This is a genomic window from Rhodococcus sp. APC 3903, assembly GCF_030407755.1.
GTDB classification, from domain to species: Bacteria; Actinomycetota; Actinomycetes; order Mycobacteriales; family Mycobacteriaceae; genus Rhodococcus_F; species Rhodococcus_F erythropolis.
This window is the reverse complement of record NZ_JASDCV010000011.1, coordinates 57,672-115,342: the sequence shown is the minus strand read 5'-3', so window position 1 is coordinate 115,342 and position 57,671 is coordinate 57,672. Positions and strand designations below refer to the sequence as shown.

The window sequence follows — 57,671 nt, the reverse complement described above, 5'->3', positions numbered from 1 at the left end:
GTCGGGCTCCTACTCGGCATGTTCGTCGCATTCCTGTCGTCGACGATCGTCTCGAATGCACTCCCCACCATCATCACCGAACTACACGGCACCCAGGATCAGTACACCTGGGTCGTGACGGCAACGCTGTTGGCTTCCACCGCAACAACTCCCATTTGGGGCAAGTTCTCGGATCTGGTGAGTAAGAAGCTGTTGGTCCAGCTGTCCATCACGCTGTTCACGATCGGCTCGATCCTTGCGGGCATGTCGCAATCGGTCGGCATGCTGATCGGTTTCCGCGCTGTTCAGGGACTGGGCCTCGGCGGATTGCAAGCCCTCGTGATCATCGTGATCGCGGCGATGTTCAGCCCGCGTGAGCGTGGTCGATACCAGGGACCGATCGCAGCCGTCATGTCCGTCGCGACAGTCGCCGGCCCGCTGATCGGCGGCCTGATCGTGGACACTAGTTGGCTCGGCTGGCGCTGGACGTTCTTCGTCGGCGTGCCGCTGGCAGTCATCGCATTGATCGTCGTGCAGCGTACGTTGAACCTCCCGATCGTCAAGAAGGACGTCAGCATCGACTACGTCGGTGCAACCCTCATTGCCGCCGGTGTCAGCACTCTTTTGATCTGGGTCACTTTGGCAGGTAAGAACTTCGAGTGGGCTTCTGCGATGTCGTTCTTCCTCGTCGGACTCGGCGTCGTGCTGCTCGCCGCAGCGCTGTGGGTGGAAAGCAAGGTCAAGGAACCCATCATTCCGCTCCGCCTCTTCCGAGATCGGACTACCACGCTGGCAACGCTGGCAAGCATCGCCGTCGGCGTCGCAATGTTCGGCGGAGCAGTGTTCTTGGGTCAGTACTTCCAGATTGCCCGCGGCTACTCTCCCACTGCCGCAGGTCTTCTGACACTGCCCATGGTGATCGGTTCCATGCTCTCCGCCGGCCTGTCCGGGGCAATGATCACGAAGTTCGGGCGCTGGAAGGGCTTCCTGATCGCCGGTGCCGTCGCAATGTCGGCAGGCTTCTTCCTCCTCTCGACCATCGATCACGCGACGCCGATGTTCTGGGTCGGACTGTTCCTCTTCGTGCTCGGCGCCGGGATGGGCATGGTGATGCAGAATCTTGTTCTCGCAGTTCAGAACACCGTCGCGCCTAGCGATCTCGGCACCGCAAGTTCGACGGTCTCGTTCTTCCGCTCACTCGGCGGCGCGGCAGGCGTGTCCGTCCTCGGCGCAGTGCTCTCCACTCACGTTGCAGATCTTACGACCAAGGGACTCAGCGCAATCGGGGTCGATCTGAGTGCGTCCGGAGGATCCGGCGCAGGGCTGTCGAACCTCAACGAACTACCCGAAGCGATCCAGGATGTGGTCCGCGCTGCGTACGGCGATGCCACCGCACGGGTCTTCCTCATCGCCGGAATCCTGGCTCTGTTGAGTCTGATCGCGATCGCCTTCATCAGGGAGAAGGCGCTTCGGACGGAAAGTGGTGACGAGCAACTCCTGGCGAAGATCGCCGTTCCCGGTGAGATCGATTCCGACACCATCGATGCCGAACTTGCGCTTCTGACCGAAGGTGACGACGAGTTTCAACGACGCAAGTAGCACCCACAAACAGTTCCGCGTACCGTCCGGGTGATTCCGGCGGTACGCGGAACTGTATGGGCAGCTGGGTGAGTCAGGTCGCAGCGATCACGCCTGCGACCGGGATCCGGCCGAGAACTGCAACCCGGAAGTCCACCATCGCGCGTTCCACGTGATTGGCGCTCGAAACCACAACCACGCCCGTTGCTCCTCGATCGGCGAGAATCCGCGCAGAGTTGAGCGCGTTCTCCACCGTGGACCACGACGTTCCTTCTTCGGTGATCCGGCCCGGGTCGACGCCGTTGGCGACGAGCCACTCGCGCATCGCCCTGGCTTCCGTCACTCCGGCCTTCGGGGCCCCACCGCTCGTGATGATCGGAGACTGCGGGTACTGACGAGCCAGCTGCAGCGCCGCCTGAAGTCGGTCGACCAGCATCGGACGCATCGTGCCGTCGTCGAAGAGGCCGGCGCCCAAGACGACGATGTTGGTACCCACCGGGTTGAGGTCGAGCAGCACGGGCGACTGGCGCGTCAGCGTCTCAGCACTCGTGCACGCAAGGATGAGAGACCGCACCGGCGTCTGGCAGCCGCCGACAGTCGACAAGATACCGTTGACGACCGTGGTCGGTGTGATGTCGGCGCTCGCTGTCGCCGGCGAAAGGCCCACGCCAGCTGCGGCGATCACCGAAGCAGCGATCAATCCCTTCGTCACAGACCTGCGAACATTTGCCATGTAGCCGAACCCCCAGATTGTCGGTTGTCCAGCACACGGTAGCGAACATTTCGCCACGGTTGCATCATTTGACTCAAATTTACTGTTCACTGACCGTCACACAGACTAAACATAAATATTGGGCAACAATTCGGGTTCGAAACCGTCATCTACCAGCATCTCGTATCGACGCGCCCGCCGCATTACCTATCTGAGCAGCAGAGTCACCGAGAAGGTTGACAACGCGGAACGGCAACAATTCGTTGTCACAGATCACGATGTTGCATCCAGGTGTTCCCGCCCGCCCCGTCCCGGCCGAGTTGTCGAAGATCAATTCAGGGTTCGCGAAACCGACAAGCTCTGCCGGGTCGTCGACGGGCGGACCACCCGAACCGTGTGTGGGTGGCCCGACATACGGCGCCTGGCCATGTCTCCCCACCGGATCGCCAGCCCTCCGGCTCGTTCACCGAGAACCACAGACGCATCACGTTTGGGAAGAGTCCGCCTCCATACCGATTGCGCGACGCGCTCCCAGCGCCATGGTGACTTGCACAAGATCCTTCGGAGACGACAGGTCAAGTCCCGTCAGGGAACTCGCCTTTCGCAGGCGGTACACCACTGTGTTCGGATGTACGTGTAGCTGCCGGGCGGTGGCGGCTCGATCGAATCCGGAGTCGATGAAAGATTCGAGCGTCTCGAGTACCGCGCTATCGGACTCCAACGGCAACAACACATCTGCGAGTATCGGCAGCGCAGCACTGAAGCGGGTCAGTTGATACTCCACTGCAAGATCCTCGAGACGGACGACCCCACTGGTGCGTCCGTACTTTCGGGCAACGTTCAGCACCTCGCGCGCCTGCGTGACGGCCGCTGGAATTGCCGTGGGCGCCGCGACGTGTACAGCGGCAACCGTCGATGCACCGATGACCTTCTCGAGATCACCCAAACGTCGACACAATGACAAATACTGCGGACTCGACGCCCAGTTTCCCTCTGCGGGTTCCGATTCCACAATGGGAATCAGTACGGCTCCGCCGCTGCTCCCGAGCACCCCGAGGGCTTTGTCACGTCCCACCTGATCGAGCTCTCGTTGCAGGTGGCGCACCTTCCTCCGCTCGGCGACGGCAGTGTCCACCTCGGTCGAGGACTCGTCGTCATTCCGCTCGACGTGCAGAGCCACCACCCAGTACAGGCGCGCCAACCTGATTCCCACCTCGTCGGAGACGCGATCCACGTCGACACCCGTCGAAAGTGCTACGAACAGGGACCTTCGCGCCGAATCCTCGTCCGTCTGGGTGGCGTGGTCGGAACCGTAGCCGGCAAGAACCGCGGACGTGGAGGCCGCGGTGTATGCATTCAGGAGTCGTCCGGTGCGGGCAAGTGCAACACCGTCTTCCGGGACCGCCCATTCGCTGATCGTCTCCCACCACAACCCTGCTGCCAGGTGATATGCGCGCAGTACCTCACTGAGCGGAACCAATTCCTGCGCCCGTTGACGAGCCGATTCGCTGATGTCGGCGAGCAACTCGGGCGCCAGATCTGCGCCCGTCCGGAGCATCGAAATGAACAGTTCCAAATTTCGCCTCACGATGGTCGTCACGTCGTTACGCAACGCCTCGTCCGGAAGCAACCGGTAGAAGGTGACGTCGCGGTGGACCAGATCGACCGTCGCATTGACCAGCGGATGGGTGCGTTGCGCCAATCGGTCGGCTAGAGATCTGCCGCCAACCACTATCGGTTCGAACGGCAGATCTTTGTTTCCTGACACAAAACCCTCCACAGAATTGAATTGCCACCACAAGGCCGACCTGCCTTTTTCCTATCACTATGTAACCCACGCCACTCTCGAATTCACAATCAGCGGCGTACCTGGAAGTCCCACCTTCGACCAAATAGGAGCCTCGAGTGACGTGGAAAACGCACAGCGCAGCCATTCTGGCAGGCGTCGTGGCTGCCGGTTCGATCGCGGCACTCGGGACCGGTGTGTCACATGCCGAAACGCATGCCAGCCCCATCCAATACGTCGCTCTCGGCGATTCCGCGGCGGCCGGCCCGCTGGTCGCCGAACAAGATTCATCGGCGCCGGGCTGCCTACGATCACTCGACAACTACCCTTCCGTGGTGGCGCAAAGACTCGACGCTCACCTCACGGATGTGACCTGCTCGTCGGCGCGATCCGCCAACGTCACGGACACCGCACAATCGACGTTCTCCGGTCAAGTACCGCCGCAGGAAACAGCATTGGGGCCCGATACCGACCTCGTCACCATCACAATCGGCGCCAACGACATCTCGTTGTTCCCGACAGTTCTGAGCTGCGTAAATCCTCTCCCCGAACCCACCGGAACGTCCTGCCGTGACAAGTTCACCGCAGGCGGCGTCGACCAACAGCGACAGTTGGTCGAAAATGCCTCCGCAGGTTGGAGTTCCATGCTCGAATCGGTTCGCGACCGGGCGCCCTCGGCGCGCATCGTCGTGATCGGATACGGAACATACATCGCCCCCGACGGTTGCCCCGGCACCCAGCCGTTCTGGCCGCGCGACGCCGACTATCTCCAGAGTGTGATCGACTACGGCAACACGGTCATGGCAGCAACGGCGGCCCGTCACGGCGTCGAGTACATCGACATCACCGAAGCCACTGCCGGGCATGACATCTGCACTGACCCTGCCACTGCTTACTACACCGGAATCGTCCCTGCCCAGCCGGCGGTTCCACTGCATCCCACTGCGGCCGGGATGCAGGCGATCGGCAAAACCGTCGCCGACGCTCTGTCCTGAGCCTCTCCCCCAACACAATTCATTCAGCACTCGCGAAAAGGGTGGAACAATCATGTCAATTCAACGAGACGCTCCGCCGCTGCCGTCCATCGACGGCGCCCCTGTCGGAACACGCGACAAACTTCTGGGCGGCACACTCGTCGCACTGTTTCTCGCAAACATGCTCAACTTCTTCGACCGGGCGATCCCCTCGGTCGTTGCCGAGCCGATCAAGAACGAGTTTTCGCTCAGCGACTTGCAATTGGGATTGATCACCTCTGCATTCACCCTCGTCTACGCAGTCGCAGGGCTGCCTCTGGGCCGGTTGGCCGACACGAAGAACCGTCCCAAGATCATCGGGATCGGACTCCTGGTGTGGAGCGGACTGACGGCAGCAACCGGTGCCGCCGGCAGCTATGTGCTGTTCATCCTCGCGCGTCTAGGCGTCGGTGTGGGCGAAGCGACCTTCACACCTGCAGCCAACTCGATGATCGGTGATATCTACCCGGCAGAACGACGCTCACGCGCACTTGGTGTCTTCATGCTCGGTTTGCCGATTGGCCTCATGCTCGCCTACTTCACCGTCGGCAAGATCGCCGAGGCATTCGACAGCTGGCGTGCACCGTTCTTCCTCGCGGCGATTCCCGGTGTCCTGCTGGCAGTCGTGCTCTACCGCATGGCAGATCCGGTTCGTGGAGGTTCCGAAAGTCCGGAGGCCCGCGCAGCCGCTGTTTCACAGGCACCGATCACCCGTCCGATCCGTCGTCTGCTCGCAATTCCCACGCTTCGTTGGCTCATCCTTGCCGGACTGACGTTCAACTTCGCCGCCTACGCAGTGAATTCGTTTGTCGTCCCGCTTCTGATGCGCCAGTACCACCTGAAACTGACTGCTGCGGCATCGGTCACCGGCATCATCGTCGGAATCACGGGCCTGATCGGATTGCTTCTCGGCGCTCGCTACGCTGACAAGGCAAGCGCACGCTCACCGCGCGCACGGTTGATGATCGGTGTCGGAACCTCGGCATTGGCAGCACCTTTGACGGCACTGGCACTGTTGCAGCACGGCGGGAACGTCGTGATGTTCACGCTCTTGTTCTCGGCCGGGTGGTTGTTGGCCTACGGCTTCTACATCAGCGTCTACCCTGCCATTCACGACGTCGTGGTTCCCAGGCTCCGAGGCACTGCGACGGCGTTGTTCTTCGCTGCCATGTATCTTCTCGGCGGATTCTCGGGACCAGTTGCCGTGGGCGCGATTTCGGACTGGTTCGCCAAGCGCGCGCTTGCCGATGCCGGTACCGGGAAGTTGGCTCAGTACGCCGGCGACGGGTTGAACTCGGCCATGTATCTCGTGCCGATCATGTTGGCGCTCACTGCGGTATTCATCTACCTGGCCACTCGCACTGTCGGCAAGGACGCCGCACGTATGCAAGCGGAGCTGAGCCAGGCCTGACCCAGGAGTTCACGGCGGTGGCGGAGCCCCGAGGCCCCGCCACCGCCGAGTTCAGTTGACCGTGATCGCCAGAGTTGCCAGCATGGACCGCAACATGTCCGGCAAGCGAGCGATCATTCTCTGCTCGGTTATCCGAACGGAGACGGGCGCTGCCAGCGTCGCTCGCCACAGTTCCGGTTGATTGTTCATCAGGTTGTTGTAGACCGGGAGCAGCTGACCGTTGATGTAGGTCCAACGACCGTCCCGGTCCGCCCAGTTGAAGTCCGGAAGCGGTGTTTGCACAACGGCATTGCCCACCGCGAACGAGAGCGGGTTCGACTCACGCGGCGGTACGACGCCAGGCATGGACGGTGATGCGGCGAAGGTGGTCAGGTAGGTCAACGAGCGTCCGACGCTGCCGCGGTAGGCCTTCGCCTCGTCCCACTGATCACCCACCGACTGGTACTGCTCACGGCGCAGCAGACGCACATTGCCGTCGAAGACCGACTCCGGTGTCCCCGAAGCAATGTTGTCCCACGCGATACGGGCGTTCTCGTCGAGCAGCCCTGCCCGATCGAGTTCGGCGATGCCGTCGACACCGTCGTGAACCCACGCCATGTGCATGGGAATCAGATCCGAGAAGATGTGCTTGCTCATCGCAATCACTTTCCCCTGGAACCACATCACGTCCTCGGGGCGGATGTCGTGGCCGACCTGGAGCAGCGCCGCAACGTCCTCGGGTGCTCCCATCGACGTTGCGACCGGCGACCCGATGCGGTCGATCTCTCGCCACACCAGTGCCATTGCTTCGCTGATCGCTTGAACTTCCAGCACAACCCGCCCGTAGTCCAAGTCGAGGAGTCCACCGGCAAAAGCGGGCCCGACCATTCCGCCCATGCCTGCCCACTGCAGTTCTTGATGCTCGAGCTGCAGTCGCTCGTAGAACTGGAAAGTGTTGGTGAGGTTTCCGAGATTCGCGTGCACACCGTCGAACGGAGTCCACGAAGCGAGATCGATACCTGCCGACTCCGTCCCGACTGCGAGCCAGTACTGCTTGAGCAGTGTCTGATAGCGGTGCGGAGCCACTCCCGATGCTCGGGCGGTATCGACCAAACTCCGCAGCGTCGCGGAATCCGACGGCAGTGAAGGATGCAGACCCCCCGCGGCTTCGGCGTTTGCGTTCACCGCTTCCAGGTCGAGGTACCTGTCGAGTTCACCAGTACCCGCAGACGCCCGGCCTCCCAGTACGACCGCACCGCCGATGCCTGCCGAAGCGACGAGAACCGTGCGCGCGAAATCCCTGCGTGTCAAAGACTTCCGCATACTCATTTCCCTTCGGCCTCGTCGAACGTCTTCGCCAGCCAGGCGATGTCCTGCATACCCAGCTGATCGGTCACCGTCTTGTACAGGTTGGTCACGTAATCGAGCGGCCCGCACTGCGACGGGAGCAGGTCCACGTCGCCGCCGTCTGCTCGATATGTCTGCGCCAATTGCTCTGCCTCACTGAAGGGAACGAGGAAGTCGTCCTCACAGGAAGAAATCAGAAGCTTCGAAGCCGGTACCTGCTTTCCCAATGTGTTGTCCGCGTACGCCGCGGCCAGTGCCGGGATCGTTCGGGGCGCCGGGTTGGTGAGCAGGACGTCGAAGGGAACGAACGGGAGTCCGAGGTAGAGCGCCTGGCAGGACGCGCGGAATGCTGCGGCGACGTTGTGACCGATCGGAGTGAGATGATCGTCGAGCCGAACGTCGGGGTAGCCCGCGTCGAATCCGAGAATGCTCGAGAAGACGAAGCCGGAACCGATCCCACCGGCCGCCGTCTCCTCGAAGGTTGCCGGGTCGATCATCATCGCCTGGATGGCGCTGGCCTGCACGTTCAGTTCCGGCGCGTAGTCATGCGCCTGTTCCGCGGCAAAGCCCGCTGCGACACCGCCGCCGGCGACACCGTAGATGCCCACAGGGGTGTCTGATTCGAGACCGGCCTCCGGAAGCGCGAGTGCTGCCCGAACGCCGTCGAGCGTTGCCTTGCCCGAGAACTGTCCGATCGAGAACGGATGGGGAGCAGTGTCGCCGTCGTTGCCGACGTCGCTCATCATCACTGCCCAGCCGTGACCGAACATCTGGGCCACCGGGCCGAGCGCCGAGAACATCGCCGGGTCGCTCTGATTGCCGCCGGTCCACTGGTGACTTGGTGCGCAGTTCGCACCCAGACTGTCGTTCGCTTCGGCATATCCGATGATCTTGCGATCGCCTGGCGCAGTTCCGTCCTCGGGGATCATCAGAATTCCGGTACTGATCACCTGGCGACCGAAGTGATCAGTGGTTGTGTACATGAGTTGGTGAGCCGAGACCACGTCAGGGCGGACCTGGTAGACCTGAACACTGACCGGACGCGCTTTGAGAAGGGTTCCGGGGGCGGTGCCGGGCTCGATTTCGGGCTCGTCGAACCACGGATCGTCGGACGAGAGCCCGAGTGGCGTCAATTCGGTAGAGATATCAGCGCCTTGAAGTGCCTTCACGACCAACGGGTTGAACACGTCGGCCAGGTCGACGGTCTCCTGCGCACCAGCCGGCGACCCCACCGCAAACAAGGCCACTGCCAGGGCCGATGCCGTTCCGGCGCGCCATGACCACCGTCGCCACGTCGAGTCAAACATCGTTCACAGGTTCCTTACTTTCGGGTAATGAGCACCCCTACACTCCCATTCACCTGCATTAACAGACAAGTCGGGCACCGGTCCGTTGGCCGAAAACCTCGATCAGGCTTAGGCTGACGGCACCTGTCCGGCAAGTCTGGCGTGGGAGGTTTGTCTGTGAGTGCTCCGACCCGTGTATCGCGAGCTACCGGCGATTCACCTCGCGCTCGACCGCGGCCGTCCAATATCACGTGCAAAATTCTGATGGCCGTGACGGGACTGATCTTCGCCGCTTTCGTGCTCGTCCACATGATCGGAAACCTGAAGGTCTACACCGGGGCCGATCACTTCGACGACTACGCACACTGGCTACGCACAGTGTTCGAACCCTTCCTGCCATACGAGGGACTTCTGTGGATTCTTCGCATCGTCCTGCTCGCGTCATTGGTCGCACACGTCTGGTGCGCCTGGTTGCTCACCGTCCGTGGCCGCCGAGCTCGAGGGAAGTTTCGACGTAAAAGCTTGGGAATCAAGTCCTTTACCGCGCGCACAATGCCCGTCACCGGAGCAGTGCTGCTGCTGTTCGTCATCTTCCACATACTCGACCTCACCACCGGAACCCGCCCCATCGGCAGCACCGAGTACGAAGCGGCCACGCGCACGCAGAGTTACGCATACGACAACCTGATCGCCAGCTTCGAGCGTCCACTGGTGGCGTCGTTCTACATCGTCGCGATGGCTCTGCTGGCAATGCATCTCGCGCACGGACTCTGGAGTGCGGTCAACGATCTCGGCGTGACCGGCCAACGGCTGCGCCAGATTGCCGTTGCACTCTCCGGAATCTTTGCGCTCGTCGTGATGGTCGGAAACATGTCGATCCCCATCGCGGTGATGACCGGCGTCATCTCGAAGACAGGAGCGTCATAAGTGAACAGCTTCGAACTCGACGATCTGCGCAGCATCGGGACGCCGGTGGACGGTAAGGTCCCAGCCGGCGATCCGGAGACAGCCTGGCCCACTCGCAAACTCGACTACAAGCTCGTCAGCCCGCTCAACCGGCGCAAGTTCACGGTCATCGTCGTCGGTACCGGACTCGCCGGCGCGGCCTGCGCCGCCTCACTTGGTGAACTGGGCTACCACGTCGAATCCTTCACCTTCCACGATGCACCGCGCCGTGCACACAGCGTCGCCGCGCAGGGCGGCATCAACGCCGCTCGTGCCCGAAAGGTGGACAACGACAGTCTCGCCCGCTTCGTGAAGGACACCGTCAAGGGCGGCGATTTCCGCGGCCGCGAGGCCGACTGCTTCCGACTCGCAGAGGAATCCGTACGCGTCATCGATCACATGAATGCCATCGGAGCACCGTTCGCCCGTGAGTACGGCGGCACTCTCGCTACCCGATCCTTCGGCGGCGTACAGGTGTCGCGCACGTACTACACGCGCGGGCAGACAGGCCAGCAGTTGCAGATAGCGTCGTCGCAGGCACTGCAACGTCAGATCGCAGCCGGAACGGTCAACCTCCACACCCGAACCGAGATGCTCGATCTCATCGTTTCGGACGGCCGAGCACAAGGGATAGTCACACGCGATCTCGTGACCGGTGAGATCGGCGCCACCACAGGCCATGCCGTCGTACTGGCCTCCGGTGGGTACGGCACCGTGTTCCACAAGTCCACACTTGCGAAGAACTCCAACGCCACCGCCGCATGGCGAGCGCACCGACGCGGCGCGCTGATTGCCTCACCCTCGTTCATCCAATTCCATCCGACGGCACTTCCCGTCAACTCCGAGTGGCAGTCGAAAACCATTCTGATGAGCGAATCACTACGCAACGACGGCCGGATCTGGGTACCGGCCAAGCCCGGAGACGATCGCGAACCCGGCGACATTCCCGAAAATGAGCGCGACTACTACCTCGAGCGCAAATATCCGGCGTTCGGGAACCTCTCTCCCCGCGACGTCTCTTCACGGGCCGCCCGCGAGCAAATCGACTCCGGTCACGGCGTCGGCCCTCTGAAAAACAGTGTGTACCTGGATTTCCGCGACGCATTGGCACGGCTCGGCCGCAAGACCATCGAGGATGGATACGGAAATCTGTTCTCGATGTATCGCGACGCCACCAGCGAAGACCCCTATACGGTGCCGATGCGCATCGCCCCCGGAGCCCACTTCACCATGGGAGGACTGTGGAACGACTACGACCAGATGACCTCCATCCCCGGCTTGTTCGTCGGTGGCGAGGCAGGGTGGGGATACCACGGGGCCAACCGCCTCGGCGCCAATTCGTTGCTCTCGGCATGCGTCGACGGCTGGTTCACCCTCCCGTACGCGATTCCGAATTATCTTGCGCCGCTACTCGGATCAGCACCTCTCGAACTTTCCGATCCCGCCGTGACGTCGACGCTCAGTGACGTGAGCGGTCGGGTGGACCTGCTGCTCTCGGTCGGCGGAACACACGGCCCCGACAGGTTTCATCGACAACTGGGCGAGATCCTCTATGCGGGTTGCGGTGTCACCCGAACGGCCGAAGGCTTGACCAAGGCCATCTCCGAAATCCGAGCATTACGAGGCGATTTCTGGTCGAACCTACGAGTCGCCGGCAGCGGAAACCAGTTCAACCAGGAGCTGGAAAGGGCCGGCAGGGTAGCCGATTTCCTCGAACTCGCCGAACTGATGTGCGTCGATGCTCTCGATCGTGACGAGTCCTGTGGAGCGCACTTTCGGGCCGAACATCAAACTCCCGACGGCGAAGCACAGCGAAACGATCAAGACTGGTGCTTCGTCTCCGCGTGGGAAACCGCCAAGGACGGCAGCCACATTCGACACGACGAGCCGTTGTCCTTCACCGCTGTTCCACTGCAGACGAGGAACTACGTATGAAAATCACCGTGGACGTGTGGCGCCAATCCGGACCGGAGTCGTCCGGTGCATTCGACACCTACCAAGTAAACGACGCGACAGTGGAGATGTCACTGCTGGAACTTCTCGACCGACTCAACGACCAACTCGTGGAGAGCGGCAACGAACCCATCGCCTTCGATTCCGACTGCCGAGAAGGGATCTGTGGGTCCTGCGGCATCACGGTCGACGACGTTCCCCATGGGCCGGTTGCGAACACTCCCACGTGCCGTCAGCACCTGCGCAGCTTCTCCGACGGTGACCGAATCAAACTGGAACCGTTCCGCTCCGCCGCTTTTCCAGTGGTCCGCGACCTCGTGGTCGATCGTTCGGCTCTCGACCGGGTCCTCGAAGCCGGTGGCTATGTATCGGTCAATGCGGGAACTGCACCGGACGCAGACAGCCAGCCGCTCTCGCATCAAAGTGCCGAAGCTGCACTGGACTTCGCCGCGTGCATCGGCTGCGGCGCTTGCGTAGCAGCCTGCCCCAACGGTGCCGCGCACCTCTTCACCGGTTCCAAACTGACCCACCTGTCCCTCGTCACGCAGGGACGCAACGAACGTGGCAAGCGGGCCCGAGCGATGTCGCACCAGATGGAGGCCGATTTCGGGCCGTGCTCGACCTACGGTGAATGCGCGGAGGTGTGTCCCGCGGAGATACCGCTGACCGCGATTGCCGCTGTCAACAAGGAATCGATGCGATTCGGATTGCGGCGCAAGGACAACTGAGCCTCACCAGGCGCCGATCAGCTTCATCCACGCGCCGCCGATGATCGTCCAGATCAGGATGATCACGACGCTCATCACGAAACCGATTCGGAACCATTCCGAGGTCTTGATGTATCCGGAACCGTAAATCACTCCGGCCGGACCGGACGCGTAGTGCGAGATACCGCCGAACAGGCTGCCGATGAAGCCGAATACCAGGGCTGAGAACAGCGGCGGTGCACCGGTTGCCACCGCCGCGCCGAGAAACACCGCGTACATCGCGACGATCTGCGCGGTGTTCGACGCAAACAGATAGTGCGCGTAGAAGTACACCAAGGTCAGGATCGCAAAAGCCCAGATCCACGGCAAACCGTCGACGCTCGAGGAGACCTGGGTTCCGATCCACGAGATCACGCCGAGTTCTTCGAGATGGCTTGCCATACCGACCAGAACGGCAAAGAACACGAGCGTCTGCCAAGCCCCGGTGTCGTGCACCAGGTTGTTCCACGTCAGCACCTTGGTCACCAACAGGATGCCGATTCCGACAAATGCTGTTGTAGTGGCATTGACGTTGAGCTGCGAGCCCAGGCACCAGAGCACCAACAGCAGAACGAAGGTGGCGGCCATGATCTTCTCGTTGCGGCTGATCGGACCTGCCTTGCGCAGTTCCTCCCTGGCTTGCTCGGGTGCTTTCGGAGTCTTCAACATCGTGGGCGGGAAGATCTTCGACATCACCCACGGAATCGCGATGAGACTCGCAATTCCCGGAACCGATGCTGCCAGCGCCCATTTGCCCCACGAGATGTCGATGCCGATCTTGGCCGCCGCATCGACGGCGACGGGGTTACCCGCCATGGCGGTAATGAACATCGCGGAGGTCACGACGTTGACTTGCAGCGACGTGAGCAGCAGATATGCTCCGAGCTTCTTGCGAGAGTCCTCGGGCTCGGGATTGGAGTCCTCCAACTTGCTCAGTGAGACGATGATCGGATAGACGACGCCACCGGCGCGGGCCGTGTTCGACGGTGTCGCCGGAGCAAGTATCAAGTCCGTCAACGCCATTCCGTACGACAATCCGAGGCTCGACTTGCCGAGTTTGGTCACGAACATGAGTGCAACCCGTTTGCCGAGCCCAGTGACCAGAAAGCCCTCGGCGATGAAGAACGACGCGACGATCAGCCAGATCGTGGTGTTACTGAAGCCGGACAACGCTTCTGTCGGCGTCTCCGTCTGGGTGATCATGGCGATCGACAGGCCCACCAGCGCCACCGAACCCGTCGGCAGTGGTTGCAAAATCAACGCCACGATGGTGCCGACGAAGATTCCGAGCATGTGCATGCCCTTGGGGTCCACACCGTCCGGAACCGGCATGAAATAGATGATCAAGCCGAGGATGACGGGCACCGCAGCCGGGTAGTACCGCCTGAGCACCGATTGTTTCGACGGCTCCGTCGGCGGTGTGTTGGCCGGCGGTGTTCTTGCCGGCGGTGTCGTTCCAGCGAGAGACTCGGTGCTTTCGGATTTGGCCTCGGACATGTACATCTCCTCGACTTCTCGCCCCAGGTGATCGCCCCAGATCATTGTCCCCCAAACGTCCGGTTTTCGTGCGGTCAATCGAAGGTCGAGAGAATGCCCTCCTGCGGTATCCGATTCTCTGGATTCCGCAGGAGGGCTCATCCCGGGGCGCAGACAGCGGCCCGGGTCGCGACACATCTCCCTCATAAGGGTGCGCCAATCGATCAACAGGAGGCGCCGGCGTGCCGCAAGCTTGAATCTCGAAGAGATCCTGTTTCGGTGTTGTTTCAGCATGCCAATCGGTGCTCGTCTGCACATGGGTCGAATGGCCTGTTCAACTACCTGTTTCCGCTCAGCACCGAGTACGCCGACGTTTTGTGTCGGTCCACAAAACAGGTATGTAACCGGGTAATTGAGCCGTTGTCGGCAAGCGTGTGAGACCGCGAATCTAGTCACGCCTCCGAACTGCAATCTGGAGACGAGACCTTCACAGTCTGTCCACCTCAATCACATTTCAGCACTGACGATTTCGTCTACCGCGATATGCAGCAGAACACTCGAGCCGCACGCCGAGCCGAGATCGCTGTCCCGTCAGACCGATCAAGGAAAATATCATGGGAAACCACCGGAAAAACAAACGTTCTCACACCAAACGATTCGTCACGATAGCCGCAGGAGCAGGCGTTCTGACAATTGGCGGCGCAATCGTCAACACCGGCGTAGCCAGTGCGCACGACTGGTCGCAGGTGGCCATGTGCGAGAGTTCCGGCGACTGGAACATCAACACCGGCAACGGCTTCTACGGCGGACTTCAATTCACGCAGTCGACGTGGGATGCATACAAACCGGCAGGTGCACCGGCTCGCGCCGACTTGGCGTCGACAGCCGATCAAGTCGCGGCCGCGGAAGCAACCCTCTCAGCTCAAGGCATCGGCGCGTGGCCGGTATGCGGTGCTTACCTAGGTTGGGGCGGCACCACCCCTGATTCGACCTCCCCGACTCCCTCGACGGTAGCGTCGGCCGCGGCCGAGCCTGGCACAGCGGGCAACACGGTGACAGTCTCCGAGGGCGATACGTTGTTCAACCTTGCTGCTGCGAAAGGTATTCGTTGGCAGGATGTTTGGTTCATGAATGCGTGGATTGCCGATCCCGACCAGATCCGTGTGGGTGATGTGATCCGATTCTGAAGCAAATCGGCCGACAAAGTAGACCCTCGAATCGAGAACGTCGGTATCGGACCGCCGACTGGTTGCGCCATCTATTGTCGGGAATGTGACGGAATCCGATGCCCACGAAGACTCGACTGAATCGACGACGCCTGATCACCCGAGAAAACGTCCACTGTGGCGTGAGATTCTGATCCTCGTTGTGGTCGCACTCGTTCTGAGTGTTGTCATTCAGAACTTCGTCGGACGTATATTTCTGATCCCGTCGGAGTCCATGGAACCGACACTTCACGGATGCACTGGCTGCACCGGAGACAAGATTTTCGTCGACCGGATCAGCTATAGATTCGGGGATCCACAGCCTGGGGATGTGGTCGTGTTCAAGGGACCCGAATCCTGGAACGACGAGTATCAATCCATTCGATCGGACAACTCGGTGGTCCGGGCACTTCAAGGTCTCGGATCCATCGTCGGTTTGGTCCCGCCGGACGAGAACGATCTCGTGAAGCGGGTAATCGCGGTCGGTGGGCAAACCGTGCAGTGCCTGTCCGAGGAAGAGGGGCTTCGAGTGAACGACAAGCCGCTGACCGAGCCGTACATCGACAATCGCATTCCGGGCAACGGTACCTCTTGTCAAGGAAGGTATTTCGGGCCGGTCACGGTTCCCGACGGGAACCTGTGGGTGATGGGCGACAACCGCGCCCATTCGAAGGATTCACGTTTCCATCTCGATGACGAACGCAGCGGAACGGTGCCGATCGACAATGTCATCGGCAAGGTTCAATTGATCGTCCTTCCCTTCTCCCGGTGGGGCACCGTGGGCTCGTTCGATCCGCAGTGACAGATCGAATCAGCCAGTTAGCCCGCATCTTCGGACGGCATAGTCGACATGACTCCGCTTTCGGACGATCATCGAGCACATCTGTTGCCGAGGGTAGGAGAACCACATGCGTGCACGACGGATCACCGCCAATCTCAAAGTCGCCGATGTCGGAGCCGCCAAGAATTTCTACTCCGACTATCTCGGCCTGAGCACCGAAGAGTTCAACATGGGGTGGGTCGCTCGCTACACCTCTCCCGACACCGGCGCGAACGTACAACTCGTCACGCACGACGCCACTGCAGCCGAGGACTCGGTCATCTCCGTCCACACGGACGACGTCGACGGCGCCTACGAAGAGGCCCGAAGGCGCGGCTACGAAATCGTGCACCCCATTACGACCGAAGAGTGGGGTGTTCGCCGATTCCTCGTCCGGGCGCCCGACGGCAACATCGTCAACATCGTGCGACACCGGGACTGAGCACTGGAAAGACCCCATTCGACGTTTTAGGTCATTTGACCTAGAGTTGAGTGCATGACCGATTCATTGCAGTATTCAGCCGACGGCCCGATCCTCGTAGCAGGCGGATACGGAACCGTGGGCAGCGCCCTGACCGCCTTGCTCGCCCCCGACTTCCCACTACTCCTCACCGGACGCACCCCCGAGCGCGGCAACGAACTGGCCAGCCGTCACGGCGCTTCCGTTCGCCGCTGGGACCTCCTCGACCCGACGCCCTTCGACGCGTCCGTACGCGCGGTCGTGTCGACGGTCAACGATCCCCACGATCGTGTCCTGTCCGCCGCCGTCGAGGCCGGAATTCCCTACGTGGACATCACCCGCTGGACAACCCGCGTCGCTCGCGCCGCCACTCTGGCGGGTCAGAAGTCGCCGAGCGCACCGGTGTACCTGTCGTCTGGATGGATGGGCGGAGTCACCAATGTCGTCGCCGCAGCGCTGGCCGAGGAACTGGGTGGCGCGAGCACGATCGACGTCTCGATTCGCTACGACGTCAACGACATTGCCGGGCTCGACTCCGTCGACTTCATTGATCGTCTCGGCCAGGATTTCGAGGTGATGCAGCAAGGAAACCCGATCACCGTCAGCCCGTTGACGGATACACGCTGGGTCGACTTCCCCGGATCGCGCACCAAGGTCGGAAGAATCGACACTCCGGAACAATTCACGTTCCCCATGACCCTGGGCGCCGAAACTGCCAGCACTCGAATAGGTTTCAGTTCGCATGCATCCACAACTGCGCTGCTCGCCGCCAAGAAGGTGGGTCTGTTCCGTTGGGGTCGCGGCGACCGCTTCACACCGCTACGACGCGGACTCCTGTACTCGCCTGGCAAGGGCGGGAGCGCGCAAGTACGCATCGACGTCACCGGCCCGAGCGGCACGACAAGCGCAACAATCGTCGACCCGCAGGGCCAAGCTCACCTCACCGCGGTGGGCGGCGCGCTTGCCGTCAGACAAGCCTTGGCGGACGATGCCCAGCCTGGAGTCACTTTCCCCGAGTCGCTTCCGAACCCGCGCCGCACCGTCTCCGAGTTGGAGAGCTTCGGGGTGGCAGTATTGCGGGCATGACCCCCTCCAAGGGCGCCGCCCGCGCGGAAGCACTTCTCGACGCAGCAGAACAGGTCCTCGCCACGCAGGGCAATGCCAACTCGGCGATGCGCGATTTCGCAGCCGCAGCCGGAGTGCGGGTGGGGCACCTGCAGCACTACTACCCCACCCGTGCAGATCTCATCCGCGCAGTCATGTCACGGGCATTGACCCGCTCACTGGATCGCCTTGCCGTCGTCACGGATACGGATCAGAGTCTTTCCCGTGAGGAATCCGAACACTTCATCGGAGTCCTGCTCGGAGAACAGGACGACCAGGCCACGGTGCGTCTGTACGTCGAAGTATGGGCCATTGCGGCGGCGGACCAAGAAGTGGCGGTCGTGGTTCGAGACTTCTACGCGCAGTGCATCGCACACGTAGAGCGCGCTGTTGCGTGTGCGCAACCGGATCTGGATGCGGCGGACCTGGGCGCGGCAGCGCAGACCATCGTGAGCCTGCTCGAGGGTTCCGCAATTCTCCGATCGGGAATCACCGGCCGAAAGTCCAAGGCTTCGGACCGAAAGCTCGTGGACACACTGCAGTACCTGATTCACGGGTCCTGACTCGGACGTATCGTAAAGCCCATGAGCGTTGCAAACGAATGGAGCCGAATCGAAGCGTGGTGCCGTACACACGCACCGGTGACGGCTGCAGCGTTTCAGCCAGGGCTCGGTGACGCCGTTATCGAGGAATTCGAAGCGTCGACCGGCGTCACGTGGCCCCAGGAACTTCGCGAGCTGTATCGGGTGCACAACGGCAGCCTGACCCACGACGACCGGACCGGGCTCTTTCTCGGCAGCGTGCTTCCCGACAAGTTCTTCTACCCCATCGACGTCGCAACCGAAGTTCGACTCACTCTGCTCGAAACGTGGGACGAGACGATCTACGAGAATCCGGACCTCTACGCGGAGGACGAGATGGATCGACACGATCAACGCGACGCAGGCACTGCCGCAACCATGTTCATCCCCTCGTTCCTTCCCTTTGCCGGACTGGACGAGTACCACTACTTCGTGGACACACGAAACGGCGCACTCCATCATTGTGTGACCGAGTATGCGTCGGACGCCACTGACAACGGCGGTCCGATCTGGGCGTCCATCTCGGTCATGTTGGGCGCCCATGCCGCAGCGTTGGAAACAGGATCCACGATCGGAGTGTGGAAACCCGTTGTCAGCAAGGGTGTTCTGGAATGGGAAGTCGACGCATGACACCCAAGCCGGATCCGACCCGTCGTACCCTCGCCGACGGGCGTCAGATCTTCTACTTCGACGATGCCGGCCGTACCCGCGCCCACTCTGCGCGAGATTCCCGCGAATTGCCGGCTCTCGACCACTCGTCTCGGATGAGGTTCGACGTTCTCACCGGGGAGTGGATCACCATGGCATCGCATCGCATGACACGGACACATCTCCCCTCCGCCGCCGAATGCCCGTTGTGCCCGACCAACGAAACACGCACGCCCACAGAGATACCCGACGGAGACTACGACGTCGCGGTGTTCGAGAATCGGTTTCCGAGCTTTGCCGCGGCACCCGAGGAAGCCATTGACGGTCCCGGAGACGGTGTGGGTGATCGCCCAGCTGTCGGCCACTGCGAAGTGATGTGTTTCTCGAGCGATCACACGGCGTCCGTCGGCGAGCTTCCACTCGAACGCATGCGTACGATTGTGGGTGCATGGATTTCTCGGACCGAAGAGTTGTCGGCGGATCCGGTTGTGGAACAGGTGTTCTGCTTCGAGAACCGCGGCGAAGAAATCGGGGTGACACTCACCCATCCACACGGACAGATCTACGCATACCCGTATGTCACGTCACGCACCCGATCGATGTTGACGCAGGCGGACAAACACTTCGAGCGCACCGGTCGCTCACTGCTCGCCGATGTTCTGGCGTTCGAGCGCGAGGACGGGACCCGGTTGATCTACGACGGCGATCACTGGAGCGCCTACGTCCCGACCGCCGCACGATGGCCCATCGAGATTCACCTGGCACCGCACCGAGACGTCCCGGACCTTCCCTCGTTGAACGACCAAGAGCGCGAAGAGCTTGCGGTCGTTTACCAAGATCTCCTGCGCCGTATCGATCGCTTCTATCCGGGCGTCGATCGGGTACCGTACATCGCGGCCTGGCACCAAGCTCCCGTCCGCATCGACCGACCTCTGGGTCGACTGCATCTTCAGCTGTTCTCGATCTTGCGCGCACCAGGCAAGCTCAAATACCTCGCCGGGTCCGAGTCCGCCATGGGCGCCTGGGTGAACGACACCATTCCTGAGGCAGTCGCGGCCCGCCTACGGGAGTTGAAATAGTGGATACCGTCTCGAAACCATTTGTGCTCCAACAGTTTCATGACGCCTATGACTATCCGGCAACCGGAGCCTGGGCGGCACCCGGTCGAGTCAACCTGATCGGTGAACACACGGACTACAACGGTGGATTGTGCCTACCGGTCGCTCTCGAGCAGCGAACGCTGGTTGCGGCCGCACTGCGCAGCGACGGGGTCGTCCGCGTGCACAGCCGGCAGTCCGACGAGACATACACCGGGCGCCTCGGCGACATCGCAGCAGGATGGGCCGCCTACCCCACAGCCGTTCTGTGGTCTCTTGCGCGCCGAGGCCTCCCGCTCGGAGGAATCGATCTGGCAGTCGACTCGTCGGTACCGGTCGGGGCCGGGCTGTCGAGTTCCGCTGCCCTCACCTGTTCGGTTGCGTTGGCCGTCAATGAACTTCACGATTCACCATTCACCCGCGAAGAACTGGTACAGGTGTGCATCCAGGCGGAGAACGACGGCGTCGGCGCACCGACCGGTGGGATGGATCAATCCATTGCCCTCTTTGCCCGACCCTCGACTGCGCTCCTGTTGGACTGCCTGGACGGATCCACCGAACCCATCCCTTTCGAACTCCACGGTGCGGGGTACGAACTGATCGTCATCGACACTCGGGTCAAACACTCGCTCGCAGACGGACAGTACGGGTTGCGACGCTCTCAATGCGTCGATGCAGCAGCAGCTATCGGCGTCGGCAGCTTGCGAGAGGCTTCTGCAGACCAAGCCGAGACAGTGCGAGACCCGATCCTCCGGGCGCGGGCACGGCACGTCGTGACCGAGATCGAACGGACACGGAAGACCGCAGAACTTCTGCGCAGCAACAGATTCAGCGACGTCGGCGAGCTGTTCGACAACTCCCACGCGTCGTTGCGCGACGACTTCGAGGTCTCGTGTGAAGAACTCGACGTCGCCGTTGCCGCAGCACGACGCGGCGGCGCGATCGGTGCGCGGATGACCGGCGGCGGATTCGGAGGTTCGGCCATCGCATTGGTTCCGGAAGGAAGTCATGCGGAGGTCATCGCGTCGGTGAGCCGCGACTTTGCGGCGCGGGGTTGGCGAGCACCCCACTTTCTCGACGTCGTTGCCGGGGGTTCGGCCGCCCGCCTCTGAGCGAACGGCACGTTCAGCGCACTGGAGGCGCCGAACGTACCGTTCGCCCTGGTTGGGACCCCTCGAGATCCCCCTCACATAAATAGTCATCTCAGATGCGAATTATGTAGGTTCAGATCATGCAACTGACGCAGTTCACCGATCTGGGATTGCGCGTCGTCATGCGGTTGGCCGTACTCGACGCGGATGCCTCCCCCAGTACCCGGGATGTTGCGCAGCAGCTCAACGTGTCGTACTCCCATGCCACCAAGGTGGTTACACGGCTCGGTGAGCTTGGCATCGTCACAACCAGGCGTGGTCGCGGCGGTGGGCTTTCCATCACCGAACTCGGACGCACCGCCACCATCGGCTGGCTGGCCAGACGCCTCGAAGGCCCGGGTGAAGTCGTCGACTGCGAAGGCGACAAACCGTGCCCACTTCGCGGCGGCTGCCTCCTTCGGAGCGCTTTGCGCGAAGCACAGGAAGCGTTTTTCGTTTCACTCGACGCGGTCACGATCGAAGACGTCATCCGGCAGCCGTCCAAAACTGTCCTGCTACGCCTCACCACCCGGAGCGACGAAGCAGGCTGATCAATCGAATTTCGACCGAACGGAGCAGCTCATGCTTTCCCCACAGTCAACCGAGGTCATTCGCGCCACCCTTCCCGTGGTCGGCGCCGCCATCGGCGATATCACAACCCTGTTCTACCGCAAGATGTTCGACGCACATCCTGAACTCGAACGTGATTTGTTCAATCGCGGCAATCAGAAACAGGGCGAACAGCAGAAGGCTCTCGCCGGCGCCATCGCGGCATTCGCGACGCTTCAGCTCGAGCCGGACAGCGCCAAGGTCGATCTCATACTCTCACGCATCGCGCACAAGCATGCGTCGCTGGGAATCACGCCCGACCAGTACGCAATCGTGCACGAACACCTCTTTGCCGCGATCGTCGAAATACTAGGCGATGCAGTCACTCCCGACGTCGCAGCAGCCTGGGACGAAGTCTACTGGCTGATGGCGGAAACCCTCATCACGATGGAGCGTGGCCTCTACCAACTCGCCGGCGTCGACGCCGGTGACGTCTGGCGCACGGTCAGGATCAGCGAACGAGTTCTTCAGTCCGCCGATACCGTCTCCCTGACGCTCACTTCGCTAGACGGCAGTGCACTCCCCACCTTCGCACCCGGACAGTATCTTTCGGTCGGGGTTACGCTGCCCGACGGCGCTCGCCAGATCCGCCAATACAGCCTGTGTTCGATACCGAGCAGCGCAGACTGGCGGATCAGCGTCAAGCGAATCTCCGGTACTCCTGATGGCGAAGTGTCGAACTTCCTCTACAACAACGTATTCGAAGGTCAGGAACTCTCCGTCACCACGCCTTTCGGTGATCTCACCATGCCGGATGACAACTCACCTCTCCTACTCGCGTCGGCCGGAATCGGTTGCACACCGATGATCGGGATGCTCAATCATCTCGTGGACACCGGCGCCGAGCGTTCGGTCTCTGTCATTCATGCTGATCGATCCATCGCGGACCATGCTCACCGCGCGGAACTCAGCACACTCGTCGACAAGATTCCCGCCGCAACTTTGCATCGTTGGTACGAGGATCTCGGCACGCACGTGGCGTTCGGATCTGTTCACGAAGGACGGGCGGATTTGCAAGACATTGCAGTGGAGCCCGATACCCAAGCCTTCCTCTGCGGGCCGATGCCGTTCATGTTGGCGATGCGCGCATCGTTGCTCGAAAGGGATGTTCCGGCAAAGAATATCCACTACGAGGTCTTCGGGCCCGACAGCTGGGCCAACACCTGAGCGGACCACTGCCTGCGAACTGGACCTTGGCGCGCCACGGTAATCCCTTGTGTACTCGACGAAACATACGTACCGAGTAGTGGGAGACCGACATGATCACGTCAGCGTCGATGACGGGAGTCGCGCTGATAGCCCTGGCGATGGTTCTGACACCGGGCCCCAACATGATCTACCTGGTGTCACGCAGCATCAGCCAGGGCCGCCGGGCAGGCTTGATCTCGCTCGGCGGAGTCGCAACCGGTTTCCTGGTCTACCTCGCCGCCACGTGCGCTGGACTGACAGCGGTTCTCTTCGCCGTACCCACGGTGTTCACCGCGGTGAAAATCGGCGGCGCCCTGTATCTGGCCTATCTCGCCTGGTCGACGCTCCGACCAGGTGGAAAGTCCGCCTTCGAGGTGGGCGAAGTCGACCGCCACGGTAGCGGCCGTCTGTTCGGGATGGGGTTAACCACCAATCTGCTCAATCCCAAGATTGCGCTGATGTACGCGGCCCTGATCCCCCAGTTCGTCGATCCCACTGCGGGCCCGGTCTGGCAACAGGCACTCGTACTCGGCGGCGTGCAGATCCTGGTCGCAGTCACCGTCAACGCGTTGATCGTGTGCTGTGCGGCGGCCGTGTCGACCTTCCTCGTGGCACGTCCGGTATGGATGCGGGCTCAGAAGTGGCTAGCTGGTGGCATTCTCGGAATCTTCGCCACCCGCATGGCCCTGGAGTAGTTTCAGTCCTTCGGGCGTTGGTCGATCAGCCGACGCGCTTTACCGATCGAGCGTTCGAGTCCGCCGGGTTCGAGAACGTTTACCTCGACCGTGACACCGATCTTGTTCTTCACCAGCTTCTGCAATGCAGACGACGCTGCCGCATGGTCCGAAATTGCCGCGTCGGGGCGAGCCTCGACGCGCACTGTCAGGGTGTCCATACGACCCGGACGCTCCAGCACACACTGGAATTGAGGCGCGAGGGCGGGGACCGTCAGGATCAGTTCTTCGATCTGTGTGGGGAACAGATTGACCCCACGCAGGATGATCATGTCGTCGGTCCGGCCGGTGACCTTCTGCATCCGTCGCATCGAGCGCGCCGTCCCTGGCAACAGACGGGTCAGGTCCCTGGTCCGGTAGCGAATGATAGGCAGCGCTTCCTTGGTGAGCGAGGTGAAAACGAGCTCACCTTCCTCCCCGTCCGGCAGCACCTCACCCGTGACCGGATCGATGATCTCCGGGTAGAAGTGGTCTTCCCAGATATGGAGTCCGTCTTTGGTTTCCACACATTCCATTGCCACGCCCGGGCCCATGATCTCGGAGAGTCCGTAGATGTCGACGGCGTGCATGTCGAGTTGTTGTTCAAGCTCGGTACGCATCTGTTCGGTCCACGGCTCCGCTCCGAAAACTCCAACCCGCAGCGAGGTTTTCGAAGGATCAATACCCTTCTTGATCATCGCATCCACGATGGTCAACATGTACGACGGCGTCACCATGATCGCGTCGGGTTCGAAGTCCTCGATCAGTTGGATCTGCCGCTCGGTCATGCCACCGGACATGGGAATGACCGTGCAGCCCAAACGCTCCGCACCGTAGTGTGCTCCCAACCCGCCGGTGAACAGACCGTACCCGTAAGCCACGTGCACCTTGTCCGAAGACCGCACGCCGCCGGCCGAGAGACTGCGCGCGATGAGATCGGCCCAGTTGTTCAGGTCGTTGCTCGTGTACCCCACCACCGTCGGGCGACCTGTGGTCCCCGAAGACGCGTGAATTCGCGAGACCTTGTCCTGGGGCACCGCAAACATCTTGAACGGATAGTTCTCACGCAGATCCGCTTTGGTGGTGAAGGGGAACTTCGCGAGATCGCTCAGATCCTTCAAGTCGCTCGGGTGGACGCCGGCGTCGTCGAAAGCTTTGCGGTAGTGCGGAACATTGGTGTACGCGTGCATCAGTGACCATTGCATCCGCTCGAGTTGGAGCGTCGAAATGCGGTCCCGGCTGGCAAATTCGATTTCTTGCGAAGTAGCAGTGGCGAGTTCGGTCATGATTGTCTCCGGTGGGCTCAGTGAGGGCGCTGTGCGGGCGGTCAGGCGTCGAAATCGACTGTTATCTGTTCACCGACAGGAAAGGTCTGGCAGGTCAGCACGAAACCCGCGTCGACTTCGTAGTCTTCGAGTGCGTAGTTCCTGCGCATCTCGACATCACCGCAGGTGACCTTGGCGCGGCAGGTTCCGCACACTCCGCCCTTGCACGCGAAGGGCAGATCCGAGCGGTACTGTTCAGCCGCATCGAGAATCGACTGGTCGCGTGGCAACGTCGCGGTGGTCGATCGACCGTCGAGAGTAATCGTCACCTCGCTGCTCGGTCCGACAATTCCGCGCTCACGATGCACTGCAACCGGCGGAGCGACGTCGTCGACGTAGAACAGCTCGTGATGGATGCGATCCTTGGCAATTCCCAAGCCGGCCAGCACTTCCTGGGCGTCGTTGACCATCCCGAAGGGGCCACACAACCAGAAGCCGTCGACTTGGTCGCACGGCACGAGAGAGGTGAAGATCTCACGCAACCGGTCGGCGTCGAGACGGCCCGAGAACAACTCGACCTCCCGCGGCTCGCGAGAGAGAACGTGAATGACGTCCAGGCGTGCACCGTACCGGTCCTTCAGGTCGGCGATTTCTTCGGCGAACATCACCGAACGAGTACGCCTGTTCCCGTACAGCAGGGTGACATCGGCCTCGGGGTTCGCCAAAAGTGTTGCAGCGATGGAAAGCATGGGCGTGATGCCTGAGCCCGCCGCGATCAGAACGTGCCGTCCACCCAGTGCCGGATCGGCGACAAAATTGCCCGAGGGGCCCTGGACGTCGATTTGATCCCCGGCCTTGACGTCGCGCACCAACCAGGTGGAGAAGAGTCCGTCTGCTACTTCGCGGACCCCCACACGTGGAGACGCCCCGACCGGTGCACAGATCGAGTAGGAACGACGGTGTTCGACGCCGTCGATCATCCGCCGCAGTGTCAGTGACTGCCCGGCGCCGAAATCGAATTGATCGGCGATATCGGCAGGCACGTCGAAGGTGACGGCAACTGCGTCGTCGCACAGTGATTCGACACCGGCGACCGTCAACGGGTGAAAGGGTTTGTTCCGGTTCGTCGTTGCGGTACTCATCTGTTCAGATCTCCTTCACGTGATCGAACGGCTCGAGGCAGTCGAGGCAGCGATACAGCGCTTTGCACAGGGTCGCACCGAATTCCGAACTCAGTCTGGTGTTTGCCGAACCGCACTGGGGGCAGAGGATGTCGCGGGGCTTGGCCGTCAACGTCAATGCGATCGGCCCCGAGGTGCGGCGCGGCGCTGCCCCCGGCACCGAGTACCCAGCCGTCCGAAGTTTCGCGAGCCCCTCCTCGCTGATCCAATCCGAACTCCAAGGCGGCGACAGTTGAGTCTTGATCTGGACGCTGCCGTATCCCGCATCGTTCAGCTTGTGCTCGATGTCGTCTCGCATCGTCGCCATTGCGGGACACCCGGAATAGGTGGGAGTGATTGTCACACAGACGAAGTTCGCTTCGACGTCGACCGATCGGATGACGCCGAGGTCGGCCAGAGTAAGCAGCGGCATCTCCGGATCCATCACCGAGGCGACGATCTCCTGCGCGGAAGAGACGGTGGTGGCAGCCACGGTCACCACACCCCTTCCGGGTGCTCCCGAGCGACGCTCTGCATTTCGGCAAGAAGTAGTCCCAGCGCCCCGGTGTGCAGTCCGGCACGTCCGCCGCGGCCGCCGACGAAACCGGAGAAACGTGAAGGCGGCTCTTCCATTTCGGCCGCATGGAGGACCTGGGCAAGAACAGCGTCGAACTCCGGCCGAACAGTACGCGGATCCACTCCGACGCCAACTTCCGCCAAAACGAGTTCGTCCTGAGTGGGAACAAAGAGTTCGTCCACGAACGGGAAGATCTCGAGCAAGGCGTCGGCCGTCCGACGCTTGGATTCTGCCGTGCCGGCGCCCAAGGTGACGACCCATCTTGCCGCGTAGTCGCGGTGATAGGTCAGTTCCTTGACACCTTTGTTCGCCACAGCTGCGAGAACCGGATCGCGCGACGTGCGCAGCCGATCGAACAGAGCCAGCCGCCAGGTCGAGAACACGAGTAGCCGAACGACCGTGTGCGCGAAGTCGCCGTTGGCGAGTTCCACCAGTCTCACGTTGCGGAACCCGAACTGATCACGAAAGAAGGCGAGCGCATCTTCGTCCGGCACCGGCGACGTATCGGAGATGAACGGAACCACAGTGGAATCGGCTGCTGCCGCGCGAGCCAGCAGCAGCCTGGCCTGCCCGATCAAGTCCAGGCCGACGTTGGCGAGAGCTACCTCTTCTTCGAGTTCCGGTGCTCGCGTGGACCATTCGGCGAGTCGCTGCGAACTGACGAGCGCGTCGTCGCCAAGCATGAGGCAGTAGCGCGCCAGCGCACCGAGATCGACATCGCCTGGCACCGTGGTGTCGACTCCGGCGAGGGGGTCGTCGAAGCTTGTTCCGAACGCCCACTGACCGTGGCCGTCACCGTCGACCAGGCCGTCGTAGGCACTGTCGTGATCGTTCATCTGTTGGTCCTCGAAGTCGAAGTGATTCTCACATGTGCGGAACGGAGTCCGGAATGTCGTAGAAAGTCGGGTGCCGGTAGACCTTGTCGCCGCTCGGCGCGAAGAACGGATCCTTTTCTGCCGGACTCGAAGCCACGATTTTCGCGGATGGCACGACCCAGATACTCACGCCTTCGTTACGTCTGGTGTAGACGTCGCGCGCGTGGCGTAGCGCCATCTGGTCGTCTGCCGCGCGCAGGGATCCGACATGCACGTGGTTCAGTCCGCGCTTTCCCCTCAGAAATACCTCGTACAAAGGCCATTCGCCCCGCACCTGATCGCCCTGTACCTGATCGTTCTCGCTCATGATGTTTCCCCAGTCGTGCGATCGTGCGCGAGTCTCTCGCGCTGTGCAAAGGCGTAGGCGGCGTCGCGAACCCAGGCCCCGTTGTCGTGTGCGGCTTTCCGATTGGTGATCCGCTCGACGCTCGCCGCTCCGTTGCCGCGGACCACATCCATGAATTCGCTCCAGTCCGGCTCACCGAAATCGTGTGCGCCACGCTCGGGGTTCCAGCGCAGGTCGGGATCAGGGAAGGTCACACCGAGTATCTCGGCCTGCGGTATCGACATGTCCACGAATCGCTGCCGCAGTTCGTCGTTCGTGTGCCGCTTGATGCGCCACTTCATCGACTGCTCGGTGTTCGGCGATTCGTCGTCCGGCGGTCCGAACATCATCAGAGCGGGCCACCACCATCGGTCGACGGCTTCCTGCACCATCGCACGTTGAGCTTCCGTGCCGCGCATCATTGTCGCCAACAACTCGAAGCCTTGCCGCTGATGGAACGATTCCTCCTTGCATACGCGGATCATCGCGCGCGCATACGGCCCGAAGGAGCTGCGGCACAGCGGAACCTGATTGCAGATAGCGGCTCCGTCGACCAGCCAGCCGATCACACCCACGTCGGCGTAGGTCAGCGTCGGATAGTTGAAGATCGAGGAGTACTTCTGCTTTCCCTCGATCAGTTTGGTGGTCAGATCGCCACGATCGGCACCGAGCGTCTCGGCCGCGGAGTAGAGATACAGACCGTGCCCGGCCTCGTCCTGGACCTTCGCCATCAAGATCGCCTTGCGTCGCAACGAAGGCGCACGGGTGAGCCAGTTTCCCTCGGGCTGCATTCCGATGATCTCGGAGTGCGCATGCTGGGCAACCTGACGAATCAGAGTCTTGCGGTAGCCGTCCGGCATCCAGTCGCGAGGCTCGATGCGCTGGTCTGCCGCGATCGTCTCGTCGAACAGGTTCTGCAGGTCTTGTGGAGCTTCCACGTTGGTCATCGTACCTACCTTTTATTACCGAATGATCGGTTGGTAACTAGTATGCACCGAGGTGTCCCAGCGCACAAGAGAATCTTTCGACGCACCAGAAATCAGCGGCCCTCGAAAACCGGCTTCTGCTTCGACAGGAAAGCCGTGACTGCGCCTTGATGATCTGCCGTGGAACCCAGCTCCACCTGCGCGTTCGCCTCCGCCTCCAGCGCCTGGGAAAGCCCAGGAGCAACGGCACGGATCAGCGATTTCACGTGGGCGAAGGCCGCGGTGGGTCCGTCGGCAAGCCGACGCGCGAGTACCCGAGCCTCAGCTGCGACGTCCTCGTCGGCCACCACGCGATGAACCAAGCCCCACTCCAGTGCGCTCTGCGCGTCGAACTTGTCGCCGAGCAACATCAGGCCACTGGCACGGCTGGGTCCGAGCGCGTGCACGAGCGCATGACTGAGCCCGGAGTCACTGGCCAGACCGATGCCGGTGAATGCCGTCGCAAAGCTCGCGCGAGCCCCCACGACCCGGATGTCTCCGGCCAACGCGATTCCCAACCCGGCCCCGACGCAGGCCCCACCGATACCCACCACTACCGGGACAGAGAGCGTCGACAGCGCCGTGACGATGGGGTTGTAGTGCGCGGCGACGGTATCCATCGCGTGCGCCGGATCAGCATCCAATGCTGCCGCGTGCTCGCCCAGATCCTGACCGACGCAGAAGTTCTTGCCTTCGGCGAGAATCAACACCGCTCGAACGCCTGCGTCCGCGCGGACCTGCAGCAACGCTTCGAGCAGCTGAGACTTCATTTCGCCGTTGACGGCATTGGCTGCCTCAGGCCGGTCGAGAGTGATTGTCGCCAAACCTCGCTCGATCTCCAAGCGGATCACGTCAGTCATCGATGTTCCTTTCGCAGGCAGTTCGGTTCAGCTCCATGTGTGAAAACCCTGTCCCGTCTTGCGCCCCAACTCGCCGCGAGCCACCTTCTCTCGCAGCAATGCTGGAGGAGTAAATCGATCACCGAGAGTGCTCGCGAGGTGTTCGGCGATCGCCAGGCGCACATCCAACCCGACCAGATCTGTCGAACGAAGCGGCCCCATCGGATGCCGGTACCCCAATTCCATGGCCCGGTCGATCGATTCCGCGTCCGCCACACCTTCTTCGAGCATGCGGATGGCTTCGAGCCCGAGACCGACGCCAAGCCGGCTGGTTGCAAAACCAGGTGAGTCGTTGACGAGCACCTCGGCCTTGCCGAGCATCGACACCCATGCCCGTACCGAGTCGACAACCTCGGGGCGGGTCTGAGGCGCCCGGACGATCTCGACCAACAGCGACGCCGGGACTGGATTGAAGAAGTGCATACCGATGAACCGGCTCGGATCCGTCAGCGCTGCGCCGAGTTCGGCGATCGACATGGAACTGGTGTTGCTGGCGATCACGGTGCGTTCTCCGGCAACGGTTTCCGCAGCGGCGAGCACCTCGACCTTGAGGGCCGCAATTTCCGGGACCGCCTCGACGATCAGGTCGAGCGACGGGGGTAAGGAGCTCACTGCGCCTACGACGCTCACGCGCGCGAGGACCGTCGCGGGATCCTGGTCGCCGAGTTTCCCTCGCTCGTGGGCGCGGTCGAGGCCGGTGGAAACACGCTGTAACGCTGCCTCGGCGTCGCCGCTCTCCGCGATGGTGACCGCCCCGCCGAGACCGGCGAACACCTGGGCGATACCTGCACCCATACGTCCACCGCCGATGACTCCGACGGTCTTCGGTGCAACTGCTTCAGTCATGATTTCTTCTCCAGGAAGGCCGTCATGCGATCACGCTTGTCCGAACTCTCGAACAGGACGGCTTGGGCGATGTCGTCGGCAAACGGATGCGATCCCGGCGCGTCGACGATGATCTTCGTCAATCGCAGTGCCAGCGGGGACAGTCGGGAAATACGGTCGAGCAGCCGATGCGCTGCGTCGACATGGCAGTTCGGTTCGGTCACCTCGACAACCAGGCCCGCTCGTAGCGCCTGCTCGGCGTCGAGGTTCCTGGCACCGAGGAGCACTTGCTTCGCGATCGAGACTCCGACGAGCTTCGGCAGCCGATAGCTGGCGCCGGCGGCTGCCATTATGCCGAGATTGGGCTCGGGATTACCGAAGACCGCCGTCGTTGTCGCGACGCGAATGTCACAGGCGTAGGTCAACTCTGCCCCGCCGCCGAGCGCATAGCCGCTCACGGCGGCCACGGTGGGCAGCGGGAGCTTTCCGATACGGTCGAACAGGGTCCGGTTGATACCCGCAAACGCTTCCTCTCGTCCGCGCGCTCGGAGCTCCGCGATGTCAGCGCCGCCCGCGAAGTGGTCTCCGCGCCCGGCAAGCAGGAGCAGCTTCGGATCCCGTTCGAGGCGTCCACAAACCTGATGCAGTTCGTCGATCATTTCCGCGTTGATCGCGTTGCGTTGCGCGGGCCTGTCGAGGGTGACCACGACGCGATCCTCGCGCTCGTCCACGTGCAGGGTGTTCACATTCGCTCCTTCTCGCTCTCTTACATTAATAACCGAACATTCGGTCGTTTGGCAAGGGTGAAAACGAGGTTGGTGCACAGCTTTGCCCGAACTGAGAAGATGGGGGCATGACTACGGCACGCCCCACTCGACGCACCGGCCTCCCCGGACGTCCCGGCTACGACCTCGATTCGCTCCTGGCCGTGGCCGTGAAGGTGTTCAACGACAAGGGCTACGACGGCGCCAGTATGGAGGTGCTCGCCAAGAAGCTCGGCATCACGAAGTCCTCGATCTACCACCACGTGTCCGGCAAGTCGGAACTTCTCGAACTCGCACTTTCGCGTGCCCTCAACGCCCTGTTTGCGGTCACGACCGAAGAAGGCGCCACCACCGGTCCGTACATCGACCGGCTCGAATACCTGGTCCGGCGCAGCGTAGAGGTGCTGGTCGCAGAGCTTCCGTACGTCACCCTGCTCCTGCGCGTCCGCGGCAACACGACGGTCGAGCGGGCCGCACTCGCCCGTCGACGCGAATTCGACAACTTTGTCGGAGGCCTCGTCTCGTCCGCCGCAGCGGAGGGAGACCTGCGCCCGGACATCGAACCGGCCCTCGCCAGCAAGCTGATGTTCGGCACCGTCAACTCACTGATCGAGTGGTACAAACCCCGAGCGGGCGAGTCCGTCTCCGACATTGCCGACGCGGTCGTCGCCGTCACTTTCGACGGACTTCGCAAGGCCTGATTCCAGGCAGTTCTGCCGAATCCTTGACAACGCGGCGTTACCGGGCGATCGTAATTACCGACCGAACGTACGGTGAGATGGAGTTGTCGTGAGCAGACTGTTGGAAAGCTATGTAGCCGGTCGCTGGTACGCCGCACCGGACGCAGGTACCCCGTTGCCGAGCGCAGTGGACGGATCGGAGGTGGCCCGGATCTCCGCAACCGGCGTCGACCTCGCCGAGATGGTTACGTACGCACGCGAGGTCGGCGGGCCTGCACTGTCTGCGATGACCTTCCATGAACGTGCCGGCGCGCTCAAGGCTCTCGCCCTCACGTTGATGGCAGGAAAAGCCGAGTTCTACGCACTCTCCACTGCCACCGGCGCGACGACGCGAGATTCCGGCGTGGACATCGACGGTGGATTCGGAACCCTGCTGAGCTACGCGAGCAAGGCTCGGCGCGAATTGCCCGACAGCACAGTCTTTCTGGATGGAAACGTCGAAGCTCTGGGCAAGGGCGGAACTTTCCTCGGGCAACACATCTATACGTCACGCCGCGGCGTCGCCGTACAGATCAACGCCTTCAATTTCCCGGTGTGGGGGTTCCTGGAGAAGCTGGCACCGGCATTCATCGCGGGTGTGCCGTCCATCGTCAAACCTGCCAGTTCCACGGCATATCTCACCGAACTCGTCTTCCGGCGCATCATCGAATCAGGCTTGCTCCCGGAGGGTTCCGTCCAACTGCTCTCCGGTAGTGCACGGGGCCTCCTCGATCACCTCGGCGGGCAGGACTCAGTGGCATTCACCGGATCCGCCGACACCGCCGCAACGCTGCGTGCTCACCCGAACGTCGTCGGCAAGGGCGTCCATTTCAATGCCGAGGCCGATTCACTCAACGCGTCGATCCTTGGCGAGGACGCCGTACCAGGAACGCCCGAATTCGATTTGTACGTCAAACAACTCGTCACCGAAATGACAGTCAAGGCGGGTCAGAAGTGCACGGCGATCCGGCGCGCCCTGGTGCCGGTCTCGCTGGTCGACGCCGTTGTCGATGCCGCATCCGAGCGACTGAACAAAGTGGTCGTGGGACACCCCGATGCCGACGGCGTCACGATGGGTGCGCTCGCCAGCATCGAGCAGCGCGATGAAGTCTTGAAATCCATTCGCGGTCTGACGAAGTCGGCAACTATCGTATTCGGAGACCCGGACAACGTCGACGTGATCGGTGCCGACGGCCAGTCAGGGGCCTTCCTTTCCCCTGTCCTTCTCCGGGCGGAAGAGAATGCGCACGAGGTACACGAGCTGGAGGCCTTCGGACCCGTCAGCACCGTCATCGGATACGACGGCATCGATCATGCGATCGAACTCGCGGCCCGTGGCGAGGGAAGCCTCGTCGCCTCGGTGGTCACTGCCGACACCGACATCGCACGTCGACTGGTGCTGGGCCTCGCAGCTTTTCACGGCAGAGTGCTCGTCCTGAACCGCGACGACGCCAAGGAATCCACCGGCCACGGCTCTCCCCTTCCTGTCCTCGTACACGGCGGTCCGGGCCGTGCCGGCGGCGGTGAGGAGCTGGGTGGCATCCGCGGAGTTCTACACCACATGCAGCGGACGGCCGTGCAGGGCACACCCGACGTGCTCACCGCGGTCGGCGAGCGCTGGTTCACCGGGTCAGCGCGCACGACCGGATCCGAACATCCATTCCGAAAGAGTCTCGCCGAGTTGAAGATCGGCGACACCGTTGTCGGCGGTCCGCGCCAGGTCACACTCGCAGACATCGATCATTTTGCAGAGTTCACCGGTGACACCTTCTACGCACACACCGATCCGGTGGCCGCAGCGGCGAACCCGCTGTTCGGCGGCATCGTCGCACACGGCTATCTGGTTGTCTCACTCGCTGCCGGTCTGTTCGTCGACCCGGCTCCCGGCCCGGTTCTCGCGAACTTCGGCGTGGACAGCCTCAGGTTCCTGACCCCGGTGAAAGCCGAAGACAGCCTGACGGTCACCCTCACAGCCAAGACCATCACACCTCGCAGCAGCGCCGACTACGGTGAGGTTCGTTGGGATGCCGTGGTGACGAACCAGGACAACGATCCGGTCGCGACATACGACGTCCTGACTCTGGTAGCCAAGACTCGCCCCGAAGGGAATTGAAAGCACATGACCTATCGAGTAGCAGTATGTTACGGACGCCCCACCGATCCGGAGGCTTTCGACAAGTACTACAACGAGATCCACGTCCCGCTCGCCAGCGCAGTGCCAGGACTCTCGGACTTCACGTTCAGCAAGTGCTCGACGCTTGACGGCTCCGATCCAGTCTTCTACGCCGTCGCCAACCTGGTGTTTCCCGATCTCGAGACGATGCAGAGCGGCCTGAAGTCCCCGGAGATGGGCGCCGCTGGAAAAGATGTCGCAAACTTTGCCACCGGCACAGTCGACATGTACGTCCAGGAAGTTGTCTCGGTCCTCTAGACCCCTGCAATTCTCCGATCCCACAGGAGTTGTCTCGTGAGTACAGGAAGCATCACCGCCAGAGAGATGTTCGACGCGGACCAGGCGTCGCAGGCACTCGGTATCGAGATTTCCGAGCTGGCGCCCGGTAGCGCAACCGTGACCGTCACCGTGGGCGAAACCATGGTGAACGGTCACGGAATCACACACGGTGGTTATGTTTTCCTGCTCGCGGACACCGCGTTTGCGCTCGCCTGCAACAGCTACGAGGATTCAGCCGTTGCAGCGCGCGCGGACATCCGATTTCTACGTCCGACCCGTCTGGGCGACACCTTGACCGCGGTCGCCACCGAGAAGGCACGAGGCGGTCGAAGTGGGATCTACGACGTGACCGTTCGCAACGGCAACACCGTCGTGGCCGAGTTCCGCGGCGACAGTCGAACCATTTCTCGCTGAAATTCAGCCCACGGTGTTTCAGCTCACGACGGGAAGTTCGAGGGGGCCGGAACCGTCGGCAAAGATCGTCACCGGCATACCTTGCAGTCCCCCACGGAAACTGATGTCGCCACCGGTGATCGCGAGACGCACGGAATGCCCTGGCTCGAATCGATGCACTATCGCCGGCATCGTCACCGGGACCGGCTGGGACGGATCACTGATGCGTATGGGCGCAATCAGTCCGTTGATCAGCGAGGAAGTTCCGTCCGGGGCCACGTCGTAGAGTTTCGCGAACACCACCGGCTGTCCGGGCGCCGCAACACGCAGCGTCACAGTGGGGGCTCCCACCACGTCCATCGCCTCGGTCATCGGCGCAGTGGTCCAGAGCGCCTCGGTTCCCGGAATCTGTGCATTCGGAATGTTTCCGGCCGGATTGATATTGAGCGGCTCTATGCCCGTCGGCAGCCCACCCGGTGCCGTGACGATCGTCTTCGGACCAGGTATCACCGGCGTGCCGTCCGGCAGCAGTCCCCCGTCAGCGGACAGATGGAAGGCGCGGGCGGTCCCGACATCGACGGTGTCGGACGTCGCGTATGCCGGCGCCGCGTTTCCCTCGTAGTCGATCCAGTTACGGAAATACGCGAATTTCGGTCCCGTCTCCGTGTTCTCGTCCTTGAGGTAGTGATCGAACCAGTCCATGAAGCGACCGGTTTCGTATTGCGCGTCTTCGTCGGGAGCGGAGAAGCTGAATTCGCCGGGCGCAGCGGCCAAATGGCTGTGCCCCCACGAATGCCAGATCATCTTGGCATCGACGCCACGATCCTTCAGCGCGTCGTAAGTCGCGGTTGCCTCGTTCAGATCGAACAGGGTGTCCTGTTGTCCCTGAGCAAGCAGTACTGGAATGTTGATCCGGTCGACGAACGACGAGACCGACGACGCTCGGAGCTCACTCACTACCTGCGGTCCGATGTCGCCGGTCACCACCGCCTCGGCGATCGCGTTGCACATGTAAGGGACGTAGTTCGGGCAGCCGGGTAGCCGTGCGGGATCTGCGATGTAGCCGTCCACACCGGGATTCGCGATGCCCGCGCCGAAGAGCAGCGATGCAAAGAGCACCTTCGCAGCTCCCGGCTCCGCTGTCGACACACCGGAGATGATTCCCGTGCTGTTGGGCGCCAGAGAATACGAGAGATCGTTCCAGGTGATCATGGGGATGATCGTGTCGATACGGGGATCGACACTCGCGGCGGCGAATTGAATCCCGCCGCCGTAGGAGCCACCCGTCATTCCGACCCGCGGGTCGTTCGTCGACGGTGCACCGGTGTGATCGACGGAGTCCTGTACCACCGCGGTGAGCGCCGGATAGGGCTGCGTCAGAGCCTGATCCGTGAAGGCAATCCCTTCTTGGCCGCCGAGGAAGCTGACCAACTGGGAGGCGGCGACGCCGTCGTACGCGGGAGAGTCGAGTGTGATCTTGCAACTCGAGCCACCGAAACCCAATCCCGAATACGTCAGTCCGACATACCCGTTCTCGGCGAAGTTCTGCAGCGCGGGAATCTGGTCCTTGTACGAACCACCGAACCCGTTGGTGGTCAGGATCGCGGGCGCTGGGTTGTCCGCATCGACGCCGTCGGGAACAAAAAGTTCACCGACGACGGTGCACGGCGTCGAGAGTTCAGGCCCGACATCGACCGAGAAGTACAGCAGCTGTGACGAATACGAGCCGTTCGGTGAATCCGCGAGCGCCGGCGGCGAAAAGCCGAGGGCACAAACCACGAGCGTGACGACACTGATCGCTATTCTCCGGCGCACCTGAAAACCGTACACCCGGATCTGTTCTCCACCAGCCTGATCGGGTGCGCGCCGCCGAAGTTTCCGGAGCAAAAGCTACACCGGACGGGCCGACCTCTACTTGACCGTCAAGGTGCCGCGCATACTCGGGTGGTAGGTGCAGTGGAACGTGTACGTTCCAGGCTCGTTCGGCACCGTGATTGTTTCCGTCTCACCCGCTTCGATGTCCTCGTTGAACAACCCTGCGGTATCGGACGTGACCGAGTGCTCGACGGTGTCGTTGTTCTGAATGGTCAGTACCTGTCCGGGCATCACCGACTCCGGCGTCGAATATCCGAAACCGCTGATCACGATTCCCATCGACGACGCTCCCGGCGTCGACATACCCAGAGGCATACTCGGCATCGACATACTGGTCGGCATGCTGGTCATCGCCATGCTGGTCATCGCCATGCCGTCGTGATCGGCCGAATCGTTGTCCGACGAATCGTTGTTGTCACTGCACGCGGTCAGTGCGAACACCGCCAGGATCAGCGCTGCGAGCACTGCGAGAATCCGCTTCATTGCTTCGCCTCCTGCTCGTTCCCCCGCAGTCTGCTGATTACCCGCCGCCTAGGGGGCCAAACAGCTCCGATGTGGTGCCTGCGGCGCTGATAGTGCACGATTTCTGCACCAGCTCCACTCGCGGACCGACACAGAAGGAAACAGCACAGATGGCCAAGAGCAAAACGTCGAAGGCAGCCCAGCCGAAGGCTCCCAAGACAGCAGAGCCGAAGGTAGCCGAGAAGGCTCCTGCCGTTCTCTGGAAGGACCTGCCGGACGAGCACGACTACCCGGCGGCCCGCGATTACCTCCAGTTGGGCGCGACACCGGTTCAGGTCCAAGCTCTCGTGTACGCCCTCAAGACGGCGACGCTGGTCTCGAAGAAGGCCAAGGACATCCTGCGGGCCGCCGGGCTACCCCTGCTCCCGGTCGACAACCCGCACGTTGCTGCCGACCTGTTGAAGATCCGCAAGGGGATCGCGCTGTCTCCGATCCTGCTGGTGCAGGGAGACTTCCGCGCCGGAGTACCGGCGCAGATCGCCGACGGCTACCACCGTGTCTGTGCGAGCTACCACGTGGACGAGAACACCGGCATCCCTGCAAAGATCGCTCCCTCGACAGTGACGTCGTAGGTCGTCGATGACCTTCGGCATCCTTGCCCTCGTCGCGCTGGCCGGCATCCTCGGTCCGCTGCTCGGCGCTCGCGTCAGTTGGCATGTCCCCGTGGTGGTCGGCGAACTTGCCGCGGGCGTCGTCTTCGGTGTCACCGGTTTCGGGCTGCTCGACTCTTCGGACCAGACTTTCACGTTCCTGGCCGATATCGGGTTCGCGCTCACGATGATGGTGGCCGGCTCACACGTCCCGGTCCGCGATCCGGCAGTTCGTGCGGCAATCGGCAAGGGTGCCGTTCGCTCGGTTGTCGTCGGACTCCTGTCGGTGGTTGCCGGCTACGGTGCGGCGACGGCATTCGGCACCGGTCACGCCGCGCTGTACGCGGTCCTGATCGCGTCGTCGTCCGCGGCGTTGATTCTCCCCATCGTCGATTCGCTGGGGCTCGGTGGAACCTCGGTTCTGCAGATGACTGCCCAGGTCGCGATCGCGGACACCGTCTGCATTGTCGCGCTGCCTCTGGTGATCGATCCGGACAATGCCCCTCGTGCCGGTGTCGGCGCATTGGCGGTGGCGGCGTGTGCGGTTGCCTTGTTCTTCGTACTGCGAGCCTTCCACCGGTCCGGCCATTGGCGAAAGCTCCACAAATTCTCGGAGAAACGAAAGTTTGCACTCGAACTCCGGATCAATCTGGTGATCCTCTTTTCTCTGGCAGCGCTGGCCTCCAGCACTCACGTGTCGATCATGCTCGCGGGCTTCGCCTTCGGACTGGTCCTGGCCGCAATCGGTGAACCCCGCCGCCTCGCCAAACAACTCTTCGCGATCACCGACGGCTTCTTCGCGCCTCTCTTCTTCGTCTGGTTGGGAGCGGCGATCAATCTGCGCGACCTCGTCACCCATCCGTCCGCCATCTGGCTCGGATTGGTCTTGGGTGGAGCAACTCTCGTGGTTCACGCCGCGATACGCGTCCTCGGTCTTCCGCTCCCGCTCGGCGTGCTGTCCGCCGCACAACTGGGAGTACCGGTTGCCGCAGTGACGGTGGGCACTCAATTGGGGGTGATGGGCGACGGTGAACCCGCAGCCATCCTCCTCGCCGCCATGATCACGATCGGGGCAGCAACACTGGCTGGTGCTGCCGCGTCGAAAGCCGGTCTCACGAAGCCTGTTTGACCGCGGCCCGCTCCACCGTCAGCAGGCTCTCCTCCGAATGTTCGGCGTGATACGCCGCGCCGCCGCCGCGGACACCGAATAGCCGCTTGCTCCAGATCAGCCACACGACGGCGGCGACGTTCACCAGCAGCAGCCCGGCCCTCAACCACGTGATCTTCTCGGTCAATTCGTAGATTTCGAGGGGCAGGAACAAGCTGGTCGCCACCACTGCGAAGTACTCGCCCCAGCGTTTGACCATCCACAGCCCGACGGCCTCGATCACTTGCAGGCCCGCGTAGACCAACAGACCGACCGCGATCCAGGTGAGCGTCGTCGCCGACAACGAAAACGCCTGCTCGATGTGATGGACCAGTTTGGAATCGTCGATGTTCCAACCCAGCTGGCGGGCCAATGGTCTGATCAACGGCAATTCGTTCTCGAAGGCGTCCTCGACGCGCCCCTTCGACGATCTGAGTTTGAACACCCCGATCGCCAGAAGAACCAACCCCAGAGCGCGGAACATTCTCTCGGTGGCAAGAAGTCGCATGATCAACCGGTCGCGAAGCAGCCGTCCCCGCGGAACCTCGGGAGCGGCGTCCGCCGGCCCGGACGCTCGCGGTGCTCCCGGAACGAAGTTGCCGCAACGTAGACACCGCCAAGCCTGTCCTACCGCTGTCTCCACATGAAGTCGATCCCGCAGCTCAGGTTCGTCCGGAGCGTAGGTCTCGTGACCGTGCCAACTGCACGAGCGCAATGCGAAGTCCACGAGTGAACTCTATGCCGCATATGCCCGGTAGCGTGGATACCCGCTGACCGTGCACTTCGAACGATGAGGATTCCGATGACAACCACCAAGATCGAAACCCGGCATGGCGTCATGGCAGTCGACGACAGTGCCACCGCTGGTTTCCCGGTTGTCTTCATCCACGGAAACTCGGCCAGCCGCTCCATCTTCCGTCATCAGGTCGACGCCGGCTGGGCGGGCGACTACCGCATGATCACTCTGGACCTGCTCGGCCACGGCGACTCCGAGGACGCGAGCGAACCCGAAGCCGCGTACACACAGAACGGTTACGCCGACGCCATCGTCGATGTTCTAGCCGAACTCGGCGTCGAACGAGCGGTTGTCGTCGGGTGGTCGCTCGGCGGACACATCGCCCTCGAGTTGATCGCGAAATTCCCCGGGCTCACCGGAGTCGTCATCACCGGTACGCCGCCGGCAAATCCCGAGACGCTCGGCGACGCATTCAATGCCGGCGACGGATTGTCCATCGGCGGCACCGAGGTCATCACCGCGCAGGAAGCCGAACTCTACGCACGGATGACCGCCGTTCCCTTCGAGCAGTCTGCCCTCGACGCCGCGATACGCACGGACGGGCGCGCTCGCAAGATCATGTTCGACGCATTCGGCGCGGGCCGCGAATCGGATCAGAAGGCTCTGGTTGCAACGGCGTCTGTGCCTCTCGCGGTGATCGACGGCGCCGAGGACCCGTTCGTGAACACTTCGTATGTCGCGTCGTTGACCTTCGCGAATCTCTGGGAGGGCACCTACCACGTGATTCCCGGTGTCGGGCACGCAGCGTTCTGGGAAGCACCCGAGATCTATAACCCACTGTTGCAGCGGTTCCTCGGCAGTTTCGCGAAATAACTGGAATTCTGAAATCCGGCTATCCGTCCCAACGAAATTTCGCCCACTCTGGGTCGTACTGGGTGTCGTCCTCGTCGCCTAGTGCATGAAAAGGTCTTGTACTTGAAAAGTCGGATAGCTCGGGACTATCTCCGCCAACAAGCAAAGCAGTGCCGACAACGCTCGAAACAAGCATCGAGTAAGCGCTCGACTCGGTAAGAGAACCTCTTCCCCGAAAAAAATCGAGCCGGTGGAACCGGTCGAACACAGATTTTCTCTTTACCTAAATTCAAGGCAAAATAGACAGCATGCCGAGCACTGTCATCGCCTCCGAAGGGCACAGTTCTTGGCAAACACTTCACGAATGGTTCAACGAACCACACGACTACGAGTGGATAAAGCACCAGAGATCCGGCCGAGCAATCATTCCGATCTTCCGAACCTTGCTCGGAATGATGACGATCATCTTCGGACTCTCCGCGTTCTACAAATTGATCGGCCCGGATACGCCGCCGACCACACCCGGCAAAGCACTTTCGATTTTCATGATCTGCACGTGTGTGGGAATCGCCGCATGCTGGTTCACACAACCATTTCCCGGACGCCGGGGGTTGCTTGCATTCGGGATATTCGCAGATCTCGGGATCGCGGCCGCAGTCCTTCTGGTGCCGGATCGCTCGTCCGCGACGTTCGGTTGCACCGTCTTCGCAGTCACCGGAACCTTTGCGACTCTTTTTGTCAGCGCAAGGTGGCTTGTCGCTCATGTCGTTTGGTCGACGACCATCACGACTACCGTTTTTGTTCTTGCCTATCTAGAAGGCGACGTCGATATCACGACGCTTCTGGCCCGTGGCACCGTTCTTTTCGGAGCTGTCACACTCGTTCCCATTTTTGCGCACCTGACCTGGCGCACTCTCTACCGCGATGCCCAGTATTCGGACCGCGATCCCCTCACTGGCCTGTTCAACCGTCGGGGACTGGAAGGAGCAGTCGGCGATCTCTTCGAGAGCACCCGAGACGATTCTTCGTCTCTCGCTTTCGTCGTCGTCGATATCGACAAATTCAAGACGGTGAATGATCTTCACGGTCATGCCGAAGGCGATCATGTCATCAGAAGAACCGCGAACCGATTGAGCACACATCTCGGCGAACACGGAATCATCGCTCGTACGGGCGGAGAAGAATATCTGGCTGTCATTGCCGGTGATCCCGAATCGACAACCCTGTTGATCGAAGGGATAAACGCGGCGCTGTCGGATTGTTCCGACGCGATCCCCACAACGGTGAGTGTCGGAGCTGTGATGATGACCGCCGAATCGAAGGCGTGGAGCGGCGGTGCTTCCGCAATCCTGGCGGCGACAAATGTCGCGGATTCGATGATGTATCAAGCGAAAGCGGCAGGCGGTAATACGATCCGCTCGGCTAAGATCTGATTCACAGCCACGTAAGTGGGTGGACGCTGCGCCCGGTTTCCGTGTCCGTGGCGGCAAGATACACATCGACGCGCTCAGCGGTCAGAGCCTTGCTGATGTGATAACCCTGGACCAGGTCACACCCGACCCACTGAACGCGGCGGAACTGCTCGATGGTCTCGACGCCCTCGGCCAACGATTTCATACCAAGGGCCGCGGCCAATTCGACGATGGACTTCACCACGGACATCTTCGGATCGTCCGAGTCGGTGACCAGCATGCGATCGATCTTGAGAACGTCGATTGGAAGTCTCTGGAGCGTGGCGAAGGAAGAATAGCCGGTCCCGAAATCGTCGAGTGCGACGGTAACCCCGAGCTCACGCAGCTTGTAGAGATCCCGGATCGCGCGATCGTCCACAACACCTGTCTCGGTGATTTCGAGCTGCAGCAGATGCGGAGCCAAGCCCGAATCCGTCAGAGCTTTCTTCACCATCGCACCGAACTCTCGCGACACCAACTGCACTGGTGAAACGTTGACCGAGACGCCGATTCCGGTCGGCCACCCCGCAGCAGCCGCGGTCGCCATCGCCATTGCCTGCGCACCGAGAGGAATGATCATTCCGGTTTCCTCCGCCACCGAGATGAACTGGCTGGGCCCGATGAGGCCGCGACTGGGATGGTTCCACCGTAGAAGAGCCTCGAAGGCCACCACTTCACCGGTCTGAGTATCGACTTGAGGCTGATAGTGGAGATCGAACTGCCCTTCCTCGATCCCTCTGTCCAGCTCGTGGAGCGCAGTCGCCCGCGCCGATGCCCTCGCCCGCAGCAGCGGCGAGAACTTGCCTACTCGATTGCGCCCCGTCGACTTCGCTTCGTACAGAGCCAGGTCCGCCAGCATCACCAATCCGTCGGCGTCTGTCGAATCCTCGGGCGCGCTGGAGTAACCGATCGTGGCCCGCACTTCTATTCGATTGCCTTCGACGAAGAATGGTTCGTGCAGCACTTCCAGGTACCGATCGAAGATCACCCCGGGATCGTCGCGCGACGACGTGCAGACGATCAGCCCGAATTCGTCGCCGCCCATCCGCGAGCACATGTCCGAACCTACGACCTTGCGCAGGCGTTTCGTGACTTCGAGAAGTAATTGGTCCCCGATCGGATGTCCAAGGGTGTCGTTGACCGATTTGAAATTGTCGAGGTCGAGAATCCCGACGAGAACCTGCTTGTCCGGCGCCCGAGAATTGATCGCTTCCTCGAGCGCCACACCGAACGCACGACGGTTCGGCAACCCGGTCAACGAGTCGGTGGCCGCAAGCCGAAGGATCTCCTGCTCGTGGACATACCTCTCCGTGATGTCGGAACCGACACCGCGCCAACCCAGAATCACGCCGGATTCGAGGACCCGTGGATTACCGGAAAGAGACCACCAGCGGCGCCTACCGTCGACATGCACCGGCACGACGGTGTCCCGGAAGGGGGCACTCGATTCGAGTTTGTCGATCATCTGGGCCGCGGCCGCACGCCCCTCCGGACTCGACGCGATCTGGAGTCTGGTGAGGAGTTGCCCGAAGGTGAGTTGCTGCAACTCGTCCACCGTCATACCTGCGACCTCGGCGAGACGTGCCGAGGTGTGTGAGAACCGGCCGTTGGTGTCGCACTCCCACAGCCAGTCGCGGGAACCGCCCTCGAAACCGTCGAGCAACAACGCCACCGTCTGACGCTCGGATTCCGCCTGAAACTCTGCGAGACAACGTCTCTGGAACGAGGCCGACAGATAGACCGCCCCTACGGTGAGCGCAAACATGTAGATGCACAACTGAATCGCAAGTACGCGAAAGTGGGGTTCGGCGTGGACGATGAGAACAGTGAAGACGCCGAGGCCGTGAATGTAGATCCAGGTCAGGCTCACCGATCTCAGACTGGAGAACGTCACGGTCCCGGCGCCCATGATTCCTGCCATCGTCGCGATCAGAACCAAGTCACGGAAGACGTCCATGTCGTGAAAGAGCAGGGCAAAAAGTGCGACGTCTAGGGTCGCGACAACGATCACTTCGACGAGCAGACCCACGTAGTCGTAGCGCGGTGTGTGCTTCGACGGTCGCCAGCGAAGCGGTATCCATACTCGAATCGAATTCGCGAGGACAAGAAAGATGAGGGCGCCGCCCAACCACCTGAGCGTCTGACGTCCGGGCGGGACGGTGTAGGTCAGAATCACGACCAAACTCGCCATGTACGCAAGATTGGCGAACGGCGCGACGGCCGCAGCCTCGTCGATCTGACGGCGAAACAGGCTGTTGCAGTCGGTCTCCGAAGCAGGATCTTGCCGACTCAATCGACTCAATCGACTCAGACGGTTCATCAGTGAGGCATCCCGACACCAGCGCAGGCGCCATCAGCGGGCGTCGAATCCGCTCGCCTGGCCATCCGAACCTCCCCTGGCTCCCCACCGAACCCTTATCCGGTGAAACGTCAGTGTTTCAGACTCGCTGCTTGTTTCCTTCACAACGGTAGCCATCTGACGAATCGATTGTGCGCAGATCACTATATCCAGAGGTCGTTCCGTCGATCGTCCAGGTCGATCCGCGATTGCTGATTCTTAGCTCGAACCACGTTTGTCGCCGACCGCGACGCGGGGGATTCGAGCGGTCGGGAACAACGCGGCGATTGCGAGCAGCGCTGCCACGGCAAAAGCGACACGCAACGCGTCCAGCCTGGCTTCTTCGTTCACGTCCACGATCGCATCCGCCGTGGACTCGGCGACGCCGGCGTCATTGAGAGCGGATCGGAGTTGCGTCGTCGACAGGAACGGCACGCCCGAGGCCATGTCGGTGCTCGCTTGCTGCTGCACCGATGTCGGAACCGCCGGATTGTCTTCGATTCCGGCGATCGCCGACGTCGTGAGAGTGGCAATGAGAACCGATCCGATCAGGGCAGTTCCCAGGGATGCGCCGAGGTTGGTGGCGGTGTTCTGCAACCCGCCGACCTCGGTACTGCGCTCGTCCGGGACCGAGGACACCGTGACGGCTCCGAGCTGCGAAGACAGGCACCCCAAGCCGAAACCCATGAACAGCATGGGAATCATCACGATCGCCGCATTGGCGCCGGGGTCCATGCCTGCCACGAGCATCAGAATGCCGACGACCATGACCAACAATCCGACTCGGACCACGCGTCGCGGGTTCGCGGTAGGCCGTAGCTTCGGAATACCGATCGCCGCCACGACGAGCGCCGCCGACAACGGCAGGATGCGAATTCCGGTCTCGAGAGCGCTGAGCTCCAGAACTACGGACAAGAACAAAGGAACCGCGAAGAACACGCCCGCCTGCACCAGAAACTGCGCGAAGAACATCGACAGCCCGCCACTGAGTTCGCGGTTTCTCAGCATCGCCGGATCGAGCAGAGGCTCCTTCCCCGCAGCGGCCAGGCGCCCCTCCCATCGCAGGAATCCGTAAACGACAAGGAGCCCGACGATCAGCAGCCACACCACCGGAGACAACCCCACCAGCTGCGGCCCGCCAGGTTTGGCCTGCACCCAACCCCACTCGCTCGAACGCAGCACACCGAAGACGATCATTCCCAGTCCCACCACGGACAGGATCGAACCGAAGTAGTCGAGGCGCGACTTCGACGGTGGGACGTCGACCACCTTGCTGAGCACCAGCAAGATCAGGACGACGATCACGACTTCGCCGACGAACACGTAACGCCACGACGCAAATGTCGTCGCCGCGCCGCCGATCAGCGGCCCCACTGCCACGGCTATCGCGCCTGCTGCAGCGACGAGGCCGTAGGCCGCCGGACGCTTCTCCGCCGGGAAGTTGGTGGCGACGAGCGCAACGATCGCGGGCATGATGAGCGCCGCGCCGACGCCTTCGAGGAACGACCACCCGATCAACAGGACCACGAGATTCGGGGCGAGCGCAGTCGTCAGAGAACCAGCGCCGTAGATGACCAAGCCGAGTGCGAAGGCTCGGCGACGGCCCATCATCGAACCGACTTTGCTACCCGTGATCATCAGAGTCGCCATGACCAGGGTGTAGAGCGTGATCGCGGTTTGAATGCCGGTGATGCTCGTGCCGACGTCCTCGGCGACGGTCGCCATCGAAACATTCATGACCGAGCTGTCCAGGGTCATCAGGAACTGGCTGCTCGCCAACACCGTGAGAACCAGCCCCGAACCCGCCTGCGTAGTCGAACCAGCAACCTGTCCGTCACCCATCGTGCGGGTGTACCCGGTGCTCAGGTCTTCGAAGCAGACCGGTCAGTGCTGTTTGAGGCTGTTCGAGGCTGTTTGAGTCAGTGCCGTTCGAGTCAGCGCTGTTCGAGTCAGCGCTGTTCGAGTGCGAGTTGATCCGCCCAGGCCGACACGTCGCCGCGTTCCAGAGCGACCGCGAGCAGTTCCGGAAACTTGTCCGGCGTGCACGCAAACGCGGGAATCCCGAGGGCACCCAGCGCCGCTGCATTGTCGTGATCGAACGATGGAGCGCCGTCGTCCGAGAGCGCCAGCAGAACCACAACCTGAACGCCGGCATTCTTCATGGCCGCCATGCGCCGCAGCATCTCGTTCCGAATACCGCCCTCGTAGAGGTCCGAGATCAGAACAAACATCGACTCGGCAGGACGCGAGATCAGCGACTGGCTGTACGCGATTGCGCGGTTGATGTCCGTGCCCCCACCGAGTTGGGTCCCGAAAAGAACGTCTACGGGGTCGGACAGTTTGTCCGTCAGATCGACGACGGCGGTGTCGAAAACCACGAGCGAAGTCTTCAGCGCTTGCATCGACGCCAACACCGCGCCGAACACGGACGCGTAGACGACGCTGGACGCCATCGAACCCGATTGGTCGATCGCCAGGACCACGTCGCGCTGCACAGATTTCGACTTGCGGCCGTATCCGACGAGCCGCTCGGGGACGACGGTTCGATACTCCGGCAGGTAGTGCGACAGATTTGCTCGGATGGTTCGGTCCCAGTCGATGTCACGCAACTTCGGATTCGACGTTCTGGCCGAACGATTGAGTGCCCCGGTCACCGCGGCCTTCGTTTTCTGCGCGATTCGCTCTTCGACTTCCCGAACCACCTTGCCGACGACCATTCGAGCAGTGGCCTTGCTGGCCTCCGGCATGACCTGGTTGAGGCTCAGCAGCGTCCCGACCAGATGTACATCTGGCTCGACGGCATCGAGCAGTTCCGGTTCGAGCAGCAACTGCGCCAAACCCAGTCGGTCGATTGCGTCCTTCTGCATCACGTGCACCACCGTGCTGGGAAAGTACGTCCGGATATCGCCGAGCCATCTGGCGACGGACGGCGCCGACGCCCCCAATCCGGCTGAGCGGCGGCGCCCCTTGGTCGGGCCGGACGAGTCGTAGAGCGCTGCGAGAGCTGCATCCATTCGACTGTCGCCCGGTTGGCCCAGCCCTCCCGTCGATTCTTCGGCGGATTCCCCGAGCATCAATCTCCAGCGCCGAAGGCGCTGATCGTCGTCGCTCATACGCGCGCTCCCAGTATCTCGGCAACGACCGCCATTGCCGCTCGGCCGCGTCGAGTATCGGTCTCCACTGTCGTCTCGACGCGTCGTCCACCTCTGACCGCCTGACCGATCGCTCGACGCTCCCCTGCCTCGAAGGCTCCGAACGTGCGTCGAAGCAACGGAAGCGTGTCGATGAAGTCCTGCTCACGAAGTTGGCGGACCCACGTGTCGATCAGCGTGAGCAACGCTCGATCGTGAACGAGCACAAGCCCTCCGCCGCCGAGAAACCCGTCGACCCACCCGGCTTTGGCGGTCGGCGCGCTGCCCACGGACAGGGCCCGAGACAAGCGCTGGGCTGCAGCGGTTTCCGTGATCGAACCGCTGTCGCGCAGTAGCCGCACCATCCGTCCGACGAGTAAACCGTTGACGTCGTCACGGTCGATCACGCCGGCCATCGCCTGCAGCCACCGTGCGCTCGCATCGCGATCGTCACGGACCATGACTGCCGAGTGAACCTTGTCGAGGTGATCGCGAAACTCCTCGGCGCTGGGATCGTCCAGTCCGGTGACGGCGACTGCGAGGCCGGTGCAGATCCGGATCAACAAGCTGTCGGCGACGTCGATCAACGCCGTCACATCGGTTCCGCGCACATCGCCGTATCGCAGCGTTCGGGTCAGCGTCGGTAGCGCCGCCATCAGATGTGACACGTCATGGTCTAGTGCCGCAACTGTTTTCACACTCTCCAAAACCGCAGACAAAGCTGCCGGGAGGTTTGCGAGCAGTGAGTTCTCCAGTAGTCCGATCAGTGACGCGAGAGTGATGTCCGGCTCGTTGATCTTCGAGACGACACGTGATGCCGCCGCTGTGGCCACCGTCGTACCCCAGAGCGACGCCTCGATCACCGAGACCGAGAATTCGGGCTTCCATTGCAGCGCCCAAGTCTCTCGGAAAGTTCCGGTGGAACGGACCTCACTGTCGGCCGGGGTTCCCCAATCGATCTCGAGGATCCCCAGTCGGTGCAGGAACTGGGAACGCTCGACGTCGATATCGCGTCGCAGGTCCAGATCGAGATTCTTGGCTCCCGCTTGTTGTTTGAGCCGCAAAGTCTTCGAACGTGCTCGCAGGTCTGCTTCGAGCGGAACCGTCGGTGTTTCTTCGGGCACCGCGCCCAGGGCTTCGCCCACAACGAGTCTTCGTGTGATCAGATCCAGAAGAACGTCGTTTCCGTCGCACATCACCGACCTCGTAGCCTCGGTAACTTCCGACAATCCGGCCAGCGGGCGAGAACGCAGTGCAGCCAACGTATCTGCCAATCGGACAGCTTCGATGACGTGAGCACTCGAGATGGGAAGGTCCTCGTCCCTGAGCACCCTCGCAACTTTGGTGAGCCACCGCGTGATCGTCTTGTCGTTCGCGGTGAACAGATGGTGATACCAGCCCGGCGAGGTAATTCCGGCTCCGTAACCCGATGCCGACGCCAGGCGTGAATGTGTCCAGGGAACCCAGGTCAGCGAGGTCTTGACCTTGGACATCCCCTTGAGAATGCGGGCGTCGGGAGCCGCAGGCCCCAGGGCTCCGACCAACGCCGGCGCGTGCCAGGCTCCGCAGACGACCGCTACCCGCTCGGCGCCATCCTTCAACGTCTTTCGCAGCACCTGCCGCATATACGCTTCGCGATGCGCTGTCTCCTCGTCGATCGGCACTGTCTCACGCAGCGCCTCCATCGCCTCGGTGATCGCATCGAAAGAATCTGCGCCCGAGCTTGATTCGATCACCGAATCCCACCAGCGTTCGGTGTCGTCGAAACCCGCGGCCGCGGCCAGTTCAGACAGAGGATCGCCCTCGCGGACAGTACGAATCCCCTGATCCGCCAACACGTTGAACGCGGGCAGATCGCAGAACCTTGCCTGCACACCGTTCTTCGCAGCCCACTGCAGCGCTTGCCATTCAGGTGAGAACACCGCAAACGGCCAGAAGGCCGCCTTCGACGGTTCGCCAGTAGCGTACGCGAGCAACGCAATCGGCGGTTCCATCGACTCCGATGCCGCCAGCATCACCAACGGGTCTGCATCCGAAGGACCTTCGATCAGGACCACGTCGGGGGAAAACTCTTCCAGGCCCTGCCGAACCGAACGAGCAGATCCCGGGCCGTGGTGACGGATACCGAAGACCCGGACACGCAGGTCCGGAATCACGATGGTCACCCGGTGACCTCGCGGCACGCCCGGTAGAAGTCGGACCACTCGCCGCGTTCACGCACTACTGCCTCGAGGTACTCGTTCCACACAACCTTGTCTGCGACCGGATCCTTGATCACCGAACCCAGGATTCCGGCAGCGACGTCGGATGCCCGCAGTACGCCGTCCCCGAAATGCGCAGACAACGCCAAACCGTTGGTGACCACCGAGATCGCCTCCGCCGTCGACAGAGTTCCGGACGGGGACTTCAACTTGGTGCGGCCGTCGGTGGTCGTGCCTGATCGCAGTTCCCGGAACACGGTGACGACCCGGCGAATTTCCTCGGCTGCTGCGGGGGTTGTCGGCAATTCCAGTGCTGCGCCCAACTGTTCGACTCGGCGTGCCACGATAGCCACCTCGTCCTCCTCGCTGGCCGGCAACGGGAGAACAACTGTGTTGAACCGTCGACGCAGTGCGGACGACAGATCGTTGACACCGCGATCGCGATCGTTGGCGGTAGCGATCAGATTGAAGCCCTTGGCTGCCTGCACCTCGATGCCCAGTTCCGGCACCGGCAACGTCTTCTCGGAGAGAATGGTGATGAGGGCGTCCTGCACGTCGGCCGGAATACGCGTCAACTCTTCGACGCGGGCGATCTTCCCGGTTTCCATCGCGGTCATCACAGGTGACGGCACCAGCGCACCGGCGGTCGGCCCCTCCGAGAGAAGGCGTGCGTAGTTCCAGCCGTAGCGGATAGCTTCCTCGGGTGTACCCGACGTGCCTTGAACCAGGAGCGTCGACGCACCCGAGATTGCAGCCGAAAGGTGTTCGGAGACCCAGGTCTTGGCTGTACCCGGCACGCCCAACAGCAGTAGCGCCCGGTCGGTGGCAAGGGTTGCGACGGCCACTTCCATCAACCGCCGTGGACCGACGTACTTCGGTGAAATGACCGTTCCGTCGTCGAGAGTGCCACCCAACAGATACGTAACCACGGCCCAGGGCGACAAGTTCCACGACGGTGGACGCGGGCGGGTGTCCTGCGCGGCCAGTGCTTCGAGTTCGAGTGCGTACTCCTGCTCCGCGTGGGGCCGCATCAGCTTTGCCGGTTCTGTGGTGGGCACGGTTACGCTGTCAGTCATGTGAGCTCCTCGAGCAGGGTCTTGCGGTGGGTGATGGCGCTGGCAGTTCTGGCGAAGGTCTGCCGCCAGTCCGGGTCACGTGCACGCTCCGCAGCCCGATCGAGCAAAGTTACTGCGCTGTAGGGAAATCGACTCTCGGCTAGGCGTAGCGATGCGCTGTATTTGTAGCGCGAGAATTCGCCGGCCTTGGCGCCCCCATCGGCACGTCTGGCCGCAACTCGTTCCCACTGGGCCACGACTGCCCGGGTGATGTCATCTGGCCATGGACCTCGCAGAGCGTCGTAGATCGCTGCCCGGCCCGGGTGCAGAACATTGGCGTCGCCGTTTCCAGACCTCAACAGGTCAGCCAACGCCTTGGCCGGCACCAACGGGAGTAGGCGTCGATCGGTGGCCGTGCCGCGCGTGCGAAAGAGTTCCAGCGCCCATTCCGCATTGTTCTGCGCGACTGCAGCGGTGGACCAAGCGTCGTGAAGGATCGGCTCCCAGCCTTCGTCAACGCTCATCCCCATGACCTTGCCGGGTTCACCGATCATGTTGTTCCACAGAGACAACGGTGCAGAACTGATCGCCTGACGCACATACTCGGCACGATAGTCGGTGTGTGGATTCGGCCGATCTTCGATGCCGTCTCGCCTCGACGCCGCATCGACTTCCTCAGGCGGCAGGATGACCAACGTGGATCGAAGCAGTTTCCGCTCCACCCGCGCCCATTTCTGAACCCGCGCAGCCATTCGCTCCCCGAACTCCGATTCGGGAATACGTCCGAGCACCTCCGCTGCTGCGCGTCGCACGTCCTTGCGACGGTCGTCGAGGGCTTCCTCCAACAATGGTTGATCGTCGGCGCTCGATCCGATTGCCAGAGTCGAGACAAATGCAGCCTTCTGTTCGCCCCGCTCGGTGCCCCACGATTTTCTGAGTTCGGCCAGTGCCAGCGCGGGATCTGTTCGGCGAGTGTCTATCAGCCACTGCGTGCGCTGGGACGAACTTCCGTGACGCCAGACATCCGGATTTGCATCCCTGGTTCGGACGAGCTTGCTCCACTCGGGGTTTTGCGCGGCTAGCCATCGGCCACGCTCGCCGACGATCTGCAGGATGCTCTCCCGGTGAGCTTCGCTCGCACGTGCAAAGGAAAGCAACTCGGCGACCAGATGATCAGGCGCACGGTAGTTGCGCTCCAACGCGACTGCGAACCACTCGTCGAGCAAGGTCGCCTTGGCCGCGAGCATCGACAGCAGGTGCGCCGATGAGGATTCCGGCAGCGTGAATCGCACATCGTCTGGAGCAGGTGTCGGCACGGCCGCCGTGGTGGAGCCCGCACCGCCACGGCGGTACGCCCTCTCCAACGCTGCTGCTGCCAGAAGCATCTCGGCAGGATCGCCGTCGAGTTCGCGGGCATGGCCTCGCACTTCGGCCGGCAGCTCCTCGAATGTTGTCGAGGTTCTGGCAGTCCCGAGAAGAGCAACCGAGATCAATGTGCTCACAGCACGATCACCTGCCCTCCCGTGAAAACCGAGATCGGAGTAAGAGCCAGCGCATTCCACGTTCCGCAGACCGTGACCGGGTACCCGCCGGAAATACCGAGCAACTTCCACAGAAGATCCGAATCACCCTCTGCCCGAAGCGCTGTGCCCGATTCGTCGACGAGAAACCAGGAACCGTCGACGAACGACGGGACCACCGAACTGATCACTGCCGGCCATGAGCGCAACCAGGGATCTGCGGCGAGGGCATCGGTAAACTGCTGCAACGCAGCGTCGATGCTTCCGAACGGCATGGTTGTGAAGGGCTCCGGTTCACCGTGCGTTGCCCCCATCCGCGCCCGCAATGCCGCGGCACCGGGATAGAAATGAACATCGGCATTGAGCAGAAACCCGACTGGCGGCGTTTCGGTGGCAAAGTTGGGTGACCCGTGGGAGAAGTCGAGCAGCATGGCCCACCGTTTCGAATTCCTGCCGAGCATCCACACGGTTCGGGTGAACAGTCGCTTCTCCTCGGTGATCCCGGAACCGAGAATCATCCAGTTCTCTTTCACCGGAATCGATTCCATCACACTCTCGGTTGAGACGGGATAGCCGACGTGCGCTTTCACCGAATAGGCAAGATCTTCCGGCAACTTGGACAGCTTCTGATGCCCAGCGACCAGCAGGTGCAACCGAGCCAACTCGTCGAGGACCTTCTCGGGCCAGTTCTCCGTAGACGCAACGATTCCCGCCAATGCTCGAAGCGTGCCTGCAATACCGGGCGCCTGAGCATCCACCATTCGAGCGGCTACCGCGTCGAAGCCCGCCCAAGATGTGTCCATCGCCGCCAGACCACTGCGGATCTGATCGGTGATCCACAGGTCCAATTCGACGAGCCCGCCCGCAACGCGGTCGGCGCGCTTCTGCGCTGTCGCCGGGTCGGGAGACTTCTTGGGAGCCTCGTCACCGCTTTCGCCGGTGTTCTCGGCCTTCTCCTCGCGGCGCGACAACCACTCTGCCGCGAAGTCGGCCGGCTCGTCCGGCGACGGCACACGCCCTTCCGACCATTCCACCAGCAGCCCCAGAGCATGTTTGCACGGAAACTTTCGACTGGGGCACGAGCACTTGTATGCAGGGCCCCGCAGGTCAACCACTGCTTGATACGGCTTCGAGCCGCTGCCCTGACACAGCCCCCAGAGCGCGAGACCGCTACTGCCGGCATGGCTCCACGAACCAGCCAACTTACGCGCAGCGGCCAGCGATGCGGCGTCGGGAGCTACCGACGCCACCTGCCCAGCTGTCCACGGCGAAGTCACTCGACCACAGTATGACAACCCGCTGACATCGCAGAGTCAGGCCGATTCTTTAGTGAATCAGCTCTTGACTCGAACGCATGTTCGAGTATGATTTGAGGTGGGGATCGGGGGATTCAATGAGTATCAACACATCATCTGACGTCGTTTGTGGTTCGGCGGTGGGGTTGCGCGGACGCCTGTGGCGGTTGACTGCTTCTGAGTTACGTGCCGCTGCGGTGTCGGCGAGTGCGGAGATTCTGCGGCTCGAGGCCGTTCGGGTGGCGGTGGTCGACGAACTCTCGATGCGCCCGGATGATCAGGTGATCGCCAGCCGCGGTGTCGGTTCGTGGTTGGCGGCCAACACGATGCTGCAGGTCCGGGACGGGAAGAAGATCGCCGCCCTCGGTGCAGCGCTACGACCGTTTCCCGCGGTGACGGCCCGGTTCGACGTCGGGGACTGCTCCTTCGAGCACGCCGTGCTGATCGTGGCGTTCTGCGAATCACCACCGAAGGGCATGCCCGACGCCGCGCTCCCTCGCTGTATCGACCTACTGTTGGCTGCTGCTTCCGGTGTGGAGGCCACGACGACGAAAGTCCGGAACGTCATCGCGACCTTGGAGCGAGTGTTCGAATCCGATGAGATTCCACCCGCCGAAGATGTGGATCGCAACGAGCTCCGGATCGCGTCGACGTTGAACGGCCGGGTGGTGGTGCGCGGCGATTTCGACGCCCTCACCGGCGAAATGTTGTTGTCGGCGTTGTCGAATCTGACGATGCCCACCCCGGCACCCGATGGAACCCCCGATGCCCGGTCGGCGGCGAAACGGACCGCGGACGGGTTCACCGAACTGATCCGCCGCTACCTCGACTGCGCCAAAACCGGCACCGACGGTGGCCAGCGTCCGCACGTGAACGTGCACATCAACGGCCGCGATCTCGCGGAGCACCGGGACTGCGCCGCAACACCCTCCAAGACTGATGACGGAGTGGCTGTGTCGGATCTCGATGTCGGGCACATGCCCTGGCTGGGGCCGCTGTCCGTGTCGCAGACCAGGCTTCTCGGGTGCGATTGTTTCCTCTCGACTGTGCTGCTCGACGATCACGGGGCGCCACTCGATGCGAAACCCGGGAAACGGTTGGTCTCTGCGGAGCAGCGAGTGGCGTTGATTGCGAGGGACAAGGGGTGCGCGTTCCCCGGCTGCACATGTGTACCGGCCTGGACCGACGCACACCACATCCGGCACTGGGCCAACGGCGGCCCGACCGTGATGAACAACCTTGTCCTGCTGTGCCGTTCGCATCATCGATTGATGCGCCGAAAATCCGGGTTCGTCGGGAAATGGGAAATCCGAATAGGCACCGACAACAAACCGTGGTTCATCCCACCACCCTCGATCGACCCGCAACAGCACCCGCGACCGGCGAACACCACCTTCAAAACCTGAGAAGAACCTCAGGCACAACAGAACACGGCCAGGCTCCGCATCGGTCATCAAACCCCGATACGGAGCCCACAGGCCGTGTCGCGTCCACAACTCACGACGTCTTGGCGGGGCGCAAGACCGATCTACCCAACAACTCACAAACCTGCAGGGCCAGAGCGAGATCCAACTTGTCTCGGCCGGCAGCGACTGGATCCCCGAGCGCCTTGTTGATGCGATACTTCACGGTATTCCGGTGCAGATTCATGTGATTGGCAGTGTGCAGATGGCTTTCTCCGTGGGCGAAGTACACACTCAACGTCGTCCGCAAGGATGTAGCAGAAGGCGTATCGTCCGCCAACGGGCCTAGCACCTCCCAGACCCATGACTTCGTAGAATCGATGTTCTCGGACAGAAGTGAAACCACAGCGACGCCGCGGTCCCCGAAGCTCACCACCGGCTGTTGCGGCGTATCCGGCACGGCAGCAACCGAATAGGCGGCGGTTGCCTGTTCGTGAGATCGCTTGAAACCTTCGACCCCTGACCCTGGCAGTCCGATTGCCACCCGCGCTCCGCCGTCCAACGGCACTGCCGCAGCGAGAACCTCCGGATCCGGCGCAGGCACCCGGCGACCGAACGGCAGCCACGCCCACACCGTGCGTCGATCGATGGCGGTGATGATCGGCGGCTTGTCCGCTCCCGCCGCTGCGCCGAGATCACGTACGAGTCGATCGAGCGTGTTGATACCCATGACGTCCGCATCCCATGTCGACCAAACCACCAGGGCGACGTGGTTCTGACCAAGTCGGTATCCGGTCTCAGCTTCGAAAGCAGCGGTATCTGCGTTGGTGCCGGACAGGAGGGCGTGGATCGCGGCCGAATGGAGGTTTCCCTGCGCTGCCATCCATCGACTGCGTTCCCGCTCGTACGCGTCGAAGACGTAGAGCGTGATCCAGTCGATGTAGCTGTAGACCACATCCGAAGTGTGTTTCAGGACAGCCAAAGTGAGTCGCGCCGGAATATCCAGTGTGCTGATTTCGTCGTGACAGATCCGCATCAGATCGCCTTGGCCCATGTGGTAGGCCCGAACGAGGGAATTGGACGGAACGTCCCGCTGCGCCAAACGCAGAGCGTATTCCACTGCGGCAGTAGTCGGTTGGAGATGATCGATCGGAATGTCGTTGGCCAATACGTGGATGATCGTCGTGATGTTTCCCTGCACGCTGGCCTCGAGCATTTCGAGCAATTTGGCGTCTGCATCCAATTGGTCGATTTCGTGAGCCATCATGAAGGCCATCTCACGCGCGATGTCGGCACTGCGCTCGTCGAGTCGTCGGGCCAACTCGGCAACCACCGCAAGCACTTCCGGCTCCGCGGCTGCAGGCACTCGGGCGAGGCGCCGCATCGCTCCGGCGCCTCGCTCCTTGTGCGATGGACTACTCACAGAACTTCCGCACCCTTTCGTCGTAGGTACTTCAGAGCCGATTCGGCCGCGTTGTACCCGCACATTCCATGTGCTCCGGCACCCGGCGGGGTCGAGGCCGAGCACAGGTAAGTGCCCGCGATCCCCGTGCTGTACGGATCGACTGCGACGCGCGGACGCAAGACAACCTGCAGTTCGGTGTTGGCACCTCCGATGATGTCGCCGCCTACCTGATTCGGATTGTCTTGTGCCAGGTCGGCTGTACCACTGCTCGATGTCGCGACGATCTGATCCCGGAATCCTGGCGCAAACCTCTCGATCTGACGAATGATCGCCTCTGTAGCGTCGCCGGCATATCCGTGTGGCACGTGCGCATAGGCGTACAGCGGATGAACGTTCCCGGCGGATCGGGTGGAATCAGCCAAGTATTGCTGACCGAGGAGCACGAACGGCCGGTCCGGCATGCGGCCTGAATTCGTCTCACGCTCAGCGGCCACGATTTCGTCGAAACCACCTGCCAGATGGACAGTTCCGGCCCGAGCGCAATCCGGATTGGTCCACGGCACATGACCTTCGATCGCAAAATCGACCTTGAACGCTCCGGGAGCCTGCTTGAACTTTCGATAGGCTCTCGCCACTCGGCCCGGGAGTCGATCGCCCAGGATTTCGAGCGCACCCCCCGGATTGACATCCAGCAGAACAACATCGGCGTCCGGAATCTCGGAGGCCGTGCGAACCCGAATGCCGGTGTCGATCTTGCCGCCGTGATCGAGGAGCATCGCGGCCATGGCGTCGGTGATCGAACGCGAACCTCCCTCGGCAACCGGCCAACCGTAGCGGTGACCAGCAGCAGTGATCATCAATCCCACCGCCGAGGTGGCCGGACGGTTGAGTGGATAGAAGGCGTGCGCGGCAACCCCGCCGAACAGCGCCTTCCCTTTGTCGGTCTTCCACAACTTCGCGGTCACGGTTGCCGGAAGCAGCGCTCGCGGACCGAAAGCTGCGAGCCGAAGCGGATGGCGCGGAACATTGACGATCGGGCGCATCAGGTCGGACGCCAATGCATCGAATCCCGTCGACAAGTCACCGAACATGCGTTGCCATCGAGGTCCGTCCGCGCCGAGTCCCGCCGCCGTCTGCTCCAGCGAGCGGTACAGAACACCGGCGT

At 62.1% G+C, this 57,671-nt stretch carries 53 protein-coding genes (2 of these 53 cut by a window edge); 26 read left to right on the top strand and 27 right to left on the bottom strand.

The genetic code is table 11. From position 1 onward, the window contains the following. On the top strand, positions 1 to 1,578 hold the 3' portion of the coding sequence (locus tag QMA15_RS17315) for a DHA2 family efflux MFS transporter permease subunit (protein WP_144440126.1). It extends 30 nt beyond the left edge of the window; only the last 1,578 of its 1,608 coding nucleotides appear in the window; its start codon lies off the left edge, out of view; it ends in the stop codon at positions 1,576 to 1,578. A 73-nt stretch (positions 1,579 to 1,651) separates the two neighbouring features. Here the strand turns inward: QMA15_RS17315 and QMA15_RS17310 are convergent, their stop codons facing one another. From QMA15_RS17310 to QMA15_RS17300, 3 genes are read right to left on the bottom strand one after another with little or no spacing between them, the layout of a single operon-like run. Next, on the bottom strand, positions 1,652 to 2,380 hold the full coding sequence (locus tag QMA15_RS17310) for a YdcF family protein (RefSeq protein ID WP_029256486.1): 729 nt from the start codon (positions 2,378 to 2,380) through the stop codon (positions 1,652 to 1,654). Positions 2,381 to 2,435: 55 nt separating this feature from the next. Then, the gene (locus QMA15_RS17305; RefSeq protein ID WP_279163470.1) at positions 2,436 to 2,708 is read right to left on the bottom strand and encodes a hypothetical protein; all 273 of its coding nucleotides are present in this window, start codon (positions 2,706 to 2,708) and stop codon (positions 2,436 to 2,438) included. Positions 2,709 to 2,753: 45 nt separating this feature from the next. Beyond that, positions 2,754 to 4,037 carry a PucR family transcriptional regulator gene (locus QMA15_RS17300; protein ID WP_029256487.1) on the bottom strand — a complete coding sequence of 428 codons (1,284 nt, stop codon included), beginning with the start codon at positions 4,035 to 4,037 and terminating at the stop codon, positions 2,754 to 2,756. A 137-nt stretch (positions 4,038 to 4,174) separates the two neighbouring features. On the opposite strand from QMA15_RS17300, the gene QMA15_RS17295 reads away from it, so the two are divergent. Next, entirely contained in the window at positions 4,175 to 5,050 is an 876-nt protein-coding gene (locus QMA15_RS17295) for an SGNH/GDSL hydrolase family protein (RefSeq protein ID WP_279163469.1), read from the top strand. 52 nt (positions 5,051 to 5,102) lie between these two features. Further along, entirely contained in the window at positions 5,103 to 6,479 is a 1,377-nt protein-coding gene (locus tag QMA15_RS17290; protein WP_020971108.1) for an MFS transporter, read from the top strand. 51 nt (positions 6,480 to 6,530) lie between these two features. Here the strand turns inward: QMA15_RS17290 and QMA15_RS17285 are convergent, their stop codons facing one another. Together QMA15_RS17285 and QMA15_RS17280 are read right to left on the bottom strand one after the other, a co-directional pair. Beyond that, on the bottom strand, positions 6,531 to 7,781 hold the full coding sequence (locus QMA15_RS17285) for a Tat pathway signal protein (protein ID WP_225989586.1): 1,251 nt from the start codon (positions 7,779 to 7,781) through the stop codon (positions 6,531 to 6,533). A gap of 2 nt (positions 7,782 to 7,783) precedes the next feature. Next, positions 7,784 to 9,112 carry a lipase family protein gene (locus tag QMA15_RS17280; protein WP_279163468.1) on the bottom strand — a complete coding sequence of 443 codons (1,329 nt, stop codon included), beginning with the start codon at positions 9,110 to 9,112 and terminating at the stop codon, positions 7,784 to 7,786. Positions 9,113 to 9,268: 156 nt separating this feature from the next. On the opposite strand from QMA15_RS17280, the gene QMA15_RS17275 reads away from it, so the two are divergent. Genes QMA15_RS17275 through QMA15_RS17265 form a run of 3 tightly spaced genes read left to right on the top strand, consistent with a single transcriptional unit; the run spans position 9,269 to position 12,717 of the window. Beyond that, positions 9,269 to 10,018 (top strand): succinate dehydrogenase cytochrome b subunit, encoded by a 750-nt coding sequence (locus tag QMA15_RS17275; protein WP_084325459.1) that lies wholly within the window; start codon positions 9,269 to 9,271, stop codon positions 10,016 to 10,018. Next, positions 10,019 to 11,971: a fumarate reductase/succinate dehydrogenase flavoprotein subunit gene (locus QMA15_RS17270; protein WP_290285540.1), complete on the top strand. Its 1,953-nt coding sequence runs from the start codon at positions 10,019 to 10,021 to the stop codon at positions 11,969 to 11,971. Next, positions 11,968 to 12,717 (top strand): succinate dehydrogenase/fumarate reductase iron-sulfur subunit, encoded by a 750-nt coding sequence (locus QMA15_RS17265; RefSeq protein ID WP_047888993.1) that lies wholly within the window; start codon positions 11,968 to 11,970, stop codon positions 12,715 to 12,717. Before QMA15_RS17270 ends, QMA15_RS17265 begins: the two co-directional genes overlap by 4 nt. A 3-nt stretch (positions 12,718 to 12,720) precedes the next feature. Here QMA15_RS17265 and QMA15_RS17260 read toward each other — a convergent pair whose 3' ends face one another. Beyond that, the gene (locus QMA15_RS17260; protein ID WP_279163467.1) at positions 12,721 to 14,232 is read right to left on the bottom strand and encodes an anion permease; all 1,512 of its coding nucleotides are present in this window, start codon (positions 14,230 to 14,232) and stop codon (positions 12,721 to 12,723) included. A 593-nt stretch (positions 14,233 to 14,825) separates the two neighbouring features. Between QMA15_RS17260 and QMA15_RS17255 the strand changes: the two genes are divergently transcribed. The 11 genes from QMA15_RS17255 (at position 14,826) to QMA15_RS17205 (ending at position 23,748) form a co-directional block, all read left to right on the top strand. Next, the gene (locus QMA15_RS17255) at positions 14,826 to 15,398 is read left to right on the top strand and encodes a transglycosylase family protein (protein WP_279163466.1); all 573 of its coding nucleotides are present in this window, start codon (positions 14,826 to 14,828) and stop codon (positions 15,396 to 15,398) included. Positions 15,399 to 15,483: 85 nt separating this feature from the next. Further along, complete coding sequence (gene lepB / locus QMA15_RS17250; protein WP_279163465.1) at positions 15,484 to 16,218, top strand: signal peptidase I; 735 nt, start codon at positions 15,484 to 15,486, stop codon at positions 16,216 to 16,218. A 106-nt stretch (positions 16,219 to 16,324) separates the two neighbouring features. Continuing rightward, complete coding sequence (locus tag QMA15_RS17245; protein ID WP_290285539.1) at positions 16,325 to 16,678, top strand: glyoxalase superfamily protein; 354 nt, start codon at positions 16,325 to 16,327, stop codon at positions 16,676 to 16,678. A gap of 54 nt (positions 16,679 to 16,732) precedes the next feature. Continuing rightward, on the top strand, positions 16,733 to 17,782 hold the full coding sequence (locus tag QMA15_RS17240; protein ID WP_021345842.1) for a saccharopine dehydrogenase: 1,050 nt from the start codon (positions 16,733 to 16,735) through the stop codon (positions 17,780 to 17,782). Then, entirely contained in the window at positions 17,779 to 18,363 is a 585-nt protein-coding gene (locus QMA15_RS17235) for a TetR/AcrR family transcriptional regulator (protein ID WP_290285538.1), read from the top strand. The genes QMA15_RS17240 and QMA15_RS17235 overlap by 4 nt, the downstream gene beginning before the upstream one ends. 21 nt (positions 18,364 to 18,384) lie before the next feature. Further along, on the top strand, positions 18,385 to 19,011 hold the full coding sequence (locus QMA15_RS17230; protein WP_042953173.1) for an SMI1/KNR4 family protein: 627 nt from the start codon (positions 18,385 to 18,387) through the stop codon (positions 19,009 to 19,011). Beyond that, on the top strand, positions 19,008 to 20,108 hold the full coding sequence (galT, locus tag QMA15_RS17225) for a galactose-1-phosphate uridylyltransferase (protein WP_172932700.1): 1,101 nt from the start codon (positions 19,008 to 19,010) through the stop codon (positions 20,106 to 20,108). The genes QMA15_RS17230 and galT overlap by 4 nt, the downstream gene beginning before the upstream one ends. Further along, the gene (gene galK / locus QMA15_RS17220) at positions 20,108 to 21,238 is read left to right on the top strand and encodes a galactokinase (RefSeq protein ID WP_279163464.1); all 1,131 of its coding nucleotides are present in this window, start codon (positions 20,108 to 20,110) and stop codon (positions 21,236 to 21,238) included. The genes galT and galK overlap by 1 nt, the downstream gene beginning before the upstream one ends. A gap of 119 nt (positions 21,239 to 21,357) precedes the next feature. Next, positions 21,358 to 21,807: an Rrf2 family transcriptional regulator gene (locus tag QMA15_RS17215; RefSeq protein WP_003943059.1), complete on the top strand. Its 450-nt coding sequence runs from the start codon at positions 21,358 to 21,360 to the stop codon at positions 21,805 to 21,807. 31 nt (positions 21,808 to 21,838) lie between these two features. Further along, positions 21,839 to 23,032 (top strand): globin domain-containing protein, encoded by a 1,194-nt coding sequence (locus tag QMA15_RS17210; RefSeq protein WP_060937831.1) that lies wholly within the window; start codon positions 21,839 to 21,841, stop codon positions 23,030 to 23,032. 92 nt (positions 23,033 to 23,124) lie between these two features. Beyond that, positions 23,125 to 23,748 (top strand): LysE family translocator, encoded by a 624-nt coding sequence (locus tag QMA15_RS17205; protein WP_019745753.1) that lies wholly within the window; start codon positions 23,125 to 23,127, stop codon positions 23,746 to 23,748. A 2-nt stretch (positions 23,749 to 23,750) separates the two neighbouring features. On the opposite strand, the gene paaK is transcribed toward QMA15_RS17205, so the two are convergent. The 9 genes from paaK to QMA15_RS17160 all read right to left on the bottom strand — a co-directional run bounded on the left by paaK (position 23,751) and on the right by QMA15_RS17160 (position 31,403). Further along, a complete protein-coding gene (gene paaK / locus QMA15_RS17200; RefSeq protein WP_019745754.1) occupies positions 23,751 to 25,052 on the bottom strand; it encodes a phenylacetate--CoA ligase PaaK in 1,302 nt (433 codons plus the stop codon). Between the two features lie 41 nt (positions 25,053 to 25,093). Continuing rightward, positions 25,094 to 26,173, bottom strand: a complete 1,080-nt coding sequence (paaE, locus tag QMA15_RS17195; protein WP_019745755.1) for a 1,2-phenylacetyl-CoA epoxidase subunit PaaE — start codon at positions 26,171 to 26,173, stop codon at positions 25,094 to 25,096. Positions 26,174 to 26,177: 4 nt separating this feature from the next. Further along, positions 26,178 to 26,636, bottom strand: a complete 459-nt coding sequence (gene paaD, locus QMA15_RS17190) for a 1,2-phenylacetyl-CoA epoxidase subunit PaaD (protein ID WP_044480149.1) — start codon at positions 26,634 to 26,636, stop codon at positions 26,178 to 26,180. 50 nt (positions 26,637 to 26,686) lie between these two features. After that, positions 26,687 to 27,604, bottom strand: a complete 918-nt coding sequence (gene paaC, locus QMA15_RS17185; RefSeq protein ID WP_279163463.1) for a 1,2-phenylacetyl-CoA epoxidase subunit PaaC — start codon at positions 27,602 to 27,604, stop codon at positions 26,687 to 26,689. A 28-nt stretch (positions 27,605 to 27,632) separates the two neighbouring features. Further along, the gene (gene paaB, locus QMA15_RS17180) at positions 27,633 to 27,950 is read right to left on the bottom strand and encodes a 1,2-phenylacetyl-CoA epoxidase subunit PaaB (RefSeq protein ID WP_020909477.1); all 318 of its coding nucleotides are present in this window, start codon (positions 27,948 to 27,950) and stop codon (positions 27,633 to 27,635) included. Then, positions 27,947 to 28,915 (bottom strand): 1,2-phenylacetyl-CoA epoxidase subunit PaaA, encoded by a 969-nt coding sequence (gene paaA / locus QMA15_RS17175; RefSeq protein ID WP_007730621.1) that lies wholly within the window; start codon positions 28,913 to 28,915, stop codon positions 27,947 to 27,949. The genes paaB and paaA overlap by 4 nt, the downstream gene beginning before the upstream one ends. 92 nt (positions 28,916 to 29,007) lie before the next feature. Further along, complete coding sequence (locus tag QMA15_RS17170) at positions 29,008 to 29,793, bottom strand: enoyl-CoA hydratase-related protein (RefSeq protein WP_020971122.1); 786 nt, start codon at positions 29,791 to 29,793, stop codon at positions 29,008 to 29,010. Between the two features lie 27 nt (positions 29,794 to 29,820). Continuing rightward, positions 29,821 to 30,678, bottom strand: a complete 858-nt coding sequence (locus QMA15_RS17165) for a 3-hydroxyacyl-CoA dehydrogenase family protein (protein WP_019745760.1) — start codon at positions 30,676 to 30,678, stop codon at positions 29,821 to 29,823. Then, positions 30,675 to 31,403 carry an enoyl-CoA hydratase/isomerase family protein gene (locus tag QMA15_RS17160; protein WP_031330720.1) on the bottom strand — a complete coding sequence of 243 codons (729 nt, stop codon included), beginning with the start codon at positions 31,401 to 31,403 and terminating at the stop codon, positions 30,675 to 30,677. Before QMA15_RS17160 ends, QMA15_RS17165 begins: the two co-directional genes overlap by 4 nt. 107 nt (positions 31,404 to 31,510) lie before the next feature. Between QMA15_RS17160 and QMA15_RS17155 the strand changes: the two genes are divergently transcribed. The 4 genes from QMA15_RS17155 (at position 31,511) to paaI (ending at position 35,006) form a co-directional block, all read left to right on the top strand. Next, complete coding sequence (locus QMA15_RS17155) at positions 31,511 to 32,122, top strand: TetR/AcrR family transcriptional regulator (protein ID WP_019745762.1); 612 nt, start codon at positions 31,511 to 31,513, stop codon at positions 32,120 to 32,122. An 88-nt stretch (positions 32,123 to 32,210) separates the two neighbouring features. Then, entirely contained in the window at positions 32,211 to 34,253 is a 2,043-nt protein-coding gene (gene paaZ / locus QMA15_RS17150; protein ID WP_279163462.1) for a phenylacetic acid degradation bifunctional protein PaaZ, read from the top strand. A gap of 6 nt (positions 34,254 to 34,259) precedes the next feature. Then, positions 34,260 to 34,571, top strand: a complete 312-nt coding sequence (locus QMA15_RS17145) for an EthD family reductase (protein ID WP_003943191.1) — start codon at positions 34,260 to 34,262, stop codon at positions 34,569 to 34,571. A gap of 66 nt (positions 34,572 to 34,637) precedes the next feature. Next, complete coding sequence (gene paaI / locus QMA15_RS17140) at positions 34,638 to 35,006, top strand: hydroxyphenylacetyl-CoA thioesterase PaaI (protein ID WP_279163543.1); 369 nt, start codon at positions 34,638 to 34,640, stop codon at positions 35,004 to 35,006. 18 nt (positions 35,007 to 35,024) lie between these two features. Here paaI and QMA15_RS17135 read toward each other — a convergent pair whose 3' ends face one another. Both QMA15_RS17135 and QMA15_RS17130 read right to left on the bottom strand, forming a co-directional pair. Beyond that, positions 35,025 to 36,800, bottom strand: coding sequence for a CocE/NonD family hydrolase (locus QMA15_RS17135; RefSeq protein WP_279163461.1), 1,776 nt, complete (start codon positions 36,798 to 36,800; stop codon positions 35,025 to 35,027). 96 nt (positions 36,801 to 36,896) lie between these two features. Next, entirely contained in the window at positions 36,897 to 37,343 is a 447-nt protein-coding gene (locus tag QMA15_RS17130; protein WP_047890232.1) for a cupredoxin domain-containing protein, read from the bottom strand. A gap of 149 nt (positions 37,344 to 37,492) precedes the next feature. Here QMA15_RS17130 and QMA15_RS17125 point away from each other — a divergent pair, with 149 nt between their 5' ends. Both QMA15_RS17125 and QMA15_RS17120 read left to right on the top strand, forming a co-directional pair. After that, a complete protein-coding gene (locus QMA15_RS17125) occupies positions 37,493 to 37,954 on the top strand; it encodes a hypothetical protein (protein ID WP_223258041.1) in 462 nt (153 codons plus the stop codon). Positions 37,955 to 37,961: 7 nt separating this feature from the next. Continuing rightward, entirely contained in the window at positions 37,962 to 39,101 is a 1,140-nt protein-coding gene (locus tag QMA15_RS17120) for a cation:proton antiporter (RefSeq protein WP_021345861.1), read from the top strand. Here the strand turns inward: QMA15_RS17120 and QMA15_RS17115 are convergent. Then, the gene (locus tag QMA15_RS17115) at positions 39,085 to 39,846 is read right to left on the bottom strand and encodes a DUF2127 domain-containing protein (protein ID WP_020971129.1); all 762 of its coding nucleotides are present in this window, start codon (positions 39,844 to 39,846) and stop codon (positions 39,085 to 39,087) included. The two genes, QMA15_RS17120 and QMA15_RS17115, sit on opposite strands and share 17 nt — an antisense overlap. A gap of 75 nt (positions 39,847 to 39,921) precedes the next feature. On the opposite strand from QMA15_RS17115, the gene QMA15_RS17110 reads away from it, so the two are divergent. Together QMA15_RS17110 and QMA15_RS17105 are read left to right on the top strand one after the other, a co-directional pair. Further along, a complete protein-coding gene (locus QMA15_RS17110) occupies positions 39,922 to 40,728 on the top strand; it encodes an alpha/beta hydrolase (RefSeq protein ID WP_279163460.1) in 807 nt (268 codons plus the stop codon). A gap of 287 nt (positions 40,729 to 41,015) precedes the next feature. Then, entirely contained in the window at positions 41,016 to 42,140 is a 1,125-nt protein-coding gene (locus QMA15_RS17105; RefSeq protein WP_279163459.1) for a GGDEF domain-containing protein, read from the top strand. 1 nt (position 42,141) lies between these two features. On the opposite strand, the gene QMA15_RS17100 is transcribed toward QMA15_RS17105, so the two are convergent. The 7 genes from QMA15_RS17100 to QMA15_RS17070 all read right to left on the bottom strand — a co-directional run bounded on the left by QMA15_RS17100 (position 42,142) and on the right by QMA15_RS17070 (position 53,680). Continuing rightward, positions 42,142 to 44,478: an EAL domain-containing protein gene (locus QMA15_RS17100; protein ID WP_021331710.1), complete on the bottom strand. Its 2,337-nt coding sequence runs from the start codon at positions 44,476 to 44,478 to the stop codon at positions 42,142 to 42,144. Between the two features lie 237 nt (positions 44,479 to 44,715). Next, entirely contained in the window at positions 44,716 to 46,338 is a 1,623-nt protein-coding gene (locus QMA15_RS17095; RefSeq protein ID WP_029256518.1) for an MFS transporter, read from the bottom strand. Positions 46,339 to 46,445: 107 nt separating this feature from the next. Further along, positions 46,446 to 47,609, bottom strand: coding sequence for a VWA domain-containing protein (locus tag QMA15_RS17090; protein ID WP_279163456.1), 1,164 nt, complete (start codon positions 47,607 to 47,609; stop codon positions 46,446 to 46,448). Further along, complete coding sequence (locus QMA15_RS17085) at positions 47,606 to 49,792, bottom strand: DUF5682 family protein (RefSeq protein WP_290285537.1); 2,187 nt, start codon at positions 49,790 to 49,792, stop codon at positions 47,606 to 47,608. The genes QMA15_RS17090 and QMA15_RS17085 overlap by 4 nt, the downstream gene beginning before the upstream one ends. Continuing rightward, positions 49,789 to 50,904, bottom strand: a complete 1,116-nt coding sequence (locus QMA15_RS17080) for an AAA family ATPase (RefSeq protein ID WP_020909497.1) — start codon at positions 50,902 to 50,904, stop codon at positions 49,789 to 49,791. The genes QMA15_RS17085 and QMA15_RS17080 overlap by 4 nt, the downstream gene beginning before the upstream one ends. Continuing rightward, positions 50,901 to 52,385, bottom strand: coding sequence for a DUF5691 domain-containing protein (locus tag QMA15_RS17075; RefSeq protein ID WP_290285536.1), 1,485 nt, complete (start codon positions 52,383 to 52,385; stop codon positions 50,901 to 50,903). Before QMA15_RS17075 ends, QMA15_RS17080 begins: the two co-directional genes overlap by 4 nt. After that, entirely contained in the window at positions 52,382 to 53,680 is a 1,299-nt protein-coding gene (locus tag QMA15_RS17070) for an SWIM zinc finger family protein (RefSeq protein ID WP_290285535.1), read from the bottom strand. Before QMA15_RS17070 ends, QMA15_RS17075 begins: the two co-directional genes overlap by 4 nt. A 116-nt stretch (positions 53,681 to 53,796) precedes the next feature. On the opposite strand from QMA15_RS17070, the gene QMA15_RS17065 reads away from it, so the two are divergent. Then, positions 53,797 to 55,104, top strand: a complete 1,308-nt coding sequence (locus tag QMA15_RS17065; RefSeq protein ID WP_290285534.1) for an HNH endonuclease signature motif containing protein — start codon at positions 53,797 to 53,799, stop codon at positions 55,102 to 55,104. 91 nt (positions 55,105 to 55,195) lie between these two features. Here QMA15_RS17065 and QMA15_RS17060 read toward each other — a convergent pair whose 3' ends face one another. Both QMA15_RS17060 and QMA15_RS17055 read right to left on the bottom strand, forming a co-directional pair. Continuing rightward, a complete protein-coding gene (locus QMA15_RS17060) occupies positions 55,196 to 56,485 on the bottom strand; it encodes a helix-turn-helix domain-containing protein (protein WP_290285635.1) in 1,290 nt (429 codons plus the stop codon). Between the two features lie 35 nt (positions 56,486 to 56,520). Beyond that, positions 56,521 to 57,671: the 3' portion of an NAD(P)/FAD-dependent oxidoreductase gene (locus QMA15_RS17055; RefSeq protein WP_259118315.1), read on the bottom strand. It continues 283 nt past the right edge of the window; only the last 1,151 of its 1,434 coding nucleotides appear in the window; its start codon lies beyond the right edge, outside the window; its stop codon occupies positions 56,521 to 56,523.

What these genes read in the sequence shown, in the direction of transcription:
- QMA15_RS17105 (WP_279163459.1), top strand. Translation starts at nt 41,016, where the DNA reads ATGCCGAGCACTGTCATCGCCTCCGAAGGGCACAGTTCTTGGCAAACA.
- QMA15_RS17120 (WP_021345861.1), top strand. Translation starts at nt 37,962, where the DNA reads ATGACCTTCGGCATCCTTGCCCTCGTCGCGCTGGCCGGCATCCTCGGT.
- QMA15_RS17215 (WP_003943059.1), top strand. Translation starts at nt 21,358, where the DNA reads ATGCAACTGACGCAGTTCACCGATCTGGGATTGCGCGTCGTCATGCGG.
- QMA15_RS17280 (WP_279163468.1), bottom strand. Translation starts at nt 9,112, where the DNA reads ATGTTTGACTCGACGTGGCGACGGTGGTCATGGCGCGCCGGAACGGCA.
- QMA15_RS17130 (WP_047890232.1), bottom strand. Translation starts at nt 37,343, where the DNA reads ATGAAGCGGATTCTCGCAGTGCTCGCAGCGCTGATCCTGGCGGTGTTC.
- QMA15_RS17230 (WP_042953173.1), top strand. Translation starts at nt 18,385, where the DNA reads ATGAGCGTTGCAAACGAATGGAGCCGAATCGAAGCGTGGTGCCGTACA.
- paaI (WP_279163543.1), top strand. Translation starts at nt 34,638, where the DNA reads ATGTTCGACGCGGACCAGGCGTCGCAGGCACTCGGTATCGAGATTTCC.
- QMA15_RS17090 (WP_279163456.1), bottom strand. Translation starts at nt 47,609, where the DNA reads ATGAGCGACGACGATCAGCGCCTTCGGCGCTGGAGATTGATGCTCGGG.
- QMA15_RS17100 (WP_021331710.1), bottom strand. Translation starts at nt 44,478, where the DNA reads ATGAACCGTCTGAGTCGATTGAGTCGATTGAGTCGGCAAGATCCTGCT.
- QMA15_RS17080 (WP_020909497.1), bottom strand. Translation starts at nt 50,904, where the DNA reads ATGACTGACAGCGTAACCGTGCCCACCACAGAACCGGCAAAGCTGATG.
- QMA15_RS17060 (WP_290285635.1), bottom strand. Translation starts at nt 56,485, where the DNA reads ATGCGGCGCCTCGCCCGAGTGCCTGCAGCCGCGGAGCCGGAAGTGCTT.
- paaD (WP_044480149.1), bottom strand. Translation starts at nt 26,636, where the DNA reads ATGGATCCGGAGATGCCGCTGCTTACTCTGGCCGACCTCGGCGTCATC.
- QMA15_RS17240 (WP_021345842.1), top strand. Translation starts at nt 16,733, where the DNA reads ATGACCGATTCATTGCAGTATTCAGCCGACGGCCCGATCCTCGTAGCA.
- QMA15_RS17165 (WP_019745760.1), bottom strand. Translation starts at nt 30,678, where the DNA reads ATGACTGAAGCAGTTGCACCGAAGACCGTCGGAGTCATCGGCGGTGGA.
- QMA15_RS17065 (WP_290285534.1), top strand. Translation starts at nt 53,797, where the DNA reads ATGAGTATCAACACATCATCTGACGTCGTTTGTGGTTCGGCGGTGGGG.
- QMA15_RS17235 (WP_290285538.1), top strand. Translation starts at nt 17,779, where the DNA reads ATGACCCCCTCCAAGGGCGCCGCCCGCGCGGAAGCACTTCTCGACGCA.
- paaB (WP_020909477.1), bottom strand. Translation starts at nt 27,950, where the DNA reads ATGAGCGAGAACGATCAGGTACAGGGCGATCAGGTGCGGGGCGAATGG.
- QMA15_RS17205 (WP_019745753.1), top strand. Translation starts at nt 23,125, where the DNA reads ATGATCACGTCAGCGTCGATGACGGGAGTCGCGCTGATAGCCCTGGCG.
- QMA15_RS17265 (WP_047888993.1), top strand. Translation starts at nt 11,968, where the DNA reads ATGAAAATCACCGTGGACGTGTGGCGCCAATCCGGACCGGAGTCGTCC.
- QMA15_RS17125 (WP_223258041.1), top strand. Translation starts at nt 37,493, where the DNA reads ATGGCCAAGAGCAAAACGTCGAAGGCAGCCCAGCCGAAGGCTCCCAAG.
- paaA (WP_007730621.1), bottom strand. Translation starts at nt 28,915, where the DNA reads ATGACCAACGTGGAAGCTCCACAAGACCTGCAGAACCTGTTCGACGAG.
- QMA15_RS17210 (WP_060937831.1), top strand. Translation starts at nt 21,839, where the DNA reads ATGCTTTCCCCACAGTCAACCGAGGTCATTCGCGCCACCCTTCCCGTG.
- QMA15_RS17155 (WP_019745762.1), top strand. Translation starts at nt 31,511, where the DNA reads ATGACTACGGCACGCCCCACTCGACGCACCGGCCTCCCCGGACGTCCC.
- galT (WP_172932700.1), top strand. Translation starts at nt 19,008, where the DNA reads ATGACACCCAAGCCGGATCCGACCCGTCGTACCCTCGCCGACGGGCGT.
- paaK (WP_019745754.1), bottom strand. Translation starts at nt 25,052, where the DNA reads ATGACCGAACTCGCCACTGCTACTTCGCAAGAAATCGAATTTGCCAGC.
- QMA15_RS17245 (WP_290285539.1), top strand. Translation starts at nt 16,325, where the DNA reads ATGCGTGCACGACGGATCACCGCCAATCTCAAAGTCGCCGATGTCGGA.
- paaC (WP_279163463.1), bottom strand. Translation starts at nt 27,604, where the DNA reads ATGAACGATCACGACAGTGCCTACGACGGCCTGGTCGACGGTGACGGC.
- QMA15_RS17170 (WP_020971122.1), bottom strand. Translation starts at nt 29,793, where the DNA reads ATGACTGACGTGATCCGCTTGGAGATCGAGCGAGGTTTGGCGACAATC.
- QMA15_RS17290 (WP_020971108.1), top strand. Translation starts at nt 5,103, where the DNA reads ATGTCAATTCAACGAGACGCTCCGCCGCTGCCGTCCATCGACGGCGCC.
- QMA15_RS17285 (WP_225989586.1), bottom strand. Translation starts at nt 7,781, where the DNA reads ATGCGGAAGTCTTTGACACGCAGGGATTTCGCGCGCACGGTTCTCGTC.
- QMA15_RS17095 (WP_029256518.1), bottom strand. Translation starts at nt 46,338, where the DNA reads ATGGGTGACGGACAGGTTGCTGGTTCGACTACGCAGGCGGGTTCGGGG.
- paaE (WP_019745755.1), bottom strand. Translation starts at nt 26,173, where the DNA reads ATGAGTACCGCAACGACGAACCGGAACAAACCCTTTCACCCGTTGACG.
- QMA15_RS17260 (WP_279163467.1), bottom strand. Translation starts at nt 14,232, where the DNA reads ATGTCCGAGGCCAAATCCGAAAGCACCGAGTCTCTCGCTGGAACGACA.
- QMA15_RS17145 (WP_003943191.1), top strand. Translation starts at nt 34,260, where the DNA reads ATGACCTATCGAGTAGCAGTATGTTACGGACGCCCCACCGATCCGGAG.
- QMA15_RS17255 (WP_279163466.1), top strand. Translation starts at nt 14,826, where the DNA reads ATGGGAAACCACCGGAAAAACAAACGTTCTCACACCAAACGATTCGTC.
- QMA15_RS17110 (WP_279163460.1), top strand. Translation starts at nt 39,922, where the DNA reads ATGACAACCACCAAGATCGAAACCCGGCATGGCGTCATGGCAGTCGAC.